Source organism: Streptomyces sp. NPDC094448 (assembly GCF_044763775.1).
In the GTDB taxonomy this organism is placed as follows: Bacteria; Actinomycetota; Actinomycetes; order Streptomycetales; family Streptomycetaceae; genus Streptomyces.
Genome location: NZ_JBIWGU010000020.1, coordinates 1 through 42687 on the forward strand (window position 1 = coordinate 1; position 42687 = coordinate 42687).

General features: G+C 71.1%; 35 protein-coding genes and 3 pseudogenes. 13 read left to right on the top strand and 25 right to left on the bottom strand.

The genetic code is table 11. From position 1 onward, the window contains the following. The 3 genes from ACIQ9E_RS29255 to ACIQ9E_RS29265 all read left to right on the top strand — a co-directional run. On the top strand, window positions 1-3906 hold a 3906-nt coding region (locus tag ACIQ9E_RS29255; protein WP_403712141.1), incomplete at its 5' end, for a beta-ketoacyl synthase N-terminal-like domain-containing protein. Beyond that, window positions 3903-5069, top strand: a complete 1167-nt coding sequence (locus ACIQ9E_RS29260; RefSeq protein WP_403712143.1) for a C9 hydroxylase cytochrome P450 — start codon at window positions 3903-3905, stop codon at window positions 5067-5069. The genes ACIQ9E_RS29255 and ACIQ9E_RS29260, both read left to right, overlap by 4 nt. Next, a complete protein-coding gene (locus tag ACIQ9E_RS29265) occupies window positions 5066-5848 on the top strand; it encodes an FkbM family methyltransferase (protein ID WP_403712145.1) in 783 nt (260 codons plus the stop codon). Before ACIQ9E_RS29260 ends, ACIQ9E_RS29265 begins: the two co-directional genes overlap by 4 nt. 33 nt (window positions 5849-5881) lie before the next feature. Here ACIQ9E_RS29265 and ACIQ9E_RS29270 read toward each other — a convergent pair whose 3' ends face one another. Continuing rightward, window positions 5882-8641, bottom strand: coding sequence for an AAA family ATPase (locus ACIQ9E_RS29270; protein WP_403712147.1), 2760 nt, complete (start codon window positions 8639-8641; stop codon window positions 5882-5884). Between the two features lie 83 nt (window positions 8642-8724). Beyond that, window positions 8725-9492 carry a thioesterase II family protein gene (locus ACIQ9E_RS29275; RefSeq protein WP_403712149.1) on the bottom strand — a complete coding sequence of 256 codons (768 nt, stop codon included), beginning with the start codon at window positions 9490-9492 and terminating at the stop codon, window positions 8725-8727. Between the two features lie 832 nt (window positions 9493-10324). Here ACIQ9E_RS29275 and ACIQ9E_RS29280 point away from each other — a divergent pair. Next, the gene (locus ACIQ9E_RS29280; protein ID WP_403712151.1) at window positions 10325-11284 is read left to right on the top strand and encodes a LysR family transcriptional regulator; all 960 of its coding nucleotides are present in this window, start codon (window positions 10325-10327) and stop codon (window positions 11282-11284) included. A 511-nt stretch (window positions 11285-11795) separates the two neighbouring features. Next, window positions 11796-13958, top strand: a complete 2163-nt coding sequence (gene kdpB, locus ACIQ9E_RS29285) for a potassium-transporting ATPase subunit KdpB (RefSeq protein WP_403712153.1) — start codon at window positions 11796-11798, stop codon at window positions 13956-13958. Between the two features lie 260 nt (window positions 13959-14218). On the opposite strand, the gene ACIQ9E_RS29290 is transcribed toward kdpB, so the two are convergent. The 18 genes and pseudogenes from ACIQ9E_RS29290 to ACIQ9E_RS29375 all read right to left on the bottom strand — a co-directional run bounded on the left by ACIQ9E_RS29290 (window position 14219) and on the right by ACIQ9E_RS29375 (window position 30063). Continuing rightward, a complete protein-coding gene (locus ACIQ9E_RS29290) occupies window positions 14219-14350 on the bottom strand; it encodes a (4Fe-4S)-binding protein (RefSeq protein ID WP_403712203.1) in 132 nt (43 codons plus the stop codon). 72 nt (window positions 14351-14422) lie between these two features. Continuing rightward, window positions 14423-14731, bottom strand: a complete 309-nt coding sequence (locus tag ACIQ9E_RS29295) for a GNAT family N-acetyltransferase (RefSeq protein ID WP_366262767.1) — start codon at window positions 14729-14731, stop codon at window positions 14423-14425. A gap of 109 nt (window positions 14732-14840) precedes the next feature. Then, entirely contained in the window at window positions 14841-15692 is an 852-nt protein-coding gene (locus tag ACIQ9E_RS29300) for an alpha/beta hydrolase (RefSeq protein WP_403712155.1), read from the bottom strand. A gap of 34 nt (window positions 15693-15726) precedes the next feature. Further along, window positions 15727-16977, bottom strand: a complete 1251-nt coding sequence (locus ACIQ9E_RS29305; protein ID WP_403712157.1) for a hypothetical protein — start codon at window positions 16975-16977, stop codon at window positions 15727-15729. Next, a complete protein-coding gene (locus ACIQ9E_RS29310; protein ID WP_403712159.1) occupies window positions 16974-17225 on the bottom strand; it encodes a hypothetical protein in 252 nt (83 codons plus the stop codon). The genes ACIQ9E_RS29305 and ACIQ9E_RS29310 overlap by 4 nt, the downstream gene beginning before the upstream one ends. After that, on the bottom strand, window positions 17222-17902 hold the full coding sequence (locus ACIQ9E_RS29315; RefSeq protein WP_366262773.1) for a VOC family protein: 681 nt from the start codon (window positions 17900-17902) through the stop codon (window positions 17222-17224). Before ACIQ9E_RS29315 ends, ACIQ9E_RS29310 begins: the two co-directional genes overlap by 4 nt. Window positions 17903-17930: 28 nt before the next feature. Further along, window positions 17931-18707, bottom strand: a complete 777-nt coding sequence (locus tag ACIQ9E_RS29320; protein ID WP_403712161.1) for an Asp/Glu racemase — start codon at window positions 18705-18707, stop codon at window positions 17931-17933. 263 nt (window positions 18708-18970) lie between these two features. Further along, window positions 18971-19663, bottom strand: coding sequence for a TetR/AcrR family transcriptional regulator (locus ACIQ9E_RS29325; RefSeq protein WP_403712163.1), 693 nt, complete (start codon window positions 19661-19663; stop codon window positions 18971-18973). A gap of 44 nt (window positions 19664-19707) precedes the next feature. Then, window positions 19708-21243 (bottom strand): FAD-dependent monooxygenase, encoded by a 1536-nt coding sequence (locus ACIQ9E_RS29330; protein ID WP_403712165.1) that lies wholly within the window; start codon window positions 21241-21243, stop codon window positions 19708-19710. Next, window positions 21240-22940, bottom strand: a complete 1701-nt coding sequence (locus ACIQ9E_RS29335) for a (2,3-dihydroxybenzoyl)adenylate synthase (RefSeq protein ID WP_403712167.1) — start codon at window positions 22938-22940, stop codon at window positions 21240-21242. Before ACIQ9E_RS29335 ends, ACIQ9E_RS29330 begins: the two co-directional genes overlap by 4 nt. A 144-nt stretch (window positions 22941-23084) precedes the next feature. After that, on the bottom strand, window positions 23085-23441 hold the full coding sequence (locus ACIQ9E_RS29340) for a hypothetical protein (RefSeq protein WP_403712169.1): 357 nt from the start codon (window positions 23439-23441) through the stop codon (window positions 23085-23087). 168 nt (window positions 23442-23609) lie between these two features. Then, window positions 23610-24023: pseudogene (locus ACIQ9E_RS29345) on the bottom strand (CoA-transferase); the annotation flags it as partial. Further along, window positions 24023-24778 carry a CoA transferase subunit A gene (locus ACIQ9E_RS29350; RefSeq protein ID WP_403712171.1) on the bottom strand — a complete coding sequence of 252 codons (756 nt, stop codon included), beginning with the start codon at window positions 24776-24778 and terminating at the stop codon, window positions 24023-24025. The pseudogene ACIQ9E_RS29345 and the gene ACIQ9E_RS29350, both read right to left, overlap by 1 nt. 2 nt (window positions 24779-24780) lie before the next feature. Further along, on the bottom strand, window positions 24781-25977 hold the full coding sequence (gene fahA / locus ACIQ9E_RS29355) for a fumarylacetoacetase (protein WP_403712173.1): 1197 nt from the start codon (window positions 25975-25977) through the stop codon (window positions 24781-24783). Window positions 25978-26038: 61 nt separating this feature from the next. Then, window positions 26039-26316 (bottom strand): annotated as a pseudogene (locus ACIQ9E_RS29360) (homogentisate 1,2-dioxygenase); the annotation flags it as partial. A 123-nt stretch (window positions 26317-26439) separates the two neighbouring features. After that, on the bottom strand, window positions 26440-27240 hold the full coding sequence (locus ACIQ9E_RS29365) for an alpha/beta fold hydrolase (RefSeq protein WP_403712175.1): 801 nt from the start codon (window positions 27238-27240) through the stop codon (window positions 26440-26442). Window positions 27241-27337: 97 nt separating this feature from the next. After that, the gene (locus tag ACIQ9E_RS29370; protein WP_403712177.1) at window positions 27338-28450 is read right to left on the bottom strand and encodes an NAD(P)-dependent alcohol dehydrogenase; all 1113 of its coding nucleotides are present in this window, start codon (window positions 28448-28450) and stop codon (window positions 27338-27340) included. Between the two features lie 494 nt (window positions 28451-28944). Beyond that, window positions 28945-30063, bottom strand: coding sequence for an LLM class flavin-dependent oxidoreductase (locus tag ACIQ9E_RS29375; protein ID WP_403712204.1), 1119 nt, complete (start codon window positions 30061-30063; stop codon window positions 28945-28947). 245 nt (window positions 30064-30308) lie between these two features. Between ACIQ9E_RS29375 and ACIQ9E_RS29380 the strand changes: the two genes are divergently transcribed. Further along, entirely contained in the window at window positions 30309-30680 is a 372-nt protein-coding gene (locus ACIQ9E_RS29380; protein ID WP_403712179.1) for a DoxX family protein, read from the top strand. 283 nt (window positions 30681-30963) lie between these two features. Here ACIQ9E_RS29380 and ACIQ9E_RS29385 read toward each other — a convergent pair whose 3' ends face one another. The 3 genes from ACIQ9E_RS29385 to ACIQ9E_RS29395 all read right to left on the bottom strand — a co-directional run bounded on the left by ACIQ9E_RS29385 (window position 30964) and on the right by ACIQ9E_RS29395 (window position 33634). Beyond that, the gene (locus ACIQ9E_RS29385; protein WP_403712181.1) at window positions 30964-31443 is read right to left on the bottom strand and encodes a MarR family winged helix-turn-helix transcriptional regulator; all 480 of its coding nucleotides are present in this window, start codon (window positions 31441-31443) and stop codon (window positions 30964-30966) included. A 256-nt stretch (window positions 31444-31699) separates the two neighbouring features. Beyond that, entirely contained in the window at window positions 31700-32713 is a 1014-nt protein-coding gene (locus tag ACIQ9E_RS29390) for an ester cyclase (protein WP_403712183.1), read from the bottom strand. A 45-nt stretch (window positions 32714-32758) separates the two neighbouring features. Continuing rightward, window positions 32759-33634, bottom strand: coding sequence for an SDR family NAD(P)-dependent oxidoreductase (locus tag ACIQ9E_RS29395; protein ID WP_403712185.1), 876 nt, complete (start codon window positions 33632-33634; stop codon window positions 32759-32761). A gap of 222 nt (window positions 33635-33856) precedes the next feature. Between ACIQ9E_RS29395 and ACIQ9E_RS29400 the strand changes: the two genes are divergently transcribed. Further along, window positions 33857-34387 carry a MarR family winged helix-turn-helix transcriptional regulator gene (locus tag ACIQ9E_RS29400; protein WP_403712187.1) on the top strand — a complete coding sequence of 177 codons (531 nt, stop codon included), beginning with the start codon at window positions 33857-33859 and terminating at the stop codon, window positions 34385-34387. A 419-nt stretch (window positions 34388-34806) separates the two neighbouring features. Here ACIQ9E_RS29400 and ACIQ9E_RS29405 read toward each other — a convergent pair whose 3' ends face one another. After that, window positions 34807-36069 (bottom strand): oxygenase MpaB family protein, encoded by a 1263-nt coding sequence (locus ACIQ9E_RS29405; protein ID WP_403712189.1) that lies wholly within the window; start codon window positions 36067-36069, stop codon window positions 34807-34809. A gap of 222 nt (window positions 36070-36291) precedes the next feature. Between ACIQ9E_RS29405 and ACIQ9E_RS29410 the strand changes: the two genes are divergently transcribed. The 6 genes from ACIQ9E_RS29410 to ACIQ9E_RS29435 all read left to right on the top strand — a co-directional run bounded on the left by ACIQ9E_RS29410 (window position 36292) and on the right by ACIQ9E_RS29435 (window position 41041). Continuing rightward, on the top strand, window positions 36292-36951 hold the full coding sequence (locus ACIQ9E_RS29410) for a TetR/AcrR family transcriptional regulator (protein WP_403712191.1): 660 nt from the start codon (window positions 36292-36294) through the stop codon (window positions 36949-36951). Between the two features lie 463 nt (window positions 36952-37414). Continuing rightward, window positions 37415-38407 (top strand): dihydroxyacetone kinase subunit DhaK, encoded by a 993-nt coding sequence (gene dhaK, locus ACIQ9E_RS29415; protein ID WP_403712193.1) that lies wholly within the window; start codon window positions 37415-37417, stop codon window positions 38405-38407. A gap of 81 nt (window positions 38408-38488) precedes the next feature. Further along, window positions 38489-39094 carry a dihydroxyacetone kinase subunit DhaL gene (gene dhaL / locus ACIQ9E_RS29420; RefSeq protein WP_403712195.1) on the top strand — a complete coding sequence of 202 codons (606 nt, stop codon included), beginning with the start codon at window positions 38489-38491 and terminating at the stop codon, window positions 39092-39094. Then, a complete protein-coding gene (locus ACIQ9E_RS29425) occupies window positions 39094-39501 on the top strand; it encodes a PTS-dependent dihydroxyacetone kinase phosphotransferase subunit DhaM (RefSeq protein ID WP_403712197.1) in 408 nt (135 codons plus the stop codon). Before dhaL ends, ACIQ9E_RS29425 begins: the two co-directional genes overlap by 1 nt. 112 nt (window positions 39502-39613) lie before the next feature. Then, window positions 39614-40354, top strand: coding sequence for a hypothetical protein (locus tag ACIQ9E_RS29430; protein WP_403712199.1), 741 nt, complete (start codon window positions 39614-39616; stop codon window positions 40352-40354). Between the two features lie 15 nt (window positions 40355-40369). Next, window positions 40370-41041 carry a class F sortase gene (locus ACIQ9E_RS29435; protein ID WP_403712201.1) on the top strand — a complete coding sequence of 224 codons (672 nt, stop codon included), beginning with the start codon at window positions 40370-40372 and terminating at the stop codon, window positions 41039-41041. On the opposite strand, the pseudogene ACIQ9E_RS29440 reads toward ACIQ9E_RS29435, so the two are convergent. Next, window positions 41002-42687 (bottom strand): annotated as a pseudogene (locus ACIQ9E_RS29440) (AfsR family transcriptional regulator); the annotation flags it as partial. The gene ACIQ9E_RS29435 and the pseudogene ACIQ9E_RS29440 sit on opposite strands and share 40 nt — an antisense overlap.

Genomic DNA, 42687 nt, shown 5'->3' on the forward strand with positions numbered 1-42687 from the left:
CGCATCCACACCGTCCTCCAACCCAAAGCCGACGCCGCCTGGCACCTCCACCACCACACCCGCCACACCGACCTCGCCGCATTCGTCCTCTACTCCGCCGTCGCCGGTGTCATGGGGAGCCCCGGCCAGGGGAACTACGTGGCGGCGAACGCCTTCCTCGACGCGCTCGCGGAGCACCGGAACGCCATGGGCCTGCCCGCGCAATCCCTCGCCTGGGGCATGTGGGCGGACGTCAGCGCGCTGACATCGAAGCTCACCGCAGCGGACCGTGAACGCATCCGGCGTGCCGGATTCCCGCCGCTCAGCGCGGCGGACGGCATGCGGCTGCTCGACGCGGCGGCGCGTACCCCGGAGCCGGTCGTCGTCGCCACGACGGTCGACACCACCCGGCTCGACGGCCCGGTCGCACCACTCCTCCGCGGTCTGGTGGCCCAGCGGACCGGACCGGTGCGCGGGGTCGCCCGGAACGCCGGCGACGAACCGCTGGCGGTACGTCTCACCGGACGCACCGTCACCGAGCAGCGGCGCGTGGTGCTGGACATCGTGCTCCGCCAAGCGGCCGCGGTGCTCGCCTACGGCGCGGGCGAGCGGGTGGCGGCGGACCGGCCGTTCCGGGAACTCGGTTTCGACTCGCTGACCGCGGTCGACCTGCGGAACCGGCTCGCGGCCGAGACGGGGCTGCGGCTGCCGACGACGGTGGTGTTCAGCCATCCGACGGCGCAGGCGCTCGCCGGGCATCTGCTGGAACTGCTCGCTGCTCCCGCCACCCGGTCCGCGGCCGACCCCGTGCCCGCCCCGGATGTCCCGTACCGGGACCAGGATCGGGACCGGGACCGGGACCGGGACGAGCCGATCGCGATCGTGGCGATGGCCTGCCGGCTGCCCGGCGGCGTGACCTCACCCGAGGAGCTGTGGCGGCTCGTCGAGTCCGGCACCGATGCGATCACCATGGCGCCCGGGGACCGGGGCTGGGATCTCGACGGGCTGTACGATCCGGATCCCGACGCGGTGGGCAAGGCGTACAACCTGCGGGGCGGATTCCTGGACGGAGCGGCGGAGTTCGACGCGGCGTTCTTCGGCATCAGCCCACGCGAGGCACTCGGCATGGACCCGCAGCAGCGACTGCTGCTGGAGACCGCGTGGGAAGCCGTCGAACGCGGCCGGATCGACCCCGCTTCGCTGCACGGCCGGGAGGTCGGCGTCTATGTCGGCGCGGCGGCGCAGGGGTACGGGCTCGGCGCCGAGGACACCGAGGGCAACGCGGTCACCGGCAGCTCCACGAGTCTGCTGTCCGGGCGGATCGCCTATGTGCTCGGGCTGGAGGGCCCGGCCGTCACCGTCGACACGGCGTGTTCGTCGTCGCTGGTCGCCCTGCATCTGGCCTGCCAGGGGCTGCGCCTGGGCGAATGCGAGCTGGCACTCGCCGGCGGCGTCTCGGTACTCAGCTCACCGGCCGCGTTCATCGAGTTCTCCCGCCAGCGCGGTCTGGCGGCGGACGGGCGCTGCAAATCGTTCGGTTCGGGCGCGGACGGTACGACCTGGGCCGAGGGCGTGGGCGTACTCGTTCTCGAACGGCTGTCCGATGCCGAGCGGCTCGGGCACACCGTGCTCGCCGTGGTCCGTGGCAGCGCCGTCACGTCCGACGGGGCGTCCAACGGGCTCACCGCGCCGAACGGCCTCTCGCAGCAGCGGGTGATCCGCAAGGCGCTCGCCGCGGCCGGTCTGACCGCCGCCGACGTGGATATCGTCGAGGGACACGGCACCGGCACCCGGCTGGGCGACCCGGTCGAGGCGGACGCCTTGATCGCGACGTACGGGCAGAACCGCCGGGAACCGGTCCGCCTCGGCTCACTGAAGTCGAACATCGGGCATGCGACGGCCGCTGCCGGTGTCGCGAGCGTCATCAAGATGGTGCAGGCGATCGGGGCGGGCACCATGCCGCGGACGCTGCACGCGGACGAGCCCTCGCCCGCCGTCGACTGGACCGCGGGGCGGGTGGCGCTGCTCACGGAGAACCGGCCCTGGCCGGATGACGGGAGTCCGCGCCGGGCGGCCGTCTCCGCGTTCGGGCTCAGCGGAACGAACGCCCATCTCGTCCTCGAACAGCACCGTCCGGCGCCCGTCGCGCCCCGGCCGGCCCCCGAGGAGCCCCGGCCGGTGCCCTGGGTGCTGTCCGCGCGGTCGCCGGCCGCGCTCCGGGCGCAGGCCGCCCGGCTCCGCGACCATCTGGCGGCGGTCCCGGAAGCCGACCCGCTGGACATCGGATACGCGCTGGCCACCAGCCGCGCCCGGTTGCCGTACCGCGCCGCGGCCGTCGCCGCCGGCATCGACGGGTTCCGTACCGTACTGGACGGTCTCGCGGACGGCGTCGACGCGCCCGGAACCGTCACCGGGACCGCCCAGGAACGGCGCATCGCTTTCCTCTTCGACGGCCAGGGCGCCCAGCGCGCGGGCATGGGGCACCGGCTCCACCGGAGTTTCCCCGTCTTCGCCGCCGCCTGGGACGAGGTGTCGGCCGCGTTCGCCGGGCAGCTTGAGCACTCCCCCACGGACGTCTTCCACAATGAGCGCGGTGAGCACGGTGAACTCGTCCACGACACCCTGTACGCGCAGGCCGGTCTGTTCACGCTCGAAGTGGCACTGCTGAGACTTCTCGACCACTGGGGTGTGCGCCCGGACGTGGTCGTCGGGCACTCCGTCGGCGAAGTCACCGCGGCCCATGCGGCGGGGGTGCTCACGCTCACGGACGCCGCCAGGCTGATCGTGGCCCGTGGCCGGGCGCTGCGGGCGCTGCCGCCGGGGGCCATGACGGCGGTGGACGGCACCCCGGCGGAGGTGGGCGCCTTCACCGCCTCCACGGATCTGGACATCGCCGCGGTCAACGGCCCGACCGGCGTGGTGGTCACGGGCGCACCGGACGACATGGCCGCGTTCGAACGGGAGTGGGCGGCGTCCGGGCGGCGCGCGAAGCGGCTGAACGTCGGGCACGCCTTCCACTCGCGGCAGGTCGACGGAGCCCTCGACGACTTCCGTACCGTCCTCGAATCCATCCCGTTCGGTACGGCACGGTTGCCGGTGGTGTCCACGACGACGGGCCGTGAAGCGGCGGGCGAACTCGCGACCCCGGAACACTGGCTGCGCCATGCGCGCCGGCCGGTGCTCTTCGCGGACGCCGTCCGGGAGCTGGCGGACCGCGGCGTGAACATGTTCGTGGCCGTCGGGGCGTCCGGCGCTCTCGCCTCGGCCGCATCGGAGAACACCGGCGGGAGCACCGGGACCTATCATGCGGTGCTGCGCGCCCGGACCGGCGAGGAGACCGCGGCGCTGACCGCCGCCGCCGAACTCCACGTACACGGAGCCCCGGTGGACCTGGCCGTGGTCCTGGCCGGCGGGCGCCCGGTGGACCTCCCCGTCTACCCGTTCCAGCACCGCTCGTACTGGCTGGCGCCCGGCCCGAGCGGCGGTACGCCGACCGTCTCGCCGGACACCGTCCGGGGTGAGGAGCCCGAGGCGGCGGAGCCGGACATCGCGGAGATCGTCCGGCGGAGCACCGCGGCGCTCCTCGGTGTCGCCGACCCCGCCGGAGTCGACACGGAATCGACGTTCTTCGCGCTCGGTTTCGACTCGCTGGCGGTGCAGCGACTGCGCAACCGGCTCACCTCGGCAACCGGTCTCGACCTGCCGGCATCCGTCCTGTTCGACCACGACACCCCGGCCGCCCTCACCGCCTATCTGGAGGACCGGCTCGGCGACGGCGCGGACGGCGGCCCGCCCACCGTGCTCGAACTCCTGACGGAGATGGAGTCGCTGGACGCCGCGGACATCGCGGCGACACCGGCCCCGGAACGTGCCGCCATCGCCGATCTCCTCGACACTCTCTCCCGCGTCTGGAAGGACCACCGATGAGCACCGACACACACGACGAGACGACGTCCGCCGGCCGCTGCCCGTTCGCGATCCAGGACGGTCACCGGGCGATCCTGGCGAGCGGCACGGTGGGCTCCTTCGATCTGTTCGGCATCAAACACTGGCTGGTCGCAGGCGCCGAAGACGTCAAGCTGGTCACCAACGACCCGCGGTTCAGTTCCGCCGCACCGTCCGAGATGCTGCCCGATCGGCGCCCCGGCTGGTTCTCCGGTATGGACCTGCCGGAACACAGCCGCTACCGGCAGAAGATCGCCGGGGACTTCACGCTGCGATCCGCACGCAAGCAGGAGGCCTTCGTCATCGAGGCGGCGGACGCCTGTCTCGACGGGATCGTAGCCGCCGGGCCCGGCGCCGATCTGATCCCCGGGTACGCGAAGCGGCTCCCCTCCCTCGTCATCAACGCGCTGTACGGGCTCACCCCCGAGGAGGGAGCGGTACTGGAGACCCGGATGCGGAGCATCACCGGCTCGACCGACCTGGACAGCGTCAAGACCCTGACCGATGACTTCTTCGTCCACGCCGGGGAGCTGGTCCGCGCCAAACGCGACGAACAGGGCGACGATCTGCTCCATCGCCTCGCCGCCACCGCGGACGGCGAGATCTCGCTGAGCGACGACGAGGCGACGGGGGTGTTCGCGACCCTGCTGTTCGCCGGGCACGACTCCGTACAGCAGATGGTCGGCTACTGCCTCTACGCGCTGCTGAGCCACCCCGAACAGCAGGCGGCCCTGCGGGCCCGCCCCGAGCTGGCCGACCACGCGGTGGAGGAGATGCTGCGTTTCCTCCCGGTCAACCAGATGGGGGTACCGCGCGTCTGTGTCGAAGACGTCGATCTGCACGGCGTGCGGATCAGCGCGGGCGACAACGTGATCCCGCTCTATTCGACGGCGAACCGCGACCCGCGGCTGTTCCTGGACCCCGATGTGTTCGATGTGCGGCGTCCGCCGGAGGGGAACTTCGCGTTCGGCCACGGCATCCACAAGTGCCCCGGGCAGCACATCGCCCGACTGCTCATCAAGGTCGCGTCCCTGCGGTTGTTCGAGCGTCTCCCGGACGTCCGCCTGGCCGGCGACGTACCGATGAACGAGGGCCTCGGGCTGTTCAGCCCGGCCGAACTGCGGGTCACCTGGGGTGCGGCATGACCCCGGTGCCGGAGACCCTGCGGCTGCCGAACGGGACGACGGTCTCCCATATCAACCAGGGCGAGGCGCAGTTCCTGTACCGGGAGATCTTCACCGAACGCTGCTATCTGCGCAACGGCATCGAACTCCGCCCGGGGGACGTGGTCTTCGACATCGGCGCCAATATCGGCATGTTCACGCTCTTCGCCCATCAGGAGTGTCCCGGAGTGGCCGTGCACGCCTTCGAGCCGGCGCCGCTGCCGTTCGCGGCGCTGCGGGCGAACGTGCTGCGGCACGGCGTCCCGGGCCGGGTGGACCAGTGCGCGGTCTCCGACGAGGCCGGTGTCCGCAGGATGACGTTCTACCCCGACGCCACGTTGATGTCGGGCTTCCACACGGATGCCGAGAGCCGCAGGGAGCTGCTGCGTACGCTCGGCCTCAACGGCGGCTACACCGCCGAGGACGTCGACATCATGCTCGCCCAGCTGCCCGACACGAGCGTGGAGATCGAGACCGCCACGGTCCGGATCTCCGACGTCGTCGCGGAGCGCGGCATCACGGCGATCGGCCTTCTGAAGATCGACGTCGAGAAGAGCGAACGGCGCGTCCTCGCCGGTATCGACGACGCCGACTGGCCCCGTATCCGCCAGGTCGTCGCCGAGGTCCACGACACCGAAGGGGCGCTCGGCGAGATCGTCGCGCTCCTGCGCGGCCACGGCTTCACCGTCGTCAGCGAGCAGGAGCCGTTGTTCGCCGGTACGGATATCCACCAGGTCGCCGCACGGCGGCCGGCCGGCTGAACCGCCGGGGCGGCGAGGTCGCCGGGAAGCTCCCTACCCGCACCGGTCGCCCCGGCCCGCCAGCTCGCTGACATCGGCCAGTTCCCTCGGAAGCTGCTGACGGCCCTTCACACCCAGCTTGCGGAACACGTTCGTGAGGTGCTGCTCCACGGTGCTGGCCGTGACGAACAGGTGGTCGGCTATCTCCCTGTTCGTACGCCCCACGGCGGCAAGTGCGGACACCCGGCGCTCCGACTCCGTCAGTGACGTGATGCGCTGTCCCAGCGTCGCGTCCCAGGCACCGCCGACGTCCGACGGCTTCGCGCCCAGCCTCAGCAGCAGGGGAGCCGCACCGCACTGGGTCGCCAGATACCGGGCCCTGCGGATCAGGCCCCGTGCCCGGTTGTGCTGCCTGACCAGGTTGAGTGCCTCGCCCAGGTCACTGAGGACAAGGGCCAGTTCGTACTGGTCGTTGCAGGTGACCAGCAGATCGGCTGCCTCCTCCAGCAGGTCGATCCGCTGGGGCAGTGGACTGTAGGCCGCCTGCACCCGCAGGGTCAGGGCACGCGACCGGGAACGCATCGGCCGGGACAGCTGGTCGGACAGGAGCCGGAGCCCTTCGGCGCGGTCGGTACCGGGCGTCAGCAGCGCCTCGGCGGCGTCGACCCGCCAGAGCACGAGGCCCGGTACGTCGACGGCCCAGTGCCGCATCCGGTCCCCGCACTCCCTGAACAGTGCGTACGCCGCCCGGTGCCGCCCGGTCGCGAGGTGGTACCGCCCACGGGCCCAGAGCAGATGCACCCCGAAGAGGCTCTCCGAGGTGTCCTGCGGCAACGGCTCGGAGAGCCACCGGTCGGCCCGGTCGAGATCGCCGAGCCGGATCGCCGCGACCACGGTGCTGCTGAGGGGCAGCGTGGCAGCCACTCCCCAGGTGGGTACGAGCCGCGGCCCGAGGGCCGTCTCGCCGTAGGCGACGGCGGTGGTCAGGTCGCCGCGGCGCAGGGCGGTCTCGGCGCCGAACCCCGCGTAGAGCGACTCGTCGGCCGGGGTACGCGCGGCCTCGTCACCGGCCAGTCGGTCGACCCAGAACTGGACGGCCTCGGTGTTCTCGGCGTACAGGACGGCCAGCAGCGCCATCATCGCCGTGGTCCGGTCCGCCGTGGCATCCATGTACTGGAGGACCCGCTCGGCATGGGCGTCCGCCAGCTCCGGGCGGCCGCGCAGTGCCGCGATGACGGCCTTGTCCGCGACCGCGCGCTGCCGGACCGGTCCGCGGAGTGCGGCGAGCCCGCCCGCGGCGAAGGAGTCGGACCTGCGCCACGGATCCGATCGGCCGGGATGGACCAGCGCGAGGGATAACTCGCCGACGACCAGCAGTGCACGGTCCCGGTCGTCGCCGCCCGCGGGAGGCTGGGCCGCCAGTACCTCGGCCGCCTCCCCCGGCCGGCCGGCCATCGCCAGCCAGTCGGCGAGGGACACGGCGTGCTCGCGCGAGAGCAGTCCCGCGCGCGATGCGGTGAGCAGCTCGGGCAGATGCCGGCCGGCCCTCATCGGATCGCAGATGCGTTCGACCCCGGCGGCCTCGACGCGCAGCGCGGCCCGGGTGACGGGGTCGTCGCAGGCCCGGTGGGCGAGTTCCAGATATCCGACCGCTTCCTCCAGTTCGCCGCGCAGATGATGCTCCCGCGCGGCCTCGGTGAACAGCTCGACCGCATCCGCGCCGTGCACCCGGCCGGTGCCGATCTGGTGGCGGGCGAGCACCTGCCCGGCCACACCGTGGTTCCGCAGCAGTTCCAGCGCCGACTCGTGCAGGTTCCGGCGGTCCAGCGCCGACAGGTCGTCGAGGACGATGGAGCGGGCTTCCGGGTGCGGGAACCGTCCGTCCTGCAACAGCCGTGCGTCGTTCAGCTGCTCGCAGACCTGCTCGAACGTTTCCGAGTTGAGGCCGGTCATCCGCCGGACGAGTACGGGTTCGGCGCTCGCGCCGAGTACCGCGGCCGCTCGGGCGATATGCAGCGCCGTCGGGCCGCACCGGTAGAGCGACCCCAGGTAGGCGAGCCGATACGCCCTTCCCGCCGCAGCCCCCGTACGGCCCGTGGCCCGCGCCTCCCGGATATCGTTGATCAGGCCGTGCCCGAGGAGCAGGTTTCCCCCGGTCGCCCGGAACGTCTCGGCGAGGACGTCGTCGTGCGTGTCGCGGCCGAGGTGCCGGCGCACCAGCTCGGCGGTCTCCGTCTCGCTGAGCGGCCGCAGCGCGATCTCCTGGTAGGAGCGGAGGCTCAGCAGTTCCGCCTGGAAGCGGGAGTCGGCGGGTGTCGGGCGGCGCAGCTCGGTCAACACGATGGAGATTCGGGCGGGGCCGATACGGCGGGCGAGGTGGAGCAGACAGAGCAGCGATGCGCCGTCGGCGTGGTGTACGTCGTCGACACCGATCAGTACGGGCCGGTCCGCGGCGAGCGCCAGCAGGGTCCGGGTGAACTCGGCCCGCAGCCGGGTGTCGGTGCCGATCGGCGGGCCCTCGCAGGAGGCCGTGAGGCGGGCGAGCCCCGGGGCTCGGGCGGCCAGTTCGGGATGGTCGAAGAGCTGGCCGAGCATCCCGTAGGGCAGCGCGCGTTCCTCCAGGGAGCACACCGCGCGCAGGGTGACGAAGCCGGTCTTGGCCGCGCCGGCATCGAGCAGTGCCGTCTTGCCGCTGGCGATCGGCCCGGTGATGGTGACGACGGCGCCCCGTCCGCTTTCCGCGCCGGAGAGTGCCCGGTGGAGGCGGTTCAGCTCGTCGTCACGGGCGATCAGTTCATAAGGGGCTGCTCGCACTTCCGGAACCACCTCGCGGCCGTCGTCTCCATCGGTTTCGGCACCGTGCATTTACCGGTAAATACAACTATGTATGAATGGCATTAACTAACAGCGTGATCGGGCTTCTCGGACACTTCTCCTCTTGGTGTCACGAGCCTTACGCCCCGGGCCACCATTTCGGCCACGTGTTGCTGGTGCTCGACCAGATAGAAATGGCCACCCGGGAAGACTTCCACGGTCGTCGGCGCGGTCGTGTGCCCGGCCCAGGCGCGGGCCTGTTCCACCGTTGTCCTGGGGTCGCTGTCACCGATGCATACGGTGATCGGTGTGTCCAGCGGCGGCCCGCTCCGCCAGCGGTACGTCTCCGCCGCGACGTAGTCGGCACGCAGCGGCGGCAGGATCAGCGCCCGCAGTTCGTCGTCCGCCATCACCTCGGCGCTCGTCCCGCCGAGCCCGGCCACCGCTGCCAGCAACGCGTCGTCCGACGCCAGACGGATGGTGTCGGTGAGCGGATGCGACGGTGCGCGGACGCCCGAGACGATCAGGTGCGCCACCGGGATCCGCTGTGCCAGCTCGAACGCGAGCGTCCCGCCCATACTGTGCCCGAACACCACCAACGGGCGGTCGAGGCCCGGCTTCAGGACCTCCGCGACCAGCTCGGCGAGGGCGTGCAGGTCCCGCAGCGGCTCCTCGTCCCGGCGGTCCTGGCGGCCGGGGTACTGCACGGCAAACACATCGGCCACGGGGGCGAGCGCACGGGCGATCGGAAGGTAGAAGGTCGCCGACCCCCCGGAGTGCGGCAGCAGCACCACCCGTACCGAAGCGTCGGGCGCCGGGAAGAACTGCCGCAGCCACAGTTCCTGTTTCATCGAGTACATCCCGTCCGGGTCACGGGCGCCCTGCGGGCCCGGGGGGTCACGCACCCCGGACGGCCGTGCGCCGTGCCCGTCCCCACCGTGCCGCCGCCGGACCCCCGCGCGATCCGGTTCCGGCCTTCGCGGGCCGGAAAGGCGGGCGAGGAAAGTGGCGCGAATTGATGATCCCGGAGCGGCAGCCCTGCGGCTGTACCCATCCCGCCGGGGAGTGTCACCGCTCTCCGACGGTATTGAAGAACGCACATGCCGGCCTCCAGTCCAAAGATGGCAAATCGACACTAACGATGCCGGTGACGGACGTGACACCCCTGACCAGGCGTCTCACCCCCCAGCGCGGAGGCTGGGGCTACTTGACAACACCGACATCACTCGTCGATATTTCGACCACATGACGGCACTCGGGCCGTCCGCCGATGGAATCCTGAATGTGCCGCGGCCCATCTGTGTTCTTGTGCGTGCTTCTGTGTACTTCTGCGGTCACCCGGGCGCACCGAATTCAGCCGCGCCGGCCGGCGCGGGGCACGAGGACAGGGCACCCGAACGTCTCCGGCCTCATCCGGGCCGACGGCACGGGGAACGGTGCGCCGGCTGTCGACGGGCGCATCGAGCGCCTCCATTTCGCCCGATCCGCCCGTCCTCGTTCACGAGTTTTCCCGCCGGGCAGCGGTGAAGCCAATACATCGTTCTGATGGTGGCCATCACCCGGGGTGATGCGGATCCGGTGATCGTCCGGGAACGTCCTGCCTCCCCCGGCGGCGCGCCGCGCGGCTGAGCGTACCGGCGGCGGGGCCCGGTCCGGACCGGGCGGGTTGCTAGCCTCCCGGCCATGGAGTTACGCACCCTGGAGTACTTCGTCGCCGTTGCCGAAGAACGGTCCTTCACCAGGGCTGCCGCACGCTGCCATGTCGTCCAGCCCGCGATCAGCCAGCAGATCCAGGCGCTGGAGAAGGAGTTGGGCGAACCGCTCTTCACCCGCCTGCCCCGGCAGGTGGTGCTCACTTCCGGCGGGGCTGCGCTGCTGCCGCACGCGCGGGCCTGTCTGGCGGCGGCCGCTGCGGCGGCCCTGGAGTTCGCCAACCGGTCCGGCCTGCTGAGCGGCACCCTGGCGCTGGGGACCGTCGGCGGCCTGGAGAGCACCTGTGTTCCCCGGCTGCTCGGTGAGTACCACCGCCGCTATCCGGGGGTGGGGGTGCGTCTCTCCGGGGCGTCCAGCCCGGCACTGCTGGCACAGGCCCGCAGCGGGGAGATCGACGCCGCGGTGATAGCGGAACCTCCGGGGGGTCTGCCCGACGGCTTCGACTCACGGCTGCTGCTGGAGGACCGCTTCGTCGCGGTGCTGCCCGCCGGGAGCCGGGCCCCGGACCATCCCATGACCCTCACCGAGGCGGCCCGCCGCCCCCTCATCGGCTACGGCTCCGGCACCGGGGCGCACGCCTTCGTCCGGGACGCCTTCGCGGCGCAGGGCCTGCGGCTGGACATCGCCTACGCCACGGCCGACGTCGCCCTCCAGGTGGCGCTGGTGGCCGAGGGGATCGGCATCGCCCTGACCTCGTACGCGAATCCCCTGCTCCGCCTGGACGAACGGATCGTCGTGGTACCGCTGGAGCCCGCGATCCGGCTGCGGAAGGTGCTCGCCTGGCGGCTGGGAAAACGTCCGGGGCCACCGTTGCGGGCCTTCCTCGACCTGCTGACGGAGCTGCCCTTCCGAGCGGATCCGGACGACGGGACCGTGCGGCCGAGCGGCGCCCATGCCCCGCCGCACGCCCGCCGGGCCCCTCAGGACTGAGGGGTGCCCGCGGGGGCTTCTCCGATCCCGATGGCGGCCTGCCGCAGATACGTCTGGAAAGCCTTCCGTTCTGTCACAGCGACAGCGTCTCACTGCCTCCGAAGGCCCCGCCGCCGTGCTCCCCTGACGGACTCCGGCGCGGTCTTGACGGCTCCCCTGCGCGGCGGGTGCCGTCTCCCCGGGACAAGCCGAGGCGTGTCGCACCGGGAGGTACGGCGGTCCCGACGCCCGGACTGCGGCCCCGCCTTCCCCGCTCCGGCGCGTGTCGGACCTTTGACGGCTCCCTGACGCGCACCGTTCGTCTCTTGGCGGGTACTTGACGCCCGGTGCCCGGACCTGTCAGGGGGTCGTCAATTCCTCGGCAGGCCGTGGTGCAGGGCGTACCGCCGGGCTTAGATTCCCCTTCTCCCCGAACCCTGCATGCCGTCCGTGCCCGTCAGCGCCGTCTGCGCTTCTTTGCGCCGTCCGTCGGCGACGGCTGTCCGGCTCTTCCGTCAAGAAGGTCTCCGTCATGTCACCAGCCACTCACCAGAAGGCTCCGGCTGTCTCCCCCGCCTCTCCGCCCGGCAGCGGGGGTGGCCGCAGGCGGTCCGCCCGGCGCAGAGGGGCGAGTGGACTCTTCGATCCGGTGCAGTTGCTGACGTCGTTCCCCGATGCCCTGCACAAGTTGAGGCCGCGGACGCTGGCGCGGAACCCCGTGCTGTTCGTCGTCGCGTCCGGGGCGCTGCTCACGACCCTGTCCGCGCTTTTCGATCCGTCCGTCTTCGCCTGGGTGATCAGTGTCTGGCTCTGGCTGACCGTGATTTTCGCCAATCTTGCCGAGGCCGTCGCGGAGGGCCGGGGGAAGGCTCAGGCGGAGTCCCTGCGCCGGGCGCGTACGGATACGGTCGCGGTACGGCTGCGCGACAACTGGCGCATCGGTACGGACCTCACCTCCGCGGTGACGGAGACCATCGCCGCCCGCGATCTCCAGCCCTTCGATTTCGTCGTCGTGGAGGCCGGTGCGGTGATCCCGGCCGACGGCGAGGTCGTGGACGGCGTCGCCGCGGTCGACGAATCGGCCGTCACGGGCGAATCGGCCCCCGTCATCAGGGAGTCGGGCGGCGACCGGTCCGGTGTCACCGGGGGAACCATCGTGCTCTCCGACCGCATCGTCGTGCGGATCACCTCGCGCCCCGGCCAGTCCTTCATGGACCGGATGATCGCCCTGATCGAAGGCGCCTCCCGGCGGAAGACCCCGAACGAACTGGCACTCAATATTCTGCTCGCCGCCCTGACCTGCATTTTCGTCCTCGTGGTCCTTGCCCTTCAGCCCATGGCCGCCTATGCGGGTGCCGCCCAGTCCACGACGGTCCTCGTCGCTCTCCTGGTCACGCTGATCCCGACGACCATCGGGGCGCTGCTCTCGGCGATCGGCATCGCGGGCATGGACCGGCTCGTCCAGCGCAATGTCCTCGCCATGTCGGGCCGGGCCGTCGAGGCGGCGGGCGATATCAGCACCCTGCTGCTCGACAAGACGGGCACCATCACTTTCGGCAACCGCGAGGCGGCAGGTTTCGTCCCGCTGCCCGGCATCGACGAACTGTCCCTGGCGACAGCGGCCCAGTTCGCCTCTCTGGCCGACGAGACCCCCGAAGGCCGGTCGGTCGTCGTGCTCGCCAAACGGAGGTACGGGCTGAGGGAGCCCGTCGACGGCGAACTGAGCCGGGCACGGTTCGTACGGTTCAGCGCGCAGACCAGGATGAGCGGAGTCGATCTGTGGTGGAGTGACGACGCCGCGTACCAGATCCGCAAGGGCGCCGCGGCCGAGGTGATCGGATGGGTGCAGATGCGGGGCGGTACCGTCCCCGCCGAGGCGCGGTGGTTCGCCGACACCATCGCCGCGTCCGGCGGCACACCTCTGCTGGTCGCCGTCGACGACCGGAGCGGACCGCGTGTCCTCGGTGCCGTGCATCTGAAGGACGTCGTGAAGGACGGCGTCCGGGAACGGTTCGCGGAGCTGCGCCGTATGGGCATCCGTACAGTCATGATCACGGGTGACAATCCGCTGACGGCCCGAGCCATCGCGCGGGAGGCCGGAGTCGACGACTTCCTCGCCGAGGCCACCCCGGAGGACAAGCTCGCCCTCATCAAGAAGGAACAGGAGGGCGGCAGGCTCGTGGCGATGACCGGCGACGGGACCAACGACGCGCCCGCCCTCGCCCAGGCCGATGTCGGCGTCGCGATGAACACCGGGACCTCGGCGGCCAAGGAGGCCGGGAACATGGTCGACCTCGACTCCAGCCCCACCAAACTCGTCGAGATCGTCGAGATCGGCAAGCAGCTCCTCATCACCCGGGGCGCTCTCACCACCTTCTCGATCACGAACGACGTCGCCAAGTACTTCGCGATCATCCCCGCCATGTTCACCGGCACCTACCCGGGCCTGGAGGCGCTCAACATCATGGGCCTGCACAGCCCGACGTCCGCCATCACCTCGGCGATCATCTTCAACGCCCTGATCATCGTCGTACTGATCCCGCTCGCGCTGCGGGGGGTGCGCTACACCCCCGCATCGGCCCATGACCTTCTGCTCCGCAATCTGACCGTCTACGGCCTCGGCGGCCTCGTCCTGCCCTTCGTCGGCATCAAGCTGATCGACCTGGTCGTCTCCACGATTCCCGGCCTGGGCTGACCCCGCCCCCTGCGGCGCGGCCGGGCCGGCACCACTGGACCGCCCCGACGAACAGCGGACATGCCCCGCCCGGTTTCGGTGGGCTGCAAAGCACAGCCCTGGTTTCGGAGCGTGGACCTGTCGGGGTATCCACTGTCAGTCCACCGCGTACGGTGAGCTGCCCGGTCGGGCCGCGGGTGATCCGTGTGGGCCGGTCGGGGACCTCCGGCATACCGTCCGCGGTTCGTACCGCAGTGCCCCCGAGGGCAGCGCCGCACCACTTAGGCGACGCGGTCGGCGTCCGCGCCGTCCGGCCGGATCCACGGCCGCTCGGCGCTGCCGAAGACCTCGGGCAGGCCACGGACACATTCGGCGGCGTGCAGGCAGCGCCCGGCCTCGAACGTGACCGTGATCGCCCGGCCCTTGCAGGACTACTTCCCGGACTCGGTACTCATACCGCCTCCGTGGCCGATGTGCCCGGTGGTTCAGTCGCTGACGCTGCTGCGGGACTGGTACAGCAGGCCCTGGTAGTCGGGGTGGCGGGCGATCCAGGCCGCGATGAAGGGGCAGGTCGCCAGCACCCGCAGGTTCGCGGCCCGCGCCTCGTCGAGGGCGGTGCGGGCCAGCGCCGACCCGATCCCCTTGCCCTCGTACTCCGGGCCGACCTCGGTGTGGACGAACGCGATCAGCTCCGGCGTACGGATGTAGTCCGCGAAGCCCACCACCTCGGTCCCGCCGTCGAGACGGGCCTCGTAACGCTTCGCCCCGGGCACATCGCGTACGTCGACCGCCATGGAAACTCCTCCTCAGGCACCTGATCCGATTCTGCGGGAACCCGGCCGATCGGGCCACCGTATCTCGTTGAACCGTCAACTTACAGCACCTTCCGCCGCACCCGGCCGTTCAGGTGACGAGGCAGTCCTCGACGAAGGCGAGCTGGCGAAGGGAGTATGCGCGGCTTCGGGTGTGGAGTTCGACGCAGTGCCCCACTGCGTCGAACCGTTCGGCACTCAGCGACGGCGCCCTGGTGAACCGGCCGGTCGCGAGGGACAGCGCGGCCTCGTCGGACATCCAGATGTTGTCGTGCTCGGGAAAGGTCAGTGCGACCGGCACACCGATATCCGCCGCGACGGACGGAAACAGCTCGGACCAGCGCACCGCGTCCTTCAGTTCCGGCATCGGCATCGGCCGGATCAGTTCCGCGTCGAGAGCCCGCCGGGTGGACATGTATGTGCCCCGGGGGCCGAGCATCACCTCGGCGTGGGGTTCCGCGGGGACTTCGACAAAGGGGTCGTCGCCGACGAACGAACCCCACATCTCGCGCATCCCGGGCCGCCAGGTCTCACCGAGGCCGCTGACCTCCACTCCGCGCAGACCGGGCACGCCCCTCGCGGCCAGAGTGAGCGCGATCATGCCGCCGATGGAGTGCCCGACGAGAACGGTGCCGAGCTGTGGCCGGACATCGTCGACGATCTTCTTCAACGCGGATACGAGAACCGTGGCCTGGCCGTCGAAGGACTGGACCGCCGCCCCACTTCCGGTGGCGCTCCCGTATCCGGGCCGGTCCAGGGCCACGACACACAGGTCGAGGGCGGGCGCGAGGGAGAGCAGTGAGCCGGGGCCGATGTCGTAGTAGGCGGAATCGTAAGTCCCGCCGTGCAGCGCGACGACCAGGCCGCGCGGCCGTGACGTGCGTCCGGATATCCGGCCGGAGAGTCCCAGCCCGTCGGCTCTGACGAAGTAGGGCGAAATCATGATGCACCGCTCCTTGGGGGTGTGATGATCCTGCTCAGCGTGGGGCGGGGGCAGTGCCTTCGAATCGTTCGGCCGTCCAGTGCGCCATCTCGTCGCCGGCCAAGGTCGCGCCGGAGGGCATGCCGTCGTGCAGCGGGGCGCCGAAGTGTCGGCCGGGGATCCGCAGATGGGTGACATCCGGGTGCGGGAGCAGCTCGGCGAAGCGCTTCGCGTCGGCGGGGAAGCATGCTTGGTCGCCGGTGAGTTCGATGAGCAGGGAGGGGACGGTGACCCCCGGCGCGCAGGCGGCGAGGTCGGCGCGGGCGGTGTTGGCGGACCAGGTGGAGAGCCACGCCTCGGGGGTGGTGAGCCGGCCGAAGCCGGTGATCCCGTAGTTGGTCAGGTCGGGCCTGCGTCCGAAAAGCGAGCCGTAGGGCCGGTCGTTGGGATCGAGGCCGAGGTCGACCGCTCGGAGATCGGCGTCCGTGCGGTGGACGGTGATCACCCCGGTGGCCAGTGCCTCGCGCCGGTCGTGTGCGTGCTTCCCGGCGGCGTACCGCTTCCGCGCCCGGTTCGCGATCTCGACCCTTTCCCGGGCGACGGCGTCGATGCGTTCGATCCGTGCGCGCTGGGCCCTGCGGTACCGCTCCACGAACTCCGGCGAGTAGGACGACGGTCGGGGTGGCACCGCGAATCCGTTGTCGGGGTGGTAGGGATCCAGTTCGGGATCGGCCGAGAGCGGGTCGGTCTCGTCGATGACCGAGGGGTCGATAACGCGCTGGAGCAGGGCGCCCTGTCCCGGATGGGGGGCCATCATGATCAGCCCGTCCGCCATCGGGAGTTCGGTCTCGGGGAGCGGGACCAGCTTCCCTCCGGGGGTGCTGTCCAGCCGGGAGACGGGTGGCAGGGCCGCCTGCTGGAGGTAGAAGGCGGCGAGGGCAGCCCCGCCGGAGTGGCCGACGGCGACGACGTGCCCGAAGCCGTACCGGCGGAGGAAGACATGCCCGGCCGCCATGTCGAGCAGAGCCTGCTCGTGGAGGAGTGTCAGGTCGTTGCCCGTCGACCGGGCGCCCTGGGTCCAGACCGCGAAGCCGTGCCGGAGCAGCTCGGGGACGAGTACGTGGTGGGAGAAGTCCTGACGGGGGTGCATGAGGAACGCGACGGTGGCGGCGCCGGGCACCGTGCGGAGGAGGCCGTGGACGGTGGCCCCGTCGTGGGTGGTGAGCTGGTGCGCGCTGGTGCGGGTTTGTTCGGGGAGGCTCGCGGGAGCCTGATAGCGGCCGGCTCCGAGAGAAGTGGTGGTCATCGCGCCTCCACTCGCAGGGCGTCCTTGTCGTGCTGGGTGATGACCGAGTCCTCCAGACCGGCGACGGCGCTGTACCAGACCGCGTGGCGGCAGCCGGTGGCCCGGCGGTCGATCACGATCGGTCCGGCGGCGGTGATCCGGAAGTAGGGGCCGATGCTGTCGACGGTGTTGGCCGGGTCCTGCCGGGCGACCGTGACGACACCGTCGTTCTCGGGGACTTCGAGTATGTAGAAGCGGGCCATGGTCACACCCGCTCCCCGTGGATCAGGTGCCGGTCCGGGCGGCCCGCTTCCCAGGCGGCGGCCCGTTCGGCGATCAGCTCGGCCTTGCGGGTCAGCAGCTGGTCCATCGACGGCGACTCCCCCGCGGTGACATCGCAGAGCGCCTGGATGGTCAGTTCGGCGTCGAGGTCCTCCTGCGGGGTGACCGGCCGCAACTGGCGGGTGATCTCCAGCATGTAGCCGTTCGGATCGTGGGTGTAGATCGACTCGATGGTCTCGTGCATCACCTGCATCTCCACCGGCCAGTCCGAGTCGTCCAGGCGGCGCCGGTACTCCAGCAGGTCCTCCTCGTCGGCCACGTTGAGGGCGATATGACGGGAGTTGCGGAAGAACTCCGGGGTGTCGTGCGGCAGCCGGGCCCAGGCGTCCCCGGGCGCGGTCGGGTCTCCGGCGGGCTGCCATCCGAAGTAGTAGAAGAACGCCAGCCGGTCGCCGTTGCCGATGTCGAAGAAGAAGTGGATGAAGTCCGGGTGCCGCTCCGGGCCCCAGCCGGCGGCACAGATGGAATGCACGACGGGGAACTTGAGGACGTCGCGGTAGAAGCGGACCGTGGCGCCCGGGTCGAAGGTGGGGAAGGCCGCGTGGTCGACTCCGCGGATCCGGTGTACGGGCCTGGGGGCGGCGGCCCGGCTGCTGTCCGACATGGGTGGTTCCTCTCGGGGGACGGGATGTTCAGGTCCGGGACACCGCTGCCGGGTCGTCCGGGACGGCCGCGTCGGCCATCAGCAGGGAGCCCGCTCCCGGCACCCGTACCGGGAGGCCGAGACCGCGCAGGATCGCGTGGGCGCCGGCGGTGGCCGCGGAGAGCACGGGCAGTCCGAGTTCGTCCTCGGCGGGCTGGATCAGGTCCAGGGACGGCATCTGCACACAGCAGGAGAGCACCAGGGCGTCGACCCCGGTGAGGTCGAGGTCGCGGGCGGCGTCCATGATCCGCTCCCCCGGGATGCAGCCGACCACGGCGTTGTCCGCCACTTCCAGGGCGCGCCAGTCGGCGACCTCGAAGCCCTCAGCCTCCAGATACTCCACGACCTGGTGGGCGAGCGGCTTCAGGTACGGCATGACGAGGGCGATCCGGCGGGCACCCAGCTCGTTCAGACCGCTGATCAGGGCGCCTGCGCTGGAGAGGACCCTGGTGTCCGAGCCGCCGGAGCCCAGCTGTTCGGCGATGCGGAACTCGGCTTCACGGTGATGGCCGGGGCCCATCGCCATGATGGCGACCAGGCAGGCGTAGAGCGCGACGTCGACGCCCGCGTCGCCGATCTCCAGGACACAGCGCTCGCGCTGCCCGTTCATGGCGCGCAGCTCCTCGGGGGTGACCGAGTGCATCCGCATACGGGAGCCGTGGAACGAGAAGTCCGCTCCGGTCTGCCGCAGGATCCGCGGGATCTCGGTCTCGACGGTCACATTGGTGCTCGGCACGATCAGGCCGATGCGATGGAGGGAGGTCATGGCTCTCCTTGTGTCTCAAATCGAGTCTAGACATGAATGTCGAATTTTCAACACTCACGTCAGAGATGGGTGTGCCGAATCGCTGAACGACCTGGCGAGGATGGTGCGACCGCCGCGCGGGAGTCGGCGCGCAGGCCGGATCAGCCGGGGAGGGTGCCCGCGTCCGCCGGCACGGAACCGGAGGTCACGGCGGAGGGAAGTGCCCCGTGGCAGGGCTCACGGAGCGCCCCGGAGCAGACGCGACCCGGGGCGGGCCGATGAGATCAGCGCTGCGGGTCGAGGCGGTCGAGGAGGACCCGGATCCGGTCCACGGTGCGGGCGGTCTCGGCGTGCGCCGCCGAGGAACGCTCCGCCGCGACCATGGCGATGGCCAGATCGGTGATGGTGTCGACCACCGCGTCCACGTCGGAGCCCCGGGAGAACCACCAGGCCACCCAGTTGCACATACCGAGCAGCGACAGGGCCGTCGTACGGGCGTCGGTGGCGCGGAACTCCCCGGTCTCGGTGCCCGCCTCGACGACGGTCACGATCTCCCGGAGCACCTTCCGTTTGGCCTCGCGGTGCTCGGTGCCCGCCGGCTCCGGCAGTACGGTCTCGGAACGGTCGAGGATACGGAACTGATCAGGGTGCTCGGCACGCTGGCGCACCAGCAGCGACACCACCGTCGTCAGCTTCTCGGTCGGCGAGAGGTCGGCTCGTCCGGACAGCTGCTCCAGGACCTCGGCAAGCCCCCGGCTCACCTGCTCGACGAGCATGCCGAGCAGCTCTTCCTTGCTCCGTACGTAGTTGTAGAGCCCCGGCCGGGAGATGCCGAGCGCGGTGGCGATATCGAGCAGCGAGGTCGACTCGTAGCCCTTCTCCGCGAAGAGCTCGGTCGCCTTGTCCAGGAGTTCGGAGGTGACGAGCTGCCTGCTCAGGGCGGAGCGGTTCGTCCTGTTCGCCGCTGCCTTCGCCATGCCGGGAGTATAGCCAGGACGCGTGGCGATCACGGCGGCGCTGCTCATGGGTGCACCACGAAGTCGGCCCGGCCGGCGGCGACGGCGGTGGCGGCCGGGGACCGCTCGCCCTCGGGCAGCGCGACCCCGACCGGACGGCCGCCCTGCATCCGCAGCCGCTCCGCCATGTCGACCCGGGCGGCGACGGCGTCCCGGTCCGACGGGCCCGTGACCAGGATCGGCGTACCTCCCGTACCGTTCAGCCGGGTCAGGGCCGCGTCGGCGGCGGTGTCCCAGACCTCGGGGTCGGTCCAGCTCAGCTCCTGCACGGTGGCGGCGGCATCGAGTTCCTGACGGGACACCATCCGGCCCGGCAGTGTGAGCCCCGGCTCCCGGACCGGTCGGGACAGTACCCAGGCGTCGAACTCCTCCGGCCGCTCCGGTACCGGGCCGCCGAGCCGGGCGAGCGCGCGCCGGACGCTCTCGGGCTGCTCGGTGGCGAAGTCCGCGAGGGTGAGGTTGCCCGAGCGCGTCATATAGGACACTGCGAGCTGTTCCGCGGGCCACGGCGCCCGCAGGCGGTAGCTGTCCCACCAGGCCTGGCTGCGGTGGGCGAGCTTCTTGAACCGCTCCACCGGGGGCCGCCGGGTCCGTTCGTACGCGGCAAACGCGGCCGGGACGGACGACTCACCGGTCAGCGCGTCGGCCAGGGCGATGGCGTCCTCCAGCGCGAGCTTGGTGCCGGAGCCCAGGGTGTAGTGGGCGGTGTGTGCCGCGTCGCCGAGCAGGACGATGTTGCCGGTCGACCAGCGGTCGAGGGTCAGATCGGTGAACCTGCTCCAGCGGGTGCGGTTGGTCAGCAGCGGCCCGCCGTGCAGTTCGGCCGCGAAGGCCCGCTCCAGCAGCGCCACGCTCGCGTGGTCGGTCTCCCCCGGTGGAACGCGTGCGTCGAGTTCGCCGAGCCCCGAGGACCGCCAGGTCGTGTCGTCGACCTCGATGAGGAAGGTGCTGCGGTCCGTCGCATACGGGTAGGCGTGGGCGACAAACAGACTGTCGCCCCGTGCGGCCGCGGAGAAGAACGCGGAGTCCACCGCGAATGCGGCCCCGCACCAGACGAAGCGGGAGCGTCCGGGCTTCGCCCGGACACCGAACTCGGCGGCGTACTTCTCCCGGGTGGCGCTGCGGACTCCGTCGGCGGCGATGACGGCCTCGGCGTCCACCGACGCCGCGTCGGCCGGTACTCCGGTCCGTATCCGGACCCCGACCGCGGCGGCGGCCTCGCCGAGGATGTCGAGCAGTTTCGCCCGGCCGATCGCGAGATTGCGGGCGCCGTGGAGAGTGACGGTGTCCGCGCGGCCCCGCAGCTCCAGGCTGTGCCCGGCGTACGAGGCATGCCGGAGCAGCTCCGCGGTCTCGGGGTCGGCGGCTTCCAGATTGCGCATCGTGGATTCGGTGAGCCCGACGCCGAACCCGAAGGTCTGTGCCGAACCCTCCGTCCGCTCGTGCACCACCACGTCGATACGCGGGTCCTTCAGCCGGAGCAGCCGCGCGGCGTACAGCCCGGCCGGGCCGCCACCGATGATCTCCACACGCCGGGTCATCGGCTCTCCCCCGTCTCCTCGGTCAGCTTCCGCTCGATATCGCCGCGCAGGGTCTTCTTCGACACCTTGCCCACATTGGTCAGCGGCAGTGTGTCCACGATCTCCACCCGCTCGGGCAGCTTGTATCTGGCCACTCCCAGTCCCAGCAGATGCTCGCCGAGGGTGGTCACGGTCAGCGGCTCCGTCCCGGGTTCGGGGACGAGATAGGCACAGCCCTTCTCACCCAGAACGGGGTCCGGCATGGCGACCAGGGCGGCAAAGCTCACCGAGGGGTGCTGGACGATCAGCTCTTCGATCTCCTCCGCGTGGATCTTCTCCACCCCGCGGTTGATCACGTCTTTGATCCGGCCCTCGATGGAGTAGTACACCCCGTCCGCGGTGATATGGCGGCGGGCCAGATCACCGCTGCGGTAGAAGCCGTCCGTGGTGAAGGAGTTCCGGTTGTGCTCCGGCGCCCGGTAGTAGCCGCGGATCGTGTACGGCCCGCGTGCCGCGAACTCGCCGATCTCGCCGTCCTCGGCCTCGTCCTCGCCACCGGGCTGGAGGATCCGGACCTCGTCGCCCGGGGCGATCGGTGTTCCCACGGTGTGGTGGCGCACCTCCTCCGCGGCCTTCGACGGGGTCAGCATGAACATGCCCTCGGCCATGCCGAACATCTGGCGGACCCGGATCCCCAGCTCGTCCCGCAGCCGCTCGGCGATCCCGGCCGGGAGCTTCTGCCCGCCCACTACGAAGTCGCGTACACAGCTCAGATCGGCACGACGGGCCTCGGGCGACTCCAGCAGCCGGATGGCCAGAGCGGGCGGCACCAGGGGCAGGATGTCGGGCCGGTGCTCCTCGACGAGGTCCAGCAGGCCGGTGATCTCGGCGGAGGGAGCCAGGACCAGGCAGGAACCGGCGAGCACGGCGGGCTGGACGGCCAGCGAGAGACCGGCGTTGTGCATGACGGGCAGCGGGTAGAGCAGCCGGGAGTCCGGGCCGTATCCCATCGCCTCGGCCCATGCGCGGGAGTTGTAGGCGTACTCCTCGTGAAGCCGGGGCGCGATCTTCGGCAGACCGGTGGTGCCCCCGGAGAGCTGGAAGACGGCGATGCCGTCGGGGAGCACCGTGGTGCACGGCAGCGGATCGCCGCCGCCCCGCCGGCCGGCCGCGACGATCCCGTCGTAGGAGTGCCCGTCGGAGGGAGCGTCCCCCCGGGCGACGACGACCGTTTCGACACTCCCCCGTGCCCGCAGCTGTCGTGCCTGGTCGAGCAGACGCCCGTCACGGAAGTCGGCCTGGCTGATCAGAAACCGGGCACCGGTGTGCTCGGCAAGGAGCCCCACCTCCCGCACACCGTGCTGCGGCAGCGTGCACACGGGCCGGGCACCGGCCAGCAGACACCCCAGATAGGCGACCACGGTCTCGGCCACGTTCCCCATCTGGAACATCACCGCGTCGCCGGGGCGGGCTCCGGCCTGTCCGGCGAAGCCCGCCGCGAAAGCGCGGGCCTCGCCGAACAGCCGCTCGTAGGTCCAGGTGCCCTCGGGGGTCACCAGAGCGGGGCGGCCCGCATGCTCGCGGGCCGCGCGCTCCAGCTCCGCGGGAAGCGTCTTCCCCCGCCACCAGCCGTGGGCGCGGTACCGCGCCCGGCTCTCGTCGTCGTAAGGCACCAGGTCCGGACCTTCGGCCCGGTTCTCTCTCACCATGGATGACATGCGATTCAGGCTAGCGACGCGAACGATGAAGGCGCAACACTTGTGTCAGACTTTCGACATTCATGTCAGACGCCGGACGGGGCGCTCCCCGACCGGACGGATCGCCTGCCCGGGGCGACCGGAGCGCACAGCAGCCCAGGGCTCTCACGGAGCGTCGATCACGACGTACAGACTCGTGATCCTGCCGTCGCCCACCAGGAGCACATCGCGTCCGGACGCCTTGGCCGGCCCGTCGGCAGGCCCCAGCGTCCAGCTGTAGGTGACGAGATCCTGCGCCTGCCGAATCGGTCCCGAACGGGTGATCACGGTGCCCGGGAGCTGCTCCTGGAGGCCGGAGATGGCAGCGTTCATCCCGTCGTACCCCCGGTGGGCGACGCCCGGCTCGCCGATGAACACCTCGGGCGAGTAGACCTTCGCGATCAAACTGTCGCGCTCGGCTCCGGCGGGCGCGTTCCAGGCGGCCAGATGCGCGGTGACGACACCTTCGACCGAGTCGTTCATGATGTTCCTCCATCAGTTCTCTGCGCTGGACACAGGGGGGTTGGCCGCCCGCCGGGGAAGCGGCACGGGAATCGGCGGACCGGCCGGGGCAGCCGGGCACCCCGCGAGTGGTAACGGGGACGCGAGAGGGGTCGATCCCGGCATATCGGTCACGGTCTGTGATCATGACATGGCGCCTCCCTTTCCCCGTCCCGTTCGCCATGGCCTGTCCGGGTGGATTCCCTCCGATACCGTCCAGTTGGCCAGGTCACCGCGGGCGGAGACCTGCATGGCGCCCAGGACGGCGGTATCGATGTGGCCGCCCCGGACCATGGCGAAGGAGAGGGCGGAGTCGAAGAAGGAGGCGCCGGGCAGGACGGTGACGGTCTCCTTGCCCGCGTTGATCAGGTCGGGGTCGACTTCGTCCTCGCAGGGATAGGGCCCGGTGCCCAGGATGCCGTTCTCGGAGTGGAGCACGACCTGCACACCGCCGGGGATGCGGCCGGGGATCAGAGTGGGCAGACCGATGCCGAGGTTGGCACAGCTGCCGTCGGCGAGTTCGGCGGCGGCGCGGGCGGCCATGCCGTCGCGGGTCCGGGGCATCAGACGCGTACCGTCCTCTTCTGGATGTGCTTGTCGGCGGCCTCTTCGGGGGTGAGCGCGACGATCCGCTGCACGAAGACACCCGGCAGATGGACCCGGTCCGGGAGCAGGTCACCCGGCTCCACCAGCTCCTCCACCTCGGCGACGGTGATACGGCCGGCCATGGCGGCGAGCGGGTTGAAGTTGCGGGCGGCCCCGGCGAAGACGAGATTGCCGTGCCGGTCGCCCTTCGCCGCGCGCACCAGGGCGAAATCGGTGGTGATGCCCCGCTCCAGGACATGGGCCACACCGTTGAACTCCCGTGTCTCCTTGGGCGGGGACTCGACGGCGGCCGTACCGTCCGGCGCGTACCGCCACGGCAGTCCGCCGTCGGCGACCTGGGTGCCGACGCCCGACGGGGTGTAGAAGGCGGGGATTCCGCTGCCGCCCGCCCGGAGTCGTTCGGCGAGAGTGCCCTGGGGGACGAGTTCGACCTCCAGCTCACCGGACAGGTACTGACGGGCGAACTCCTTGTTCTCGCCGACACAGCTGCCGGTGACCCGGGTGATGCGGCGGTCCGCGAGCAGGATGCCCGGGCCCGCTCCGTCCACTCCGCAGTTGTTGGACACCACGGTCAGTGCGGTCGCGCCCTGCCCGTGCAGGGCCCGGATCAGGACGCCCGGTATGCCGCTGAGGCCGAACCCGCCGACGGCGAGGGACGCCCCGTCGCCGATGTCGTGGAGTGCTGCGGCGGCGCTCGGGTAGACCTTGTCCATGGTCAGGTCCCCTCTCCCGGGCTGGTGATGCGGCCGGTCACCTCGCCCAGCCCGATGCGGATCCCGCCCGGTCCGGGAGCGGTGGCGGAGATCGTGATCTCGTCGCCGTCCTCCAGGAAGGTGCGGATGCTGCCGTCCGGGAGGCGAAGGGGCTGCTCGCCGTTCCGGGTCAGCTCGATGAGCGAGCCGTATCCGGTCTCGTCCGGGCCGCTCACGGTCCCGGACCCGTAGAGATCCCCCGTCCGGGTGGACGCGCCGTTGACCGTCATATGGGCCAGCATCTGGGCCGGCGTCCAGTACATGGCGGCATACGGCGGCCGGGAGACGAGGTGGCCGTTGAGCCGGACCTCCAGCCCGAGGTCGAGGCCCTGCGGCCCGGCGTCCGCGAGATAGGCGAGCGGTTCCGGGGAGCGCTCCGGGGGCCCGGTCCAGGCATACGCGAGCGCCTCCAGCGGAACGACCCACGGGGAGACGGAGGTGGCGGACGACTTGCCGAGAAAGGGCCCGAGCGGGACGTACTCCCAGCTCTGGAGGTCCCGGGCCGACCAGTCGTTGAGCAGGCAGAGACCGAAGACATGGTCCGTGAAGGCTCCGACCGGGACGGGCTGCCCGAGCGGCGAACCCGTCCCCACGACGAATCCGACCTCCGCCTCGATATCGAGCCGCTGGGACGGGCCGAACACCGGGGCCGCCGCTCCCGGGGGCCTGTACTGACCCCGCGGGCGCGCCACCGGCGTACCGGAGACCACCACGGTTCCCGACCGGCCGTGATAGCCGATCGGCAGGTGCTTCCAGTTCGGTGTGAGCGGCTCGGAGCCGGGCCGGAACATCCGGCCGAGGTTGGCCGCGTGGTGCTCACTGGCGTAGAAGTCCACGTAGTCGCCCACGTCGAACGGCAGATGCAGCCGGACCGTGCGAAGCGGGTGGAGCAGGGGCACGACGCGCCCCCGCTGCCGCGGTTCGGTGAGCAGCCGCCGGATGTCGTCGCGTACGCGGCGCCGGCGGTCGCGGCCCCGGGCCATGAAGGCATTGAGGGTCGGTCCCCGGAAGTCCTGGTCGTCCAAGGCGGGCGCCAGGTCCAGGACGTGGTCGCCGACGCGAACACCCACCCGGGGCGTCTCGCCCGGGCGTGAGAACACCCCGTAGGGAAGGTTGTCGACTCCGTACAAGGAGTCCTGGGGAAGGTCGAGCGCGGTCATGTGTCGGTTCTCTCCGGTGCGGTGGTGATGGGGCGGAAGCCCGGATCGGCCGGGTCCGCCGTCACGAGGCGGGCTCCGCCGCCCAACTCCAGGCGTAGCCGGGGTCCTCGACGGCCGCGGCGTCCTCCCCGAGGTGCAGCGGGGGCGGAAGGTGTCGACCATGACGGCGAGTTCGTCGAAGTACTCCTGCCCGAGGCTGCGCTCCTGCGCGCCGGGCTGGGGGCCATGCGCGTGGCCGCCGGGATGCAGGGAGACCGACCCCTGGCCGATGCCGGAGCCCTTGCGGGCCTCGTAGTCCCCGCCGCAGGAGAACACCACCTCGTCGGAGTCGACGTTGGAGACTCGATGTACACGCATTCGTCACCGATCGCGTTGCGGTAGAGCGGTGAGGCCCGCCACGGCGTAGGAGATCCGTACCTGGTCGTTCCCGAGGATCGGACGGCGGCCGGTGACCCGGTCGGTTCAGGCGCGCTGCGGGCCGGCGTGAATCGGCCGGGCGGGGACTGAGGCGAGGAAGGACTCGATGAGGTGGACCAGTGCGAGCGGTGTCTCGTCCATCGCGTAGTGACCCGCGTCCTCCAGCACCGTGAGCCGGCTGTCGGCGAACCAGGACAGGACGGTGGCCCGCATGACCTCGGCGGACAGTTCCGGGTCGTGGCGCCCGGCGATGAAGAGAGCGGGTACGGGGCTCCCGGTCAACCGCTTGTGGAAGTCCTCGCCGGCCCAGTCGGGCAGATAGGCGCCCATCGCCTCCCGGGTGGAGCGGGCGAAGGAGTCTTCGACCATCGCGTCCAGCCATCGTCCGGGCAGCCGCTCGCCGGTGGTGCGGTCGATGATGGCCCGCCGGAGCGCGGGGTCGTCCTGCGCGCGGGTGAACAGCTCCCGGGCGGTTTCGTCCAGTCCGGCGCCGGAAGCGGGGACGGGCGAGATTCCCACGAGACCGAGGAGGCGGCCGGGGACATCTGCGGCGAGCCGCTGGGCCACCTTGCCGCCCATGGAGTGGCCGACCACGGAGAAGGTCTCCCAGCCGAGGTGGCCGGCGAGGGCCAGGGCGTCGGTCGCGATCTCCTCGACGGTGAACCTTCCCGGGATCGACCGTGCGGCTCCGTAGCCGCGCTGGTCGAGAAGTGCGTAGGTGAAGGCGGACGCGTCGGCCCAGCGCATGAGCGGTGTGTAGGAGGTCCGGTCGCCGAACCATCCGTGGAGCGCGATCACCGGATGGGGGCCGTGGCCGTGGATCTCATGGGGCGGGACAGCAGGCATGTCACTCCTCCGGACGGGAAGGGCCGGTCGGGAAGGACCGGTTGGGAAGGACCGGTTGGGAAGGACCGGTTGGGAAGGGCCGGTTGGGAAGGGCCGGTCAGGTGCGGTGCAGCAGTACGGCCTTGACCGTGCCGCCGGCGCGGACATCGGCGACGGCGGTGTTGATCTCTTCGAGCCGGTAGGTGCGGATCATCTCGTCGAGGGGGAAGCGGCCCTGCCGGTACAGGTCGAGCACGCGCGGGATCAGTACCCGCGGTGCCTGATGGCCCATGACGGAGCCGGTGATGGTGCGTCCCTTGAGGAGCTCGAAGGCGTTCGCGCGCAGGTCGGCGTCGAGTGCGGCCACACCGAGCACGGCGACGGCTCCCAGCGGAGCGAGGACGCCGAACGCCTGGTTCATGACCGCGGTGACGCCGGTGGACTCGACGGCGAAGTCCACGCCGCGCCCGGCGGTGAGGTCACGCACGGCCTCCGCGGTGTCCTCGGTGGCCGGGTCGACCGTCTCGGTCGCGCCGAGGCGCACGGCCAGTTCCCGCCGTCCGGGGTGCGGATCGACGGCGATGATCCTGGCCGCGCCCGCCACCCGGGCCGCCATGACCCCACTCAGGCCGACCGTTCCGGCACCGAGCACCGCGACGGTGCTGCCGGGAGTGACCCGCAGCGCGTTCCACACCGCGCCCGCTCCGGTGACGACCCCGCAGCCGAGCGGGGCCAGGATCTCGGGGGCCACATCGCTCCCGACCACCACCAGACCGCGGGGGTGGGCGAGGCCGTACCCCGCGAACGAGGACTGGCCGAAGAAGTGGTCGTGCACCGGTTCACCGCGCTGGTCCCGCAGCCCGGCCGACCCGTCGGCGCGGGCCGCCGCAAAATTGAGAGCGCCGTGCTCGGGGCAGTAGGCGGGTTGACCGTCGTGGCAGTTGGCGCAGCGTCCGCAGGAGTCCAGGCTCAGTACCACCTGCTCGCCCGGGCGCACCCCGGTGACGGAGGCGCCGACCGCTTCCACCACCCCGGTGCCCTCGTGTCCCAGGACGACGGGCCTGGGGGTGGGCAGTGCCCCGGAGGCCGCGGCGAGATCCGTGTGGCAGAGGCCGGCGGCGGTGTAGCGGACGAGCACCTCGTCCGGGCGCGGGTCCTCCAGCTCCAATTCCTCGACATGGAAGCCTTCATGGCCCTCGCGGGCCACGGCGGCGGTGACGGTGGTGGTCATCGGGTGAGCCTTTCGACGGGATGGACGTGTGTCCCGGCCGGCTGGAACGGGTCCGGCGTCGTGTGCCTGTCGCCGGCGACAACCGAGGCGATACAGGCAGCGGGCCGTTGCCGGTTCGGCGCGGACTCACCGGCCGGATCGTGGGCCTTCCCGGCAGAGCGGATGTCTCCGGCACCGGGGCGGCTTCGGTCCGCCGAGCCGTGACGACACCTCGGGCCGGGGGTCGCCCGCTCACCGCCGGTGGCCCGGCGTGCGGAAGGGAGCGGGCACGGGCCTACGTCTCCTGGAGCTGAGGGCGCTCCGCGTGGAAAGGATGCTAGGACATTTAATTGTCAACTGTCTATATAAAATTCCGGGCACTCCACCCCGGCGGCACCGCTCACCCGGGCAGGCGGCGCGAGGCGGCGCCGGACCCAGGTCCGGAGTCCGGAGTCCGGGGTCCGGGGTCCGGGGTCCGGGGTCCGGCCACCCTGAGGCGGCCGAACCCGACCGGCTCAGACGGCCGACACCTCGGGCGAGATACCGGTTCCCCCGTTCGCGGCGTCGCGGGCGGCGAGCAGCGAGGCATGCGTGGGCGCATCCGGGACGCTCACCGGGCGGTTCTTGGCGAACTCCTTCCGCAGCACCGGGATCACCTCCTCTCCGAGGATGTCGAGCTGTTCGAGGACGGCCTTCAGCGGCACGCCGACGCCGTCCACGTTGAAGAGCTGGCGCTGGTAGTCGCCGAAGGATTCGCGGAAAGTCAGGGTTTTCTCGATGACCTCCTGCGGGCTGCCGACGGTCAGCGGCGTCTGCTCCATGTACTCCTCCAGCGACGGCCCGCCGCCCATCTGGGGCGAGTGGTCGAAGAACGGACGGAACTCGCGCACCGCGTCCTGCGAGCGGGCCCGCATGAAGACATGACCGCCGACTCCGACGATGGCCTGCTCCTGGGTGCCGTACCCGTAGTGCGCGTACCGCTCCCGGTAGAGGTTGATCAGCCGCTGGAAGTGCTTCTTCGGCCAGAAGATGTTGTTGGCGAAGAAGCCGTCACCGTAGTACGCGGCCTGCTCGGCGATCTCCGGGGAGCGGATGGAGCCGTGCCAGACGAACGGCGGTACGCCGTCGAGCGGGCGCGGGGTCGAGGTGAACGACTGGAGCGGCGTACGGAACTTGCCCTCCCAGTCCACCACGTCCTCCCTCCACAGCTTGCGCAGCAGCCCGTAGTTCTCGATGGCGAGCGGGATGCCCTGGCGGACGTCCTTGCCGAACCAGGGGTAGACGGGGCCGGTGTTGCCGCGGCCCATCATCAGGTCCACCCGGCCGTCGGCCAGGTGCTGGAGCATGGCGTAGTCCTCGGCGATCTTCACCGGGTCGTTGGTGGTGATCAGCGTCGTGGCCGTGGACAGGATGATGCGGTCGGTGCGCGCCGCGATCCAGCCGAGCATCGTGGTCGGCGACGACGGCACGAACGGCCGGTTGTGGTGCTCGCCCGTCGCGAACACGTCCAGGCCGACCTCCTCGGCCTTCTGCGCGATAGTCACCATCGCCTTGATCCGCTCGTGCTCGGACGGCGTCCGGCCCGTCGTCGGGTCGGTCGTGACATCGCCGACGGTGAAGATCCCGAACTGCATGGCCATCATCTCCAATGGTTGATGCGTCAACTATACCTCTCAACGGAAGACCTCCGTCCGCCATTCCCGGGGTCGCCGACCATCCGCACGAGCCCTCCGAGCGACACCCGGCCGAGCGCACGAGACCCCTCTCCAAGCCTTTGGTTGATGTATCAACATTAGAGGTCTAGAGTTCCGCCGGAAGAATCGACCACTGGCACACCCCACCCGCGGGGAGGTGAGCCGAACCGGAAGGAACTGCCCCCATGTACATCGCCGCCGCCATCCTCAGCGTGGCCCTGGCCCTGGTATCGCTTGCCGCCGGCGCGCCCAAGGCGCTGCTCAAGGGAGATGTCGCCACCGGCCTGCAGACGCACATGGGACTGAGTGCCGGACTGGTCCGCTTCGTCGGCCTGGCCGAGGTCGCCGCTACGATCGGCCTCGTCGTGGGGCTCTTCTGGCGGCCCCTTGGAATCGCCGCCGCCATCGGCTTCGCCCTCATGATGATTGGGGCGGCCTGGTTCCACCAGAAAGCGGGCGACTACGCCAACCCGGAGACCCGTGGCAATGCCATGGCCCCCTTCGCCCTGCTGGCCCTCGCCGTCGCCACGGCCATCACCCTGACTCTCGCGTCCTGAGGTCCCGGACAGACCCCGACGGTGCGGACGTACTCCCCGGACCTGTCCGGCACATGTCCGCGTCCGCCCGAAGGGCGGGATGCGGGGCGTCCGGTACTCCCCCCGTGCTCTGTGGCGCGGGGGGAGTACGTGCGTGCCGGACGTCGCGCACCGGGCGGGATGTGCCGGACAGGCCCGGGGCCGTTTCCTCCGGACCCTGCCGGGCTCGCGCGCCGGGCACTGCGCGCCCTGGACCCGGCGGCCGGGGTGGGGGTGTGCCCCCGGGCGAGGCCTGGGGGCACACCTACTGGCCGCCCGAGGACGGCTCCCGCTCCAGCTCTTCGAGGATGCGGTCGGAGATCTGGCCCAGCATGGCCAGCTCGGCCGGTGTGAGCGGGGCGACGACCAGCCGCCGCACCGCCGCGACATGCCGGGGGGCCGCCGCCTCGATGGCCTCACGGCCCTCGGGGGTGATCGCGACGAAGGCGACCCGCTTGTCGCCCGCACACTCCTCGCGGGCGACGAGTCCCCGTTTCTCCATCCGGGCGATGTGATGGGACATCCTGCTCTTCTCCCACTCCACCGTCCTGGCCAGCTCCAGCATCGGGAGCCGGCCCTCGGGCACATCGGTGAGGTTGACGAGCACCCCGTAGTCCGCCGCCGACAGTCCGGAATCGTTCTGGAGTTCGCGCGCCAGGCGAGTGAGCAGCTTGTCCTGCACACGGAGGAAGCTGCGCCACGCTTGCTGCTCGGCCGCACTGAGCCAGTGGGATGCCTCCGTCATGCCCCCAGTGTAACGAGTGGTTGACCCGTCACCCTGTGCCGGATCCCGGTCGCACCCCCGGGTGCGGCCGGGCACAGCGCGACCGCCCGGCGTCCACGCCCGGTCCACGGCGGGGGCGGCCCGACGGCTTCTCACCGTGGGAACTGTCCGGTGCCGGACCCCTTCAGCGGGTCCGCGCGGTCACCGGCAGAACCGAGCCCCTGCCCGGAACGGTGCTGGACCGCTCCGGGCAGGGGCTCGATGGGTGCCGGCTCTGTCAGACGTCTTCCGGGAGGAGGCCGAAGGACTGGTAGAGACGGACGTAGTCGACCGTGTCCCAGTGTTCGGCGGCGACACCGTCCTCGATCCGGAGGAAGTCGGCGGAGGCGAAGTCCACCGGCGTGCCGGCGGCGGCGATGGTGCCGTCCCAGAGGCTGATGGAGGCGACGCGGTCGTTCTCGGCGACGACGTGGGTCTGCACCGCCAGTCCGTCCGGCATCGCGCCGCGCCCGATCGCCCAGGCGTTGCCGAAGTAGGAGCGCCCGTCAGGCGTCCAGCCGGTGTTCTGGATGTACTCCTCGGCCAGCGCGTCCACATCCTCCGCGACGCCGGTGGTGATGGCGCCGTCGTACAGGCGCCGGCCCACGGCGCGGGATTCGTCGCCGGTGACGGTCCGGCCGGTGCGGGGTGCGTCGAACGCGGTGCCCGGCTTCTCCACGAAGATGCCGTCCGGGGACTGCGGAACCCCGAGAAGCTGCTGGAACTGGGCCGCGACACCGGGAACCCCGCCGATCCCGGCGAGAATCCGGTAGGTGTCCATGACCTGCCAGTGCTCCACAAGGCGGTCGTCACGGAACCGGAAGACGTGCGAGACGGAGGTCTGTATGGCCTTCCCGGTGGCGGGCACCCCCGCGTAGTCGCCGGTGTGGGTGCCGGTCACGATCGTCCGCAGGGCGATCAGATCGTTCTCCACGAGCACCCCAACGTTCTCGTGGACCTCGAACCGCAGCCCGGAGAACGACGCGTGCAGCCCCGCGTAGTACTTCTTCATCGCGGTCCGGCTGCGCACACCACCGATGTCGTACGAGAGGAAGGTGCGCGACAGCAGGGTGTCGAACGCCGTGTGGTCCTGAGCGTTGACCGCGGTGACAAAGGAGCGGGCCAGTTCGTCGGCGCGCTGGGCGGTCGGGGTCGCGTGGAAGCCGTCGAGGCTGGTGCGGGGGGTGGTGGTGCTCATGGTCTGGTCTTTCTGGGTGCGGTGGGTGATGCGGTGGAGTGCTTCGCGGATCATGGTGTGCTCGTTCGTTTGTGCAGAGAGGGCTGATCGCCGACGCGATCAGTGGTCGCCGAGGCCGACGAGCTCGAGTCGCAGGGCGTCGAGTTCGGCGTCGGACAGCTCGCGCACCAGGCGGAGGATCTCTTCGGCGTCCTCGCCCACTGCGGCACGGATGGGCGCGGGAACCCGCTCGACCAGTTCGATGACCCGCTCGGCGGACTCGTCGGCGCCGAGTCCGCCGCCCTGCATGTTGTTGAGGGCTGCGGTGAAGGCGCCGAAGGCATCGCCGTACAGCTCGCGCTGCTCGTCGGTCATCGTGTCGGCGACGCGCTGGAGGGCCGCGGCCGTCTTGGCCGGACCGCCGGTGCGCATATTGCCCGCCTGGGCCATCACGAAGTCGATGCCGAACGGCTTGAGTTCCGCGCGGTAGACGTCCGCGAGAGCTTCCAGGGTCGCCTTCGAGGCGCTGGACGGGCCGTTGAAAGGCAGGGGGAAGCGGCCGGTCATCGCACCGATCTGGACGATACGGCCCCGGGACCGGCGCAGCGCGGGCAGGAAGGCGTTGATGACGGCCAGACCGCCGAAGACGTTGACGTCGAACTCCCGCTTCACCGCCTCGAGCGGGATGACCTCCAGCGGGCCAGGCGTCAGGATGCCCGCGTTGCCGATGAGGACGTCCAGCCCGGCGTCACCGAGTTCCCCGGTGACCTCGGCCACCCAGTCGGCGACGGCGCGCTCGTCGGTGATGTCGACAATGGACAGTGTCACCGCTCCGCCCGATGCCAGGTCCAAGGCGTCGATCTCGTCCCGGGTCAGCGCCGTGCCGAAGACCCGGTACCCCTTCGCGGCCAGCTTCAGCGCGACCTCCCGGCCCAGCCCCCCTCCCGCACCGGTGATCGCGACCGAGGGACGCTTGCGCTCCATGACATTCGACATGATGTCGTCTCCTTCCTCCTGCTCCGTGACTTCTCCGCGCCCCTCGAGAACTCACAGGCAGGGACACGGGGCCGGCCGGACCGACCCGGAGAGGTTGATACGTCAACAACATACCCGGCATCAAGTTGACGTGTCAACCATCCTAGCTTCGGGCTTTCCGTGAACGGTTGATCACCGTGAGGAATTAGATGACAGATCAACCAATGCTTTACTCTGACTGCCATGGCTTCCACAACACACTGGCTCGCACCCGAGGAGCAGTCCGCCTGGCACGGCTTCATCCGCATGCAGGCCCGGCTCACCGGGCGGCTCGCCAGGGAACTCCAGAACGAGACCGGCCTCTCCGCGGGCGACTACGCCGTACTCGTCGCCCTCACCGACGCACCCGACGGCCGACTCCGGGTGCTGGAACTGGCCAGGGCCGTGGAATGGGAGAAGAGCCGGCTGTCCCACCGGATCGGCCGCATGGCCGGACGCGGCCTGGTCGAGCGGGTGGAATGTGAGGGCGACGCCCGAGGCGCCTTCGTCGTTCTCACCGAAGGCGGGCGCCAGGCCATCGAGCGGGCCGCACCCGGCCATGTGGCCACCGTGCGGCGCCTCGCCCTGTCAGCCCTCTCACCCGACGAGATCCGCCTGCTCGGCCACATCTCGGAGCGCATCCTCGACAGACTCGAACAGGACTCCCACACCCCCGGAGATGCCACATCCAAAGGGGTGGACGGCACGAGGCGTGCGGCACGGCCGGTTCTCTGAAGCGGCCTTCAGCAGCCGGGAGTCGGGCACTGAACGAGGGGCTCTCCCGTGGGCGCGGGGACGCGCTCTCCGATCACGCGCCCCGGCCCTATCCGGCGCACACCAGGGGGCACAGCGAGTCGGGACATCGAGACCGTCACACTCAGCCGGATGCCCCGGGTTCACCCCGAGGGTGTCCCACCGGAGGCCGGCTCAGCTTCCGACAGGGCCCCGGGGCTTCCGAGCAGTCCCAGCCGGATCAAGTCGTCCATCGGGTCGTGCACGCTGCAGGGTGAGTGGGCCACTCCGGAACCGTCGGACCCGCGAGCCGTTCCGGGGCGGGCGCGCACGGACACCGCCCGCCCGGGTTCCGTCCGTCCACGCCCACTCCCAGGAGGTCCCGGCGGCCCTCTCGCCTGCCATCGCCGGCTGCACCGCCGTCACCGGGTGAGCCTTTCCACCGGGGCGAACTCGGCCGGGCGGCCCTGGGTGTTCTCGTCCAGCCACAGCGCACGGCGGTGGCGCCGGCGCCGGTCGAGCAGTTCGTCGACTCCGACGATGTACTTCCGCGCGCTCTGTTCCACCAGATTGGGGAGCAGTCGCTTCAGCGGACTCCAGCGCCACAGCCCGGCCGAGGGCAGTCGGACCGCATGGAACACCTCCTGGTTCACGAAGAAGCGGGTCCATCCGAGAGCGGTGCGGTACTCCGTTTCCTTGCGGCGGCGCACGTCGCCGGTGTCTTCCTGGGCCGGCCCGAACGCCTTCACGAATCCCTGGCCCAGCCTTCTGCTGTCCGGCCCGTCGTCCGGTGCCTGCGACAGCAGGACCAGATAGACCGCGCGCCACCAGTCCTCGACGGTCCGGGGGTAGTACGACGGTTCGATGCCCATCAGATGTCCGACGTAGCGCCAGAAGTGCATATGGGCCAGGACGTCCTCGTCGTCGATCAGATAGCCGAGAGCCTTCATGTGCTGGGTGAGAGTGAAGGACAGCGTGATGATGGAGAACTGATCCCGCTGGTTGAGAGGCACTCCCAGCCTCGCGGAGTCCCACTCCTCATGGGGCGTGATCCTGTTTCGGATCATGGAGTGCAGGACACGGACGGTGACCGCGGTCCTGCGGCCGTCACCACGCTGCCGCAGGGCGCCGGGTTCGGAGACGTCCGTCCAGAACCGGCAGGTCTCCAGGAACCGCCCGAAGGCGCTGTTGCCCGTGTAAGCACCGGTGAGCACAAGAGGCTTGGCGATGGTCTCCCGGCGGTATCCGTCGAAGGTGGTGATCCCGAAGTAGAGGAAGGCGTCCGTGCCGTACCGGCGGAAGACCCTGGCGCCCCGCTCGACGAGATCCCAGTCGAGCCATTCGGGCTCGGTGTCGATGTGCGCGAAGAGCGCGGTCAGTTCGACAGGAGCGCCCGGGACACTGCCGATGCCGTGCTCTAGAGCCTGGTCGACCAAGCTCCGGGCGTCACGGATGAATCCCCCGGCGAACGCCGCGTCAATGAACGCGTCGGAGAGCGCGTCCCCGCGAGCGCCGTCCCGGCCCAGTTCGTCGACGACCTCTTCCGGCAGTTCGATGCCGCCCTTGATGTGACGGGACAGTTTCTTCTCCAGTGCGCGACCCGGTGGACTGTGGCGGGCCTGGCGGTAGGTGAAGGACGGCGGGATGGAAGGGCTGTCCGTTTCGGTGATCTGGCCGGTGTTCATGCGGCGGACTCCTCACGGGCCGATGGGCTCAGCGGTCCTTCGCGCCCGGCCCTGTCTCCGGGCGCTTGGCGGCCACCCTAGGCATTAAATTGTCACCTGTCTATATTTTCCCGGAGTGACTGCACCGATCCCGCCACAGGCTTACAGCGTGTGGCGCACAGCGCGGCGGCGACCGCGGCTTCGCCGCCCGATGACAAAACGGACGGCCCGTAGGATGTGACCATGACCGAGCCGCTTCGGGTCAGGCCCCGGGGCCGCCCTCGCAAGGACGTCGATCCCGCCCCCGTGGACGACGCCCTCGCGGCAGCCCTGCACGCGTTCGCCACGCACGGCTACAACGGTGTCTCGGTCCGCACGCTCAACCGGGAACTGGGCGTCAGTCACAACCTCCTGCACCAGCGGTTCGGTTCGAAATCGGCCATCTGGCACGCCGCGGTCGACTGGGGCTTCACGCCGCTCGTGGAGAAGCTGGAGATCACTGACGATCCGAACGCATGCCCCTTCGACCGGCTGCACGCCTGGATACGGAGCTTCGTCGAACACCAGGCCGAGCACCCCGACCTTCTCCGCCTGGTGACGATGGAGGCGAGCGAGCGGACCGAACGCCTCGACTACATCTACGACACCTTCATCGCACCGGCCTGGGCACGCTTCGGCGCGCTCCACGAAGAGCTCAACCGCCAGGGGCTCATCCGCCGGGTGTCGCTCCGCAGCATATTCTTCATGATCACATCAGGCGGTTCGGCGGTCTTCGGCAGCCGAGCGCTGGCCCAGCGGCTGTCCGATGAGGACCCCTTCACTCCGGAGGAAGTCGGCGCTCACGCGCGGTACGTCGCCGACACGATCATCGCCGGTCTCAAGCCGTCACAGCACTGTGAATGACCTGCCCCGCATCTGACCAGCCCGCGATGCGGCCGGGTGGCAAGCGCATGGCCGGACTCGTCGGACGACCAAGGCAGTCACATGATCGTCGGCACGCCGTGCGGTCACCCGTGCGGGCGACCTCATCCTCATTCGCCATCTGAGGGAGCCCCCCTCCCCTGCAGCTCTCATCCTCGCCCGCAGACCGCCGGGCACGGCAGGACGGGGAGTCGGGCATCGTTACACCCCCTCAAAAAAGGGGGACTCTCGCCTGATACCGATCCGAGTGTTCGCGTGTGGAAACCCGAGTCCGCCCGACGTGATCTGACACAACATCGGGAAGTTCAGCATCAAGTCAGCAAGAGTTCCGCCGAACCCGCCCCCGACCGCCGTGAAGCGCCAAGATCACCAACTGGCCATACATGCCCTGAGCTGCGAAAACGCAGCTCAGAGGCCCGTCTGCTCATCAGCCGAGGAGAAACAGTTGAGGATGCTCATCAATGTCCCCGAGACCGTGGTCGCCGATGCCCTGCGCGGGGTGGCGGCCGCCCATCCCGAGCTGACCGTGGACGTCGAGAACCGGGTCGTCGTGCGCCGTGACGCGCCGGTGGCCGGGAAAGTGGGGCTGGTGTCCGGCGGCGGGTCCGGGCACGAGCCCCTGCACAGCGGGTTCGTAGGACCGGGCATGCTGTCCGCCGCGTGCCCCGGGGAAGTCTTCACGAGTCCCGTGCCCGACCAGATGGTGCGGGCGGCCGCCGCCGTGGACAGTGGGGAGGGGGTGCTGTTCATCGTGAAGAACTACACGGGGGACGTCCTCAACTTCGAGATGGCCGCCGAACTCGCCGAGGACGAGGGCGTACGGCTGGCGAAGGTGCTGGTCGACGACGATGTGGCGGTCACCGACAGCCTGTACACGGCGGGGCGGCGCGGTACGGGTGCCACGCTGTTCGTGGAGAAGATCGCGGGAGCCGCCGCCGAGGAGGGCGCTCCGCTGGAGCGGGTGGAATCGCTGGCGCGCCGGGTCGACGAGGTTTCGCGGAGTTTCGGCGTGGCCCTGAGCGCGGTCACCACCCCGGCCAAGGGGAGTCCGACCTTCGAGCTGCCGTCCGGGGAGCTGGAGCTGGGCATCGGCATCCACGGGGAGCCGGGCCGGGAGCGGCGGGCGATGATGACCTCCCGGGAGATCGCCGACTACACCGTCGACGTGCTGGTGGCCGACCGGCGGCCGAGCGGTCCGGTGCTGCTGCTGGTCAACGGGATGGGCGCCACTCCGCTGCTGGAGCTGTACGGATTCAACGCCGAGGTGCACCGGGCGCTCAGGGAGCGGGGGGTGACCGTCGCCCGTACCCTCGTCGGGAACTATGTGACCTCCCTCGACATGGCGGGCTGTTCGGTGACGCTCTGCGAGGCCGACGAGGAGCTGGTACGGCTCTGGGACGCGCCCGTGCAGACCCCGGCGCTCCGCTGGGGCCGCTGAGCGGAGTCCGACCGCTCGCCACCGGGGGCCCTCCTCACGGATGATCGGTCCAGGGACGCCCTTCGACTCAAGGGAGTGCACGTGCTCGACGCCGAATTCTTCCGCCGCTGGCTCACCGGGACCGCCGCTCTGGTCGACCGGGAGGCCGCCCGGCTCACCGAACTCGACTCCGCCATCGGGGACGCCGACCACGGATCCAATCTCCAGCGGGGTTTCACGGCCGTGACCGAGGCACTGGCGAAGGAAGCCCCCGACACCCCGGGAGCGGTGCTGGTCCTCGCGGGCGGGCAGCTCATCTCCAAGGTGGGGGGCGCCTCCGGACCGCTGTACGGAACACTTCTGCGCCGTACGGGAAAGGAGCTGGGCGATGCCGCCGAGGTGACACCCGGACAGTTCGCGGCGGCGTTCGCCGCGGGGGTCGCGGCGGTGGCCGGGCTCGGCGGGGCCAAGGCCGGGGACAAGACCATGCTGGACGCCCTGGAACCGGCCGTCGCCGTGCTCGGCGCGGGCACGGACACCTTCGCCGCGGCCCGGGACGCGGCCGGACAGGGCGCGCGGGACACCGTGCCGCTGCTCGCCCGTAAGGGCCGGGCGAGTTATCTCGGGGAACGGAGCATCGGGCACGAGGATCCGGGAGCCGCGTCGTCCGCGCTGCTGCTGGCCGCGCTCGCCGGGGCGGTGGCGTGATGGCGGGCGGCACGGTGGGGATCGTCCTGGTGTCGCACAGCCGCGAGGTAGCCGATTCCGCGGCCGCGCTGGCGGTGGCGCTCGCGGGCGCGGGACCCGATGCGCCGGTGGCGGCCGCGGGCGGCACCCCCGACGGCGGTCTCGGGACCAGTTCCGAACTGATCGCGGGGGCGGCGGCGGCCGTGGACCGGGGCGCGGGCGTGGCGGTTCTGGTGGATCTCGGCAGCGCCGTACTGACGGTGAAGGCACTGCTCGCCGAGGGCGACGAGCTGCCGCCGGACACCCGGCTGGTGGACGCGCCCTTTCTGGAGGGCGCGATCGCCGCGGTGGTGACGGCGTCCGCCGGGGGCGCGCTGGACGCGGTGGAGGCCGCGGCCTCGGAGGCGTACGGCTACCGGAAGGCGTGACCCGGCCGCCGGACCACCGGCCGCCGTTCGGCCGAACCGTGGTGGCGGGCGGCGGGGCACGCTCCTAGCGTCGGTAGCGACCGTGCGTGCCTCCCCCACCGAAAGACCTGACATGCGTGCCATACGTCTCGCGCCGCTCGCCGCCCTGACCACCGCCGCCGCCCTGACGCTCGCCGCTCCCGCGGTCGCCGCCGTTCATGTGCCAGGACCGGTGCCGGTGCCGGTGCCGGTGCCCGCGGGTGCGGGGACGGATTCCGGCGCGGCGGCCGAACAGGACGGCGGGGCGGCCTCCTTCGCCGTCACCGTGGCCCCGGAGACCGTCGCACCCGGCGGTACGGTCACCCTGCGGGCGACGGAGTGCTCCGGCCCCTCCGTGACCGCCTCGTCGGGTGTTTTCGCACCGGTCACCCTGGCCGAGGGGCTGCCCGGCACGGCGACCGTCTTTCCGGAGGCGGAGCCGGGGGCCGCGTACGACGTCACCTTCGACTGCCGGGGTGAACGCGCCACCACACGGCTGCTCGTCGCCGAGACGTCCGCGGCCGGACCGGATCCGGCCGGGCAGGAGGGCGGCGATGCCGTCGTCCGCGAGCCGGCTCCGGATCCCGTTACCGGTACGCGTGATTCCGGTACGGCTGTGCACGATTCCGGTGCCGGGGCGCACGACGGTACGTCGGTACACCGCTCGGATTCCCCGGTGAAACCGGATGGCGGGGTACGGGCGGGCGGCGGAGGCAGTGTGCCGCGGTCCGGCCCCGAGCGGATCGCCGCCGGGTCCGCCCTGATGGCGGGTGCGGTCGCGGCCGGTGCCGTCCTGTTCGCGGTACGCCGGAGGCGTACCGGCCACGGCGTCTGACGCCCGCACGTCGCCGTGCTGCCGCCGCCCCCGCCACCCGCCCATCGCGCCCCGCGCGGCGGACTGTGGTTCTCGCTGCTCTGCGTCCTGCTGCTGGGGCTCTTCCTGGTGCGTACGGGGACGGGCGCACCGGGCACCGGGCCCGGTGCCTCGGCCACGGTCGGCCCGCCCGGGCCCGCGCGGGCCGCCGCCGCAGGCCGGACCGCCGCCGAACCGCCGCGGGCGGCCGCACCGCTCCCCCACTCCCCACCGCGCCGGATCGTGGTCCCGTCCCTGCGGATCGACGCCCCGGTGCGCGGTGTGGGGCTGACCTCGGACCGGTCCGTCGCACCGCCGCCCGTCGGGGAAGCCAATCTGGCGGGGTGGTACACGGGGTCCGTATCGCCCGGTGAACGCGGTACGGCCGTCGTCGTCGGCCATGTCGACACCGAGACCGGCCCGGCCGTCTTCCACCCCCTCGCCCGCCTCGGCCCCGGCGACCGCATCGAGGTGGCCCGGGAGGACGGCCGTACGGCGGTGTTCACGGTGTACGGCGTCGAGTCCCTGCCCCGGGACGGTTTCCCGGCCGGCCGGGTCTACCGGGACGCGCCCCGGCCCGAGCTGCGGCTGATCACCTGCGGCGGCCGCTGGTCGCCGGGGTCGGGCTATCAGGAGAACGTCGTCGTGTTCGCCCGCTCGGGCGGCTGAAACCCTCCGACGAGCGCGACGGCCTCGGGAACCGTGAGCCTGCCGCCCTCTCCGTACGCCCGCCGCCACGCCTCGTCGCCCAGTGCCGTCCGGGCCGCCGCCTCGGCCTCGGTCCGGGTCCGCCGCTCGTCGTGGAAGGGCTGGAGGCCGAGCCCGCCGGAGCGGTGCCCCGCCGCGTCGAAGACGGCGATCAGCCGTGCCGCGTCCCCGGCTGCCCCGAGCCGGGCCATCGCCCAGGCGGCGCAGAGGAACTGGTCCACCATCAGCCGGGTCACGAAGTCTCCGAGCCCCTCCAGCAGCCGGAGCGCGGTCCGGCAGTGGCCGAGGGCCCGTGCGAACCGGCCGTCCTGGCAGTCGAGCCACGCGTGGATGCCGTTGATCAGCCCCCGGAACAGCTCGGGCGCCTCCGCGCTGAGCTGCTTCTCCAACGTGTCGAGCTGGGCGCGGGCCAGCTCGGTCCGTCCGGTGGCGCCGTAGTGCCGGGCGAGGAGCATATTCGGGGTCGCCAGGAACTCCACCTCTCCCGCGGTCGTCCCGGCGTCCCGCGCCGCGTCGAGGAGTTCCCGCTCCGCGGCCTCCCGCACGGCCGGATCGGTGGCCGTCCGCAGCTTCAGAAACATCAGGCGCGCCCTGTAGACGGAGGACACCTGTACGGGCTGGCAGGACCGGTCCACGATCCGCAGGGCGTCCTGGTAGTCGGCGGCGGCCGCCTCGTTCCGGCCGTTCCACTCGTGGTTCTCGCCCCGGACCGCGTACGACTCGGCAATGCCCCAGTCGTCACCGGCGGCCGTGAACAGGGCGAGGGCCCGGTCCGGGTCCGATTCCGGGCCGGTGTCCCCGGGTGTCCCGTCCGGCGGTCCCTCTCCGCCGGGTGGCCGGGTGAACGCGCCCGACCGCAGCCGTACCCGCATGAGCAGGGTGAAGGCCAGGTCCCAGCCGTCCGCCGTGCCCCGCGCGTACTGCTCCTCGCAGGCGGCGACGAGGGCGTCGGCGGACTCGTCGAGACCCGTGAAGCCGCCGATCATCAGCTTGCAGAAGAACCACATGGCCGCGGGCTGGCGGACGAGTTGGGGCAGCCCCGGTTCGTAGGCGCCGACCATGCGCCGGAGCCGGTCCCGGGTTCCGGCTTTCTTCACCGCCATACCGTCCGGGCCGCCCGCGGCCAGCGCCGTCATCCGGACCCCGCGCCGCGCCTCCCACAACCGGTTCCGGGACCACGGCGGCGGTGTGTCGGTGCAGCGCCCCGCGACCGGCTCGGCGGGCCGCACGGGTGCCTCGAACGGATCGGGCCCGAGGGCGGCGACGGCGGTCGACCAGGTACGGGCGTCGGACTGGAGCGACCGCAACTGCCAGTACCAGCCCAGGGAGAGGACGAGGCAGAGCCCCTCCTGCTCCTCCTCGTACTGGACGGCGGTGCGCAGGGCGGCCCGGATATTGCCGATCTCGGTGTCCAGACGCACCGTCCACCTGCTGCCCCCGGGGCCGCGCAGGGCCGATTCACCGATCCGGGCCAGTTCGCGGTACGTCCTCAGATGGCCGCGCTCGACGGCCTCCCGTTCCCCGGCGGCGTCGAGGCGGTCGGCGGCGTATTCGGCGACGGTTTCGAGGAGGCGGTAGCGCATGGCGGAGCCGTCGCCGGGGGCGGC

Bases quoted from the DNA above. Each gene is read 5' to 3' on its own strand.
- ACIQ9E_RS29260 (WP_403712143.1), top strand. From the start codon at position 3,903: ATGAGCACCGACACACACGACGAGACGACGTCCGCCGGCCGCTGCCCG.
- ACIQ9E_RS29265 (WP_403712145.1), top strand. From the start codon at position 5,066: ATGACCCCGGTGCCGGAGACCCTGCGGCTGCCGAACGGGACGACGGTC.
- ACIQ9E_RS29275 (WP_403712149.1), bottom strand. From the start codon at position 9,492: ATGAAACAGGAACTGTGGCTGCGGCAGTTCTTCCCGGCGCCCGACGCT.
- ACIQ9E_RS29280 (WP_403712151.1), top strand. From the start codon at position 10,325: ATGGAGTTACGCACCCTGGAGTACTTCGTCGCCGTTGCCGAAGAACGG.
- kdpB (WP_403712153.1), top strand. From the start codon at position 11,796: ATGTCACCAGCCACTCACCAGAAGGCTCCGGCTGTCTCCCCCGCCTCT.
- ACIQ9E_RS29295 (WP_366262767.1), bottom strand. From the start codon at position 14,731: ATGGCGGTCGACGTACGCGATGTGCCCGGGGCGAAGCGTTACGAGGCC.
- ACIQ9E_RS29300 (WP_403712155.1), bottom strand. From the start codon at position 15,692: ATGATTTCGCCCTACTTCGTCAGAGCCGACGGGCTGGGACTCTCCGGC.
- ACIQ9E_RS29305 (WP_403712157.1), bottom strand. From the start codon at position 16,977: ATGACCACCACTTCTCTCGGAGCCGGCCGCTATCAGGCTCCCGCGAGC.
- ACIQ9E_RS29315 (WP_366262773.1), bottom strand. From the start codon at position 17,902: ATGTCGGACAGCAGCCGGGCCGCCGCCCCCAGGCCCGTACACCGGATC.
- ACIQ9E_RS29320 (WP_403712161.1), bottom strand. From the start codon at position 18,707: ATGACCTCCCTCCATCGCATCGGCCTGATCGTGCCGAGCACCAATGTG.
- ACIQ9E_RS29325 (WP_403712163.1), bottom strand. From the start codon at position 19,663: ATGGCGAAGGCAGCGGCGAACAGGACGAACCGCTCCGCCCTGAGCAGG.
- ACIQ9E_RS29330 (WP_403712165.1), bottom strand. From the start codon at position 21,243: ATGACCCGGCGTGTGGAGATCATCGGTGGCGGCCCGGCCGGGCTGTAC.
- ACIQ9E_RS29335 (WP_403712167.1), bottom strand. From the start codon at position 22,940: ATGTCATCCATGGTGAGAGAGAACCGGGCCGAAGGTCCGGACCTGGTG.
- ACIQ9E_RS29340 (WP_403712169.1), bottom strand. From the start codon at position 23,441: ATGAACGACTCGGTCGAAGGTGTCGTCACCGCGCATCTGGCCGCCTGG.
- ACIQ9E_RS29350 (WP_403712171.1), bottom strand. From the start codon at position 24,778: ATGGACAAGGTCTACCCGAGCGCCGCCGCAGCACTCCACGACATCGGC.
- fahA (WP_403712173.1), bottom strand. From the start codon at position 25,977: ATGACCGCGCTCGACCTTCCCCAGGACTCCTTGTACGGAGTCGACAAC.
- ACIQ9E_RS29365 (WP_403712175.1), bottom strand. From the start codon at position 27,240: ATGCCTGCTGTCCCGCCCCATGAGATCCACGGCCACGGCCCCCATCCG.
- ACIQ9E_RS29370 (WP_403712177.1), bottom strand. From the start codon at position 28,450: ATGACCACCACCGTCACCGCCGCCGTGGCCCGCGAGGGCCATGAAGGC.
- ACIQ9E_RS29375 (WP_403712204.1), bottom strand. From the start codon at position 30,063: ATGCAGTTCGGGATCTTCACCGTCGGCGATGTCACGACCGACCCGACG.
- ACIQ9E_RS29380 (WP_403712179.1), top strand. From the start codon at position 30,309: ATGTACATCGCCGCCGCCATCCTCAGCGTGGCCCTGGCCCTGGTATCG.
- ACIQ9E_RS29385 (WP_403712181.1), bottom strand. From the start codon at position 31,443: ATGACGGAGGCATCCCACTGGCTCAGTGCGGCCGAGCAGCAAGCGTGG.
- ACIQ9E_RS29390 (WP_403712183.1), bottom strand. From the start codon at position 32,713: ATGATCCGCGAAGCACTCCACCGCATCACCCACCGCACCCAGAAAGAC.
- ACIQ9E_RS29395 (WP_403712185.1), bottom strand. From the start codon at position 33,634: ATGTCGAATGTCATGGAGCGCAAGCGTCCCTCGGTCGCGATCACCGGT.
- ACIQ9E_RS29400 (WP_403712187.1), top strand. From the start codon at position 33,857: ATGGCTTCCACAACACACTGGCTCGCACCCGAGGAGCAGTCCGCCTGG.
- ACIQ9E_RS29405 (WP_403712189.1), bottom strand. From the start codon at position 36,069: ATGAACACCGGCCAGATCACCGAAACGGACAGCCCTTCCATCCCGCCG.
- ACIQ9E_RS29410 (WP_403712191.1), top strand. From the start codon at position 36,292: ATGACCGAGCCGCTTCGGGTCAGGCCCCGGGGCCGCCCTCGCAAGGAC.
- ACIQ9E_RS29425 (WP_403712197.1), top strand. From the start codon at position 39,094: ATGGCGGGCGGCACGGTGGGGATCGTCCTGGTGTCGCACAGCCGCGAG.
- ACIQ9E_RS29430 (WP_403712199.1), top strand. From the start codon at position 39,614: ATGCGTGCCATACGTCTCGCGCCGCTCGCCGCCCTGACCACCGCCGCC.